Genomic DNA, 57,671 nt, shown 5'->3' on the forward strand with positions numbered 1-57,671 from the left:
ATTAATTATTTATTAACAGGTTTAACAAACCACACTCGTTCTTACATTCATGTTAAATAGAAGGCATTTAAGAATTAAAGCTTTGCAAAACATTTTTGCTTGGCACATGGCAGACAAAAAAGACATTAAAGGTGATTTAAAACTTTTAATGCAAAGTATCGACAGCGTGTATGAAATGTACATCTGGATGCTATCTTTAATGGTAGAGGTTACAGAGTTTACAGCAAACGATGCTGCCGAACGTGCCAACAAATACATCAAAACTGCGGAGGATATAAATCCGAACCTGAAGTTGCTCCACAACAAATTCAGCGTTTTAATGCAGCAAAACCCAGAATACATCTCGGCAGTTAAAAAATACAAGGTTGATTGGGGCTTCGATCCTGAAATCCGAAAAACGGTATATAATTCTCTAAAAGCATCAAAGGAATATGCAGAATACCTTGCCGATTCGGACGAAAGTTTAGAATCATCAAAGGATATAATAAAATATATTTTCAGAAAGATTATCTTAAAAAACCAGGCAATTATTCAGGTTTTTGAAGAGAAGTTTATCAATTGGCAAGTAGACCACGAAGTGATGAAAGGTATGGTTGCTAAAACGCTTAAAAACTTCACTTTTGACGATCCTTTCAAAAATAAGTTAACTGAAATTAGTGCTGATTGGATTGAAGACAGCAAATTTGTGCAAGACTTATTTGTACATACTTTGCAAAACGATGCAAAATATCAGGATATGATTGCCGATAGAACTAAAAACTGGGAATCGGAACGTATTGCATTGATGGATACAATTTTAATGAAAATGGCGATTTGCGAATTGCTCAACTTTCCATCAATTCCTGTAAAAGTTACCATTAATGAATACCTGGAGTTATCAAAAGATTACAGTACACCGAAGAGTAATTCGTTTATTAACGGTATTTTAGACAAAATTTTAGGCGACCTTAAAAAGAACAATACAATTAAAAAAATTGGTCGCGGATTAATTGAAGAATAATATGAAAAAAGTATTTATCCTCGCAATAGCTGCTTTATCTTTTGGCGCTTGTCGTAATGCAAATAATACGGCAGAAGTTGCTGCAAGCGATAGTTCAGCAACTTCGAGCATTGCACCTGCAGATGCACCTGTAATTACTTTCGAACGTGAAATTTACGACTTTGAGAAAATTCAGGAAGGAGAATCAGCATCTCACGAATTTAAATTTAAAAACACAGGCAAAAGTCCTTTAATTATTTCAAATGCGACAGCAACCTGTGGTTGTACTGTTCCTGAAACACCAAAAGAGCCAATTTTACCAGGTAAAGAAGGTGTAATTAAAGTTGTATTTAATAGTACAGGAAAAGTGGGTATGCAGGATAAAGTAGTTACTGTAACTTCAAATGCAAACCCGAACGTTAGTATGGTACATTTAGTGGGAGAGGTACTGGCGAAGAAATAATTGGCAATTGAATGTTCAGCTCACAATTATTAATAACCAATTTCCAATTAATAAAATAGTAATTAACAGAATATATAAGTTAATCAGTTAAAATTTAACAACACAAATAAAACAAGAAATGATTTCGACAATAATTTTACAAGCAGCAGCAGGCGGCGGAGGTATGTTGGGTACGATTGTACCAATGGTATTAATTATGGTAGTATTCTACTTTTTTATGATTCGTCCGCAGGTTAAAAAAGCAAAAGACCATAAAAAACTAGTTGCAGAATTAGGTAAAGGTGATAAAGTAATTACAACTGCTGGTATTCACGGTAAAATTATCGATATGAATGAAACTACTTTTGTAATTGAATCTGAATTTGGAGCTAAACTTCGTTTCGATAAATCTGCAGTTTCTTTAGATGCAACTAAAGCTGCTACAACACCAAAAGCTTAGATTTAAACGATAAATTTTTATAGCAGTCCCGAAAACTTTCGGGACTGTTTTTGTTTTATTACATTTGAATATATCGCATTTTCAGCCATATGTAAATATTTATGCCATTTATTAAGTTAACTCAAATAGAAAAAAGACGTGTAATAAGCTTAATTGCTTGTTTGCTTTTGGCTATCGCAGCCTGGCTTTTTATGGCATTAAATAATAAGTATGAGTATACGGCAAAAACCGTTCTGATTTACAAAAACTTTCCTCAAAAGAGAGCTTTTCATCCTTCACAATCTGATACGGTAGATTTAAAAGTTGAAGGTACTGGTTGGCAATTACTTTTTGCCCGTTTGAGAATAAACCCACAATCAATATCTGTAAGTTTAAATCAATTAAACAGAAGAGATTACGTTGTGCTTTCCGACCAGCTTTATGGTATAAATAAACAACTGGAAAGTTCTCAGAAGATAATTTCTGTTAAACCTGATACGCTCTATTTTGATTTTACTAAAAGGTCGACCAAAAAAGTTAATATCAAATTAGTTCAAAATATAGATTTTGTGAACCAGTACGGTATCTCTAACGACATAAAATTGACACCTGAACAAGTAACTGTAACTGGTCCGATTGAAGAGCTACAAAAGATTGAGGCTTGGAATACGGATACCCTTAAATTGGTAAAAGTTCAAAATAATGCTACTGTAAGGGTTGCATTGCAGCATAGCACATTAAAAAACGTAAATATTTTTCCCTCAATTGTAGAGGTAAAACTTCCGGTTGATGAGTTTACAGAGAAAACCGTAGAGGTTCCTATAAAAATTACTAATAACTGGAATTACAACAGTATTAAGCTTTACCCAAAAAAAGTTAAGGTTACATTTTTGGTTGCTTTGGGTAATTACGAACAGGTGGATGAAAATTTCATTACCGCAACTGTTGATGCAGACGAATGGCAAAAGCTAAATCACCATCAACTTACGGTTAATGTCTCACAGTTTCCTAACTATTGTAAATTGGTTAAAATTGTTCCTGCGAAAATTGATTTTGTTGTAGAAAAGTAATGTATAAAGTAGGTATAACAGGCGGAATAGGAAGTGGCAAAACTACAGTTTGTAAAGTTTTTGAAGTGCTCGGCATTCCGGTTTTTTACGCAGATACAGTGGCAAAGGAAATTATGATTACTGACGTTTTACTTATTGAAGGTGTAAAAAATGCATTCGGTAAAGAAAGTTATTCTGAAGATGGAAAGTTAAATAATAAGCATATTGCTAGTATTGTTTTTAATAATGAAGTAGAATTATCAAAATTAAATGCCCTTGTTCATCCGGCGGTTTTTAGAGTTTTTGATGCTTGGGAATCGCAAATTGTTGCAGATGTTCCGTACACTTTAAAGGAGGCAGCTTTGTTATTTGAAAGTGGTTCTTACAAAATGGCGGATACCACAATTTTAGTTACAGCGCCATTTGAAACAAAGCTCAAAAGGGTTATGCAACGCGATAATGTAACCGCCGAGCAAGTTAAGGCCAGAATGGACAAGCAGCTCAGCGATGATGAAAAATCTAAATTGGCTAATCATTTTATCATTAATGATGAAAAGCTATCGATTATTGAACAAGTTTTAGCTTTGCATCAACAGTTTTTAAATATCGCTGCGAGCCATAATTAATTCTCAAAATAAATATTCTTAATCCTTTTATATCGTAATTACCTTTTGATACTCTAAAAAAGCGAGTAATCAAATATGAATTTCAATAATAATCTGTTAATCTGTGGCTTATTTTCTTTTACCAAATTTCTATCATACCCTTAAATCCTGCAAATCCTATTCATGATTTTAGAAGATTTTATAACCATAACACCAAGCGGTTTGTATTGCGTTTATGGTGATTTTTATTTAGACCCGCAACAACCTGTACAAAATGCAGTTGTTTCTCATGCCCATGGCGACCATGCAATTGGTGGCAGTCAGAATGTTTATTGTACAGCGGCAACTAAAACTTTTATGGAACATCGGTATCGGAAATTTGCTGCGGTAGATTTTCATACCAAAACATATCATCAAACTTTTAAAATTAAAGAGGTATCCATTAAATTTTATTCTGCCGGACATATCTTAGGTTCTGCACAGGTTTTAATGGAGTATGAAGGAATTAAATATCTTTATACTGGCGATTACAAAATTGAACCAGATGTAACCTGTGAACCCTTCGAATTTGTTGAAGCACATGTTTTGATAACAGAAAGCACTTTTGCAAATCCGGATACTAAACATCCATCTCCAATAGAAGAAATAAAAAAGTTGAATGAAACAACAGCGAATATTATGTTGGGCGCTTATGCGTTAGGTAAAAGTCAACGGATTATTCAATTGTTAAATGAGCATTGTCCAACAAGAAATGTAATGGTTCATCACAGTATTATGCCGTTTGTAAAGATTTACGAAGATTATGGTATGAAGCTCGGTAACTCTAAGATGTACGATAGAAAGGTGATGAAAAATAACCAGGAACATCAGGTTTATATTGTTCCGCCAATGGTTTTTCATAGCTATCATAAAGCTATAAATGTTGTTCGGGCATTTGCATCCGGATGGAATAATCTACAACAGAAAAATGGAATTTCATTGTATATTTCAGATCATGCCGATTGGAATGCTATTTTAGAAACCATCGAAAAAGTAAAACCAAAACAAGTTTGGACTTTGCATGGTGATGGTAAACAACTAAAGGAATATTTTAGAGATAAACTAGAGATTAAAATAATGAATGAATGATTGAGTGATAAAGTGATTAAATAATGCTAAAACAAACAAATTTATTAATCCAATAATTTTAAATTCCATCATTCAAAATTCAGTCATTCAATAATTAAAATATGAAAGAGGGAGAAGATTTTTATTTTAATGAAGATGGTTTTATGGTTTTTACCGAAGCTTACCATTTAAAGCGTGGCTATTGCTGTAAAAATAAATGTAAGCACTGTCCGTGGGGATATGGGAAAAAGAAGGAGAAAAAGTGATTTTGACTAAATAGTTTTAGCTAATTCCTTTAATGCCCACCAGCGAAAAAACCAATTAGAGATACTCCAATTCCCAGTAAAACGGCTATCATTTTACGGGTATTTATTTTATGATCGGCACTTGATTCAAATAAAATTGTTGTTGAGATGTGTAGGAAAATACCAATTACAATACCCATTATTTTATTGAAATAGGCATCTATACCGCCAAATGTACCATTACTTAAACCTACACTAACGTAGAAGCCCAAGGGCGCCATAGCTGCAAAAATCAGCAAATAAAGCATAATACTGCCTTTTTTGAAATGGTTTTGCAACAATATGCTAGCCAGGGCAAATGCGGCTGGAATGTGATGCAACGAAATCCCGAATATCAATTCGTTGTGTTGGTCCTTTGCAAGCGGCATTCCTTCCAAAAATGCATGTAGACACAAACTTATCATTATTCCAAAGGGAAAAACGTGTCCATCGTGGTGTTTGTGGATGTGTCCGTGTTCAACACCTTCAGAAAACTGTTCGAGAAAAATCTGAAGTAAAAAGCCGATTAATATAAAAATACCAATTTGCCATTTATCCGGTCCGCTGTAAGCATCTGGAATTAAATGTAAAACCGTAATCCCAAAAAGGTAAGCGCCACTAAAAGATAAAATCAGTTTTAGTAATTTAGATTTATCACTTTTAACCAGGAAGATAGACGAGCCTCCAAATAAAGCACAGAAAAAAAGTACGGCGAATTTCCAGATTTCCATAGTTTAAAAATCAGGTTGTAATTTTTTGAAAATTCTTGAACAGATAAAACCAATTACTGTTCCAAGTATTGCACCTGCTGTTACGTCGACAGGGTAATGTACGCCTACATATACTTGCGCAAAGCTGATGATTGCCGCCCAAAAAATACCAATTGGTAAAATAGGCTTCCACCTGCTGTAAAATACAAATATTAAAAAAACCGCAATCGCAAAATGATTGGTTGCATGCGCCGATGGAAAACTCATACCGCTTCCGCATGTTACTCGATGTATAATTTCATTCGAAAGGCTAAAATCATTACACGGACGTACTCTCGAAACTAAAGGTTTAATTACTCTGGATGCAATTAAATCGCCCATGGCAAATGTAAAAAGCACCATTGCAATAATGTAATAACCTTGTTTTTTATATTGTTTTATGCAGAAAACTACAATAAACAGGTAAAGTGGCGACCAAAAAAATCGGTTGCGCATTAAAGGCATCAGCCAATCAAAAAAGCCGTTCGAAAGTCCGCGGTGGATTTTCAAAAACAATTCTACATCAAATTGCTGTATGCTTTCTATCATGCTTTTTTACAGATTAAAATAAGTCTGTCAGATGTACATTCATCGAAATTATCCAAAGCGTAACTTCCAAATGTTTTCTCAATCACCATACCGGCTTTAGTAAGCATTCGCTCAAAATCTTGAAAACTGAAAGCCTGAACTCTTTCTTCGAAATTGTACATTTTGCCTTTATCTTCAAAGCTTATTTTTTTAATGATTTTTCCCTCTACCACGTTTTTGGTAATGTTAAAGGTAATGCCGTCCAACGATTTTGCTTCGCAAGAATTTAAATTTCGCACAATTTTTTCAGTATTGAAATAATCCAACACCAATATTCCATTAGCTTTTAAACACTTTCTAAAGGTTTTTAAAGCGTTAACATGGTCTTTTTCTGTGTCGAAGTAACCAAAACTGGTAAACAGATTTAAAGCAATGTCGAAATAGTTAATGTAAAATAAGCGGCGCATATCATGCACCAAGAAATGTAGTTTGTTATTTTCAAATTGCTTGGCGTATTTTATGCTTTGTTCAGATAAATCAATTCCGGTAACATCAAAGCCTTTTTTGTTCAAGTAAATTGAATGTCTTCCTTTTCCGCAAGCAATATCAAGTATTTTTGCTTCAGCAGCGGGCTTTAAAAAATCTGTTAATTTATCGATGAAAAATTCGGCTTCAGCATCGTTTCTTTGTTGATAAAGAATGTGATAATATGGCGAATTAAACCAATATTGAAACCATTTGCGCTGCATAAAAAGCCGTTTTGTATTTTAAAAAGATGCAAATATAAGATTTTAGCTTTTGTATGAGAAGTGGTTGCTGGTTTTTATGCAACAATATTGCAAAATTAATTAATTTGAAATTCATCATCATTCTCTCTTATTTGGAACGATAAGCTAAGAAAGGTATCAGTCGAAAGAACTGATTGTATTGTCCGTTTGAGTTTTTGGATGACTTTAAATACCTTATGTTATCCTCCGTACAATTGTATTTCTGCTCCATCCACCTAAACCCGACCAAAGTGAGAAAGCCCGCAATCCCGATTTTTCATCGGGAGCGGACTTGAAACGGGGGCGGGGTTGCTGTAACCGAAAACATACTGGTTTTGCTTTTCTAAAAATAATTTATAGCAAACGATTGACTAGGTATTTCTACTAAATATATCGTATAAATAGATATAAAAACAATGTAAATTAAGTTAGCTAATCACTCTAAATTCCCCTCAATCTTGTTTTTTTTCGTATTTTTGAATTCAATATAAAATACAGTAAGTGACTTTAATAAAATCAATTTCAGGAATAAGGGGAACTATTGGCGGGCAAGCTGGAAATGGCTTAACACCAATAGATATAGTAAAATTTACAGCTGCTTTTGGTAGCTGGACTGTTCAAAAAACGGGTATTAGAAGGATTGTTTTAGGTCGCGATGCTCGTATTTCGGGCGAAATGGTGAACAATTTAGTTATCGGAACTTTGCAAGGTTTAGGCATCGAAGTAATAGATTTAGGTTTATCTACAACGCCAACCGTTGAAGTTGCTGTGCCTGATGAAAATGCTGGCGGTGGCATAATCTTAACAGCAAGCCATAACCCAAAACAATGGAATGCCCTAAAATTATTAAATGCTAATGGCGAATTTATTAGCGATTTAGATGGTAAGGAAGTTTTAGATTTAGCCGAAAGTGCAGCTTTTGAATTTGCTGAAGTTGATAAGCTTGGCAAAGTAATTAAAAATGATACCTACTTACAGAAACACATCGACAAAGTTTTAGCATTGCCTTTGGTTGATGTTGAAGCCATTAAAAAAGCAGATTTTAAAGTTGTTATTGATTGTGTAAATTCAACTGGCGGTATTTTTATTCCGGCTTTATTAAAAGCTTTAGGCGTAACTAAGGTTACAGAATTATACTGTGAACCTGATGGTCATTTCCCGCACAACCCTGAGCCACTTCCCGAAAATTTAACTGAAATTTCTAAAGAAGTGCAAAAGCAAAATGCCGATTTAGGCATTGTTGTTGACCCGGATGTTGACCGTTTATGTTTCGTAAACGAAGATGGCAGCATGTTCGGCGAAGAATATACATTGGTTGCTGTTGCTGATTATGTATTGAAAAATACGCCGGGAAATACAGTTTCAAACCTTTCATCTACCCGTGCTTTACGCGATGTTACTGAAAAAGTTGGTTCTGAATACTATGCTTCGGCAGTGGGCGAGGTGAATGTGGTTAACAAAATGAAAGAAACCAATGCCATTATTGGTGGCGAGGGAAACGGTGGAATTATCTATCCTGAATCGCATTATGGTAGAGATGCTTTGGTTGGAATTGCTTTATTTTTAACGCATTTGGCTAAGTTCGGTAAATCTATTTCGGTTTTAAGAGGCAGTTATCCACAGTATTTTATTTCGAAAAATAAGATTACGTTAACACCAGAAATGGATATCGATAAATTGTTAAAGCAGGTTGAGGAGAAATATAAAAATCAACCTTATAGTACAATTGATGGTTTAAAAATCGAATTTGATAAAACATGGGTGCATTTGCGTCGTTCTAATACAGAGCCAATTATTCGTATTTACAGCGAAGCTGAAAATGAAACTGTTGCAGAAAATTTGGCGAATAAAATTATTTCCGACATTAAGGAAATCCTTAAATTAAACTAATAAATGAAGAGAGTTTATTTAGATAATGCGGCTACAACGCCTTTAGATAAAGAAGTAATTGCTGAAATGAGTAATGTGATGGAGAATTATTTCGGTAATCCTTCAGCCATTCATGCGCTTGGTCGCGAGGTGCGTACTTTGGTAGAAAAAGCTCGTAAAACGGTTTCAGGCTTGCTAAATGCATCACCATCAGAAGTGTTTTTTACTTCCGGAGGTACAGAAGCGGATAATACCGCTATTCGTTGTGGTATTGCAGCTTACGGAATAAAACACGCTATTACTTCTAAAATCGAACATCACGCGGTTGAGCATACACTAAATACCATGCTTAAAAATGGCGAAATTGATAAACTTAGCTTTGTTAATATTGATGGAAAAGGTAATGTAGATTATGCTCATTTAGAAGAACTCTTACAAAACAACGAACGCAGTTTCGTATCGTTAATGCATGCCAATAACGAACTGGGTACACTTACCGATATGGTTAAAGTTGGCGATATCTGCGAAAAATATAATGCAATTTACCATGCCGATACCGTTCAAACCATGGGGCATTATCCGCATAATGTACGCGAACTTAAGGCACATTTTATTGTTTGTGCGGCACATAAATTACATGGGCCAAAAGGTGTTGGCTTTTTGTATGTGAATAGCAATGTTAAAATTCCGCCGATGATTTATGGTGGTGCACAAGAGCGTAACATGCGTGGCGGTACCGAAAATGTTTATGGTATTGTTGGCTTAGCAAAGGCTTTAGAAATTGCTTATGCAGAAATGGAGCAACACCAAAATCACATCCAGGGTTTAAAGGATTATTTAAAAGAAGCGCTAATTGCAGAAATTCCGGGTATTGCCTTTAATGGAGAAACCGATGCAGATAAAAGCCTTTACACAGTATTAAACGTATCTTTCCCTGAAATGGATATGGCCGATATGTTGTTGTTTAATTTAGATATTAACGGCATTTGTGCTTCTGGTGGCAGTGCCTGTTCGTCAGGTTCAAACATCGGTTCGCATGTTTTAAATGGCATCAATGCCGACCCAAATCGTCCCTCGGTTCGTTTCTCTTTCAGTAAATATACCACAAAAGAAGAGTTAGATTACGTAATAGAAAAAGTTAAAATGGTGGTAAAGCAAAATGCGCTAGCCTAAAATATCATTAACCAAATAGGAACAGTCTCGGAGAAATTCGGGACTTTTTTGCTTTTTGAATTTATTTGTTTGCTAAGCGTTTCAAAACATTTTTTATTTGAAAAGCAATTTCATCACCTTTTTTAATATCTGTCCTGCTTTCTTTTCCAACAAAAGCAGAAAAAGCTTTTGGTTTCCACGTCAATCAGGTTTAAATTACAAAGGTTTGTGGTACTTAGTAACAAAAACAGCTATAGTATCAAACCTTAATTAGTCTGCCGAAGCAACACTGCACTGAAATGAATTACAACTAGTTCAGTTATTGTTTGCTTCATTACCGTCGACTTTAGTCAACGGCTAACTCAGCTATTGCAAATCTCAAAACAAAAGCTTAAATTTAATACAGATAATGGCTACCCAAATGCCAAGAACATATAGTTCCTTAACGAAACCTTATTAAAATCCCATCAGTATAAGGTTTAACCAAAAAGAAATTTTTACACCTGGAAAGTATATGCTTTCTATAAATCTTACCGTTATGGAAAATTACCAATCAAAATCAGAACAAGAAAATCCTCAATCTGAAAAATTAGAAAAAACAGAAAGGAAACACCTCTACAAATTTATTTTGGCGCCATTTTCATTCGAATCATCACACCATTTTAGTAAAATTCATAAGAGAAAATTTAATTCATTTGGCTGTATTCATGATTTAAGTAAGCTGCCTGGAGCAATGTTGTAATTGTTTTTTTTACTTAAATTTACTTTAATAGTAGGGGAATTTTATGTTTAATAACTATTCCAAAAACTACTATTAAAAACAATGTTATTCTTTAAGTGTTCTTTTAGTACATCAAATTGAAAATACTATGGGAACTGATAAAGAAAAAGGTAAAATCGTTGAGAACGAATTGCTTAATAAAACCGCTGAAGACGTTAAGGAAAACAGAAATCTTGATGATAATAAATCGTCAAAGGTTGCAACTAATCTTTTTAATAAAGATAAAGACCGTAAGAACAATGCTTTTGGCCCTGGTCATGAGCCAGGCACAACACCTGGTTCTGGAATCTAATAGATAACATTCCTAACAAAAAATTATTAAATTTAAACCACAACGTAAGTTGTGGTTTTTTAATTTATCCCAAAATGGAAAGAAGAAATTTTATCAAGAATTCTGCATTAGCAATGGCTATGCTTTCAATTTATAAAACTGATGTTTTTGCTCAAAAAGAAATGCTTCGGGCTTATAATTTTAAAGCTTTGAGAAACAATGTTGGTGTATTTACAGAGCAAGGCGGAACCATCGGATGGTTAAACTCACCCAACGGTTTTGTAGTTGTCGATGCTCAGTTTCCGGCATCTGCACCTCATGTTATCGATGAATTGAAAAAACTGGGCGATAAACCATTTAAATATTTAATTAATACGCATCATCACGGCGACCATACAGCAGGCAACATTGCTTTTAAGGGTTTGGCAGAGAAAGTTGTTGCGCATCAAAATTCGCTAGTTAACCAAAAGCGAGGTGCAGAAAAAGCCAATAACCTAGATAAACAGTTGTTGCCAGATACTACATTTGGTACAGGGTGGAAAGCACCAGTTGGTAACGAAAAGATAAGTGCTTACTATTATGGTTCTGCACATACAAACGGTGATGCCGTTTACCATTTTGAAAATGCAAATATTGTTCATGTTGGCGATTTGGTTTCAAATCGTAAATTTCCATACATAGATAGAGAAAACGGAGCGCATATTGGCAATTGGATAACTGCATTGGATAAAATCCACAATCAATTCGATAATGACACGCTATTTATCTTTGGACATAGCAGAGAGCCTGAAAAAATAACAGGAAACAAAGCTGATTTAAAAGCATTTCAAAATTATTTACAAAATTTATTAACATTGGTTTCAGGCGAAATTAAAGCCGGAAAATCAAAAGAAGACATTTTAAAAATTACTACTATTCCAAATGCCTCCGAATGGCAAGGTGAAGGTATTCAGAGAAGTTTAACTGCTGCTTACGATGAATTGAAGGGAGTTTAATGTCATCGTTCCCGCGAAGGCGGGAATCCTTATGCAAATACAATAGCTTTAGGATTCCCAATTAAATTGGGATGGACGGCCGCTCAAAATATAACTTGCCTAAGACAGCAAAGTAAATTTCTTCATAACAGTTTTTGTATTTTCAACAATCTGTTGGAACAATTTTTCATAATATCACAAACTTTCCGATTAACGCATCCGGCATTAGAAGATTTGGCAGCAAAGACTAATTAAATTTTGTGGCATTACCATTCTATAACCGATCGAAGCAAGAAATCCTACGAGTGTAGCAGCGTGTTACAATACACCACAATCATTAACACGGCTTAGGATTTCAGATAAAATTTAGTAAGTATTTGCAACAAAGGTTCGAAAGCCTTGATTTTTGCTCCACTTTTTATCAAGAAAAAGTGGAAAGCCTATTGGGCTAAGACAAAAAATAACTATCAAATCTATTTTCAATTTATAACCATTCTATATTTAAAATAATTCTAAACAAGCATTGTAAATTCAACATAACTAAGTCCTTATCTGCTATATTTGTGTTACACAAAATCCACTATCAGATATGGATGATTTTTTAGCAGCCCGCTCCCAAATGGCCTTATCATTAGGCTTTCATATAATTTTTTCGTGCATTGGTATGGTTATGCCATTTTTTATGGCCGTGTCGCATTACAAATGGCTAAAAACTAATGATGAGGTTTACAGAAATTTAACTAAAGCCTGGAGTAAAGGCGTAGCTATCTTCTTTGCTACAGGTGCAGTTTCGGGTACCATGTTATCATTCGAATTGGGTTTGTTGTGGCCAAAGTTTATGGTACACGCCGGACCAATCTTTGGAATGCCATTTTCTTTAGAAGGAACAGCCTTTTTTATCGAAGCAATCGCATTAGGTTTCTTTCTTTATGGATGGAATAAATTAAACAAATGGTTCCATTGGTTTACAGGAATGGTTGTTGGTGTAAGCGGATTGGCTTCAGGAATATTGGTAGTTGCCGCTAATGCCTGGATGAATAGTCCGGCCGGATTTGATTTTGTTAACGGGCAATATTTAAACATCGACCCCATGCAAGCCATGTTTAATAAAGCCTGGTTTTCGCAAGCTTTACACATGTGTTTAGCTGCATTTACTGCAACTGGTTTCGCGGTAGCTGGTGTGCATGCCTTAATGATTTTAAGAAATCAAAATAAAGAATTTCACCTAAAGGCTTTTAAAATTGCAGCAGTCTTTGCTTGTATTGGTGCATTGCTTCAACCCATAAGTGGCGATATTTCTGCTAAGGATGTAGCCAAAAGGCAGCCAGCAAAACTTGCCGCAATGGAGGCACTTTACACAACAGAAAAACCTGCACCATTGTTAATTGGCGGAATCGTAAATGAGAAAGATAAAACCGTTAAAGGCGCAATTAAAATACCTGGGGCATTAAGTTTTCTGGCACATGGTGATTTTAAAGCAGAAGTAAAAGGATTAGATAAAATCCCGGCTGATGAACAACCTCCAGTGGCTATTACTCATTACGCTTTCCAAATTATGGTTGGAATCGGAACTTTATTAATGCTTATTTCATTAGTTTATTTTTTCTTTTTGCTTCGCAAGAAAGATTTATTAGATAAGCGTTGGCTGCTCAAATTATTTGTATGTGCAATTCCATTAGGTTATGTCGCTTTAGAAGCCGGTTGGGTGGTAACAGAAGTTGGGCGACAGCCCTGGATTATTTATGGTATTATGCGCACTAAAGATGCGGTTACCCCAATGCCAGGCATTGCTTATTCATTTTATATCTTCTCAGCTATTTATATTTCGCTTAGTGTAATTGTAACCTTCTTATTATATCGACAAATAAAAATGGTTCCGCAATTGTATAATAAAAAGGATTTAAATAATTAACCACAAATACAACGGATGAACAGATTAGCGATAAGAATCGTTAAAATCCTAATATCTATATAATCATTTTCATAATATGGACTATGTCGTAATTACTTTTTTATGTTTAGGTATTCTCCTTTATTTCCTTTTAGGGGGGGCAGATTTTGGGGCTGGTATTATTGAACTATTTACCTCAACCAAAAACAGAAGCAGGACGCGTAAAACCTTGTATCAGGCAATTGGTCCGGTTTGGGAAGCCAACCATATGTGGCTAATTATTGCTATTGTAATTCTATTTGTTGGTTTTCCGCAAATTTACACTACAATGTCGGTTTATCTGCATATTCCATTACTCATTATGCTCATTGGTATTATTGCCCGTGGCACAGCCTTTGTTTTTCGCCATTATGATGCTGTTAAAGATGATATGCAATGGTTATACAACAGAATCTTTCGATACTCAAGTTTTATTACAGCACTTTTTCTAGGTATAATCGCCGGAAGTTTAATTTCAGGACATATCGATACAGATGCAAACGATTTCCTTTCTGCCTATGTTTTTGGTTGGCTAAATTGGTTTTCCATCGCCGTTGGCTTTTTTACGGTAGCACTTTGTGGCTTTTTGGCTGCCATTTATCTTATAGGCGAAACAGAGGATGCGCATGATAAACAAAGGTTTATTAAAAAGGCTGAATACATGAACATTGGAGCAGTCGTATTTGGTGCAATGGTTTTCATCGCCGCGCATTTTGATAATATTCCATTAATTGATTGGGTTTTCAAAAATACAGTTGGTTTAAGTGCAATAATATTAGCCAGTTTGTCGCTTATTTTACTCTGGTATTTACTTCTAAAGGGAAAAACAAAGGTACTGAGGATTTTGGCTGGTTTTCAGGTAACCATGATTTTGGTTGCCATCAGCTATGCACACTTTCCTAATTTTATCCGCTTAAAAAATGGAAATGCAATTTCACTTTTCGAAACCGTAGGGCCAGAAAAAACCATTTATAGTTTAGGTTTGGCTTTACTGCTGGGTAGCATCTTAATTTTACCTTTTCTCGGTTATTTGTTTTATAAATTCCAGAAAAAGGAGGAGTAAGAGTCGTTCGTCACTGCGAGGTACGAAGCAATCTTAGAGCGATAGAATGCGAAAAAGGAATTTTTGAAAAGCAATTTCAGTAGTCCTTCGGTTCCGAAAGTCCCGCTATCGTTCCAATCTTTTTTAACTTCTGTCTTTCCTTATTTTATCGTCATTGCAAGGAGGAACAATGTGGCAATTTATTAAATTCAGTGTAATAAAAAAGTATTTCCACTTTATCGGGTTTATGAAGAACGGGCGGTGCATGGAAACCATTCAAAATGGTGATACATAAAGTTAAATAGCCCCGACATAACGAATTCCGATTTTTCATCGGAAATAGTATTGGCGGGACAGAACCTAAACCAACAGGTTTTGCGCTTCAAAAAGATTATACCTTTATTTAGAGTATAGCAAAAAAGAGCATCTGTTACCAAATGCTCTTTTTAAAATTCTTATTTGTGAACTATTTACAAACCACCTTTTCTATTCGCTTTAGATTGTACCGGCCAGGTTGCTTGTTTACCTGTTCGTTCATTTACAGGTAAATCAGTCGATTTCTCTGTAGAAGTTTTTTCAGGGTCTTCGCAAGCCATGTAAACCATAATTGCCGCTAAAATTACATTGCTTCTGATTTCGTCAAAAACTAACTTATCATAACTGTCGCGGTTGGTGTGCCAAGTATAAGTTCCATAATCCCAACTGGTCGAGCTTAATGAATAACCTAAAGCACCAGCAGCTACAAAAGAGGCAAAATCTGAACCTCCAGCGCCTGGCGTACCTGGGAAACTGGTTTTAATTTGATTTTTAATCGTATCCGGAACAGCCGCTAACCAACGCGTAATGTAGTCTTTAGATTTCGCAAAGCCTTGTCCGCCAATGTTTACCACACGACCAGTTCCATTATCTTGGTTAAATAAAGCCTGTAAATTACCAACAATTTCAGGGTGATCTTCAACAAAAGCTCTTGAGCCATTTAAACCTTGCTCTTCACTTCCCCAATGTCCAACTAAAATTGTACGTTTTGGGTTAGGGTAAAATTTCTTTAAAATACGCATGGCTTCCATCATCATAATCGTTCCCGAACCGTTATCTGTTGCACCACTAGCACCATCCCACGAATCGAAATGAGCAGAAAGCATTACATATTCTTTTGGTTTTTGCTTGCCCTTAATTTCTGCAAGTGTATTAAATGTTGGCACTACGCCATGTTCTTTAGATTCTGATTCGATTTTTAACATAGGTTTATTACCGCTTTTAACTAAACGGTAAACCAATCCGTAATCTTCAACAGATAAATCCAACGTAGGAATTTTAGTAGTATTTGCACCAAAAATTTTATCTACGCCAAAGCCTTGCGACCAATTATTGATGATAATTCCTGCTGCACCATTATTTTCAATAGCTAAGGCTAAATTTTTAGCATTTAAGCCAGTTTTTGCCAAACTAGCATTCCAAGTTCTTAAAGCTTCTGCTTTTTCCTTTTTAAACTTTTCGAATAAATCTTTAGTTGCAAATTCTTCCCAGTTTTTTTCTGGGCGGCCAGAAAGTTGATTCATCGATATTAAAACCAATTTGCCTTTAACATTTGGCAACCATTGTTGAAACGAAACTGAATCTGTAATTGCAGGTAAAACAATTGCTTCAGCATTAATTGCTTTTCCATTGGTTGATGGGCTCCAGGCCAATTGTGTACCTTCTAAAGTTCTTAAGCGAGGACTAATCAAGTCGATATGCGTTACACCTCTTTCCCAGCCACGCCATTCGCCCCATTTTTCATTTTTAGCAGAAATATTCCATTCGCCATATTTTTTTACAGCCCAATCGTTGGCCTGTTTCATTTGTGGCGAACCAACTAATCGCGGTCCAACAACATCCAAAAGCTCATGTGCTAGTTTTTCTAGTTGTGAGTTTTCATTTACTTCTTTAACAATATTATCGATAACTTTCTTGTCTTGCGCAAAAGCAAAAGACGAAGTAAAGAGAAGTAAGGTAGGGAATAGTAATTTTTTATTCATAATTAAGTTTAGCTGAATTGATAAGCTAAATTAATTAAATAATATTTGGCGATATGATGTTAATGGAAATGTTGCAGATTAATCCTCATCCTTGTGATAAATAAATCAACCTCCTGCCTTAGTATTAGGAGATTTTTCCAAACTATTAAAAACCCTTCTTCTGAATTTTATCATGAAACGGTAGATATTCTGATAACGCAGCAGAGCCATACCAATTATACAATTCAGCCTCCAAAACTTTGGCTTTTATTGAGGGGTCACTTTCGAGTAGTTGCTTAGCTTCTTCAATGGATTTGGCATTTAGAATAAAAATCCCTCTATAATTTTTATCGTTCTTACCCATCGGACCTGCAACTATCAGTTTATTCATTTCTACCATTTTGCCCATGTTTGTCATATGTCCGGCAAATAAACTATCCGTTTTTGCTTTAGTTTCTGATGTATTAGAACCTGTTTTTAGCATAACTAAAACATACATTTTCATGCCATAATCATCAGCTCCAAGTTTTTTTGCCAATGTTTCATCAAATGCTATCTTTTGCTTTGTTTCTTGTGCATTAGTAATTATGCATGAGCATAGGAGGGATGTTAGAAGAAAAATTTTTTTCATGATGTTCTGTTTGGTTAGTTAAAATTAGAAATTTTGCTTTTAATAAACATTATTTGCTTGTCCGTTGACTGAAGTCAAGGGTAATTAATGGGTGCTGTAGCAATATGGCTTATAAAACTGTAATATGAGTTAGGTTGAATGCTGTCTTATTTCAGCAGACAGAATAGAAAGTAAGCTGCCATTTGGATGAAATACAGACCTAGGTGCTTTAAACCTGATTGGAGCGAACATGGAGTGTAGCGGAATAAAGCAAAAAGCAGGACTGAACTAACCGAAGTTACTCAAGCCCTGCTTTTCAAATATCAATTAGCAATTAAAACAATTGAGCAATTAATGAAATTAATTATTCATCATTTTAATAAAGGAAGCCAATTTGGCTTTCATTGCTCTTCTATCTACGATAAAATCAAGGAAACCGTGTTCTAAAACAAATTCAGAAGTTTGGAAACCCTTTGGTAAATCTTTTTTAATTGTTTCTTTAATAACCCGTGGACCAGCAAAGCCGATTAGTGCTCCCGGTTCTGCAATGTTAATATCGCCAAGCATGGCGTAAGAGGCTGTAACACCGCCAGTTGTAGGGTCGGTAAGTAAAGAGATATATGGGATTTTTGCCTGACTTAACAAAGCCAGTTTTGCTGATGTTTTAGCCATTTGCATTAGTGAAAATGCAGCTTCCATCATACGTGCTCCGCCTGACTTTGAGATCATTAGAAACGGAATTTTATGTTTTATAGAGTAATCGATAGAACGGGCTATTTTTTCACCTACAACAGAACCCATTGAGCCGCCAATAAAGGCGAAATCCATACAGGCAATAACAATTTCTTCGCCTTCTATTTTCCCAACACCTGCTCTGATTGCATCTTTTAAGCCGGTTTTAGCCTGACTTTCTTTAATTCTATCGGTGTAAGGTTTATTATCGTTAAAGTTTAATGGGTCGCCAGAAGTTAGGTTGGCAAAAAGCTCTTTAAACTCGTTATTATCAAATAAAACTTCGAAATATTCTTTTGAACCTACTCTCAAGTGGTAATCGCAGTAATGGCAAACGTATTTGTTTTCCTGTAATTCTGCCTGATGTAGCGGTTTTTTGCAGTTTGGACACTTATTCCACACGCCATCTGGTGCCTCTTTCTTCTCTTCGGTTGTGGTAATGATACCTTTGTTTTCTCTCTTAAACCAAGCCATATAATTTTTTAAAGAATTGGATTGCAAAGAAACGAAAAATAATATTAAGATTGTGAATTACCAATAATCAAATTTCAATTACCAATATGGGTGAGATGGAATTTTCAATAATAAAATCTAAATTATCAAACTTGTCTGGCGTTGTGTGTAGCTTGAAAATTGAATGTTGGAATTTGAAATTTTCTGCTAGTGTGTCTTTTTTACACTAAGGATAATGTCTTTTTTACACTAAACGCCCTCTATTTGGTTGTGAGGCAAATAATTCTGTTGTTACAAAAGCTTGGAATGTTATTTTTTTTTATAACTTCGGACAAATAAAAATTAACAAGAGATGAGTTTAAAAGGCTACAAAGGCGTAATTTACGGAGATGCCGTTCAAGAATTATTTGAGCAGGCTAAAAAACACCAGTTTGCTTTACCAGCAGTTAACATTACCGGTACAAACACGGTTAATGCGGTATTGGAAACTGCTAAGGCAGTAAATTCGCCGGTTATGATTCAATTATCTAATGGTGGTGCACAGTTTTATGCTGGTAAATCTTTAGATAATGACAAATTGCAGGCATGTATTTTAGGTGCTGTATCGGCAGCTAAGCATGTGCATTTATTGGCAGAACATTATGGTGTTGCTGTGGTTTTACACACAGACCACGCCGCTAAAAAATTATTGCCATGGATTGATGGCCTTTTAGACCACGGTGAAAAATTCTTCGCTGAAACTGGAAAACCATTATTTTCATCACATATGTTAGATTTATCAGAAGAATCTATCGAAGAAAACATGGAAATTTCTTCTAAATATTTTGCCCGTATGGCAAAAATGAACATGACCATCGAAATTGAATTAGGTGTTACTGGTGGTGAAGAAGATGGTGTTGATAACAGCGATGTAGATAGTTCGAAATTATATACTCAACCAAGCGAGGTTGCTTATGCTTATGATGAGTTGAGTAAAGTTTCTCCTCGTTTTACAGTTGCTGCTGCTTTTGGTAACGTTCATGGTGTTTATAAACCGGGTAATGTTAAGTTACAACCAGTAATTTTAAAAAACTCTCAAGATTTTATCAAAGAGAAATATAGCTTAACTGCAGAGAAACCAATTAATTTTGTTTTCCACGGCGGTTCTGGTTCTTCGCAAGAGGAAATTAGAGAAGCAATTTCTTATGGTGCGATAAAAATGAATATTGATACCGATATGCAGTGGGCATTTTGGGAAGGTATTTTAGATTATTACAAACAAAATGAAGCTTATCTTCAAGGTCAGATTGGTAATCCTGATGGCGATGATAAACCAAATAAAAAATACTATGACCCACGCGTTTGGTTACGCAAGGCGGAAGAAGCTTTTGTTAAACGTTTAACTTTAGCTTTCGAAGATTTAAATTGCATTAACGCAAACGATAAATTATAAAAATGCTGGTTTTGATGACAAAATAGATTATTTAGTCATTCAAAAAATCATTCATTCAATAATTTCATAAAAGCGCCATTGGATTAAAACCGATGGCGCTTTTGTTTGTTTTATAGTTATATTTAATCAAACGAAAGTGTGATGATAAAATCTAGAGCCAAATCAAAGAATAACAATTTTTTTGAGAAATTTGCTAATGCGGCAACCAAGTTTACCGGTAGTTCTGCTGCATTTATTTCGGCAACTGCAATTGTGGTTATTTGGGCTGTAAGTGGTCCGATTTTCAATTATTCTGAAACCTGGCAGCTGGTTATTAATACCGGAACAACCATCATCACATTTTTAATGGTTTTCTTAATTCAAAAAGCACAAAACAAAGATGGCAAAGCCATTCAATTAAAGTTAAATGAATTAATTGCTGCTCAACAAGGCGCAAGTAATCGGATGGTTGATATTGAGGATTTGAGTGAAAAGGAATTAGACCAGTTACATAAATTTTACGTTACCATTGCTGCACTTGCAAAAAAAGAGGCCGATATTCATTGTTCGCATTCAATTGATGTTGCAAAGGAATTAAACGAGCTGAAACTTAAAACAAATAAACATTTTAAACACGATAAATAATGAGTCTGCTAGTTCAAAAAGTTAATCATCCTGAAGATTTAGATAAAGTATTTGCCATTCGCAAAGTTGTATTTGTAGACGAACAGAATTGTCCGCCGGAGCTGGAGTGGGAGAACGAAGACGTTTCTACGCATTTCCTGGCTTCACACAATGGTCAGCCTTGTGGTGCATGCCGTTGGCGTAAAACCGAAGCAGGCTATAAGTTAGAACGCTTTGCTGTGCTTAAAGATTTTAGAGGGATGGGTGTGGGACGAGCTTTAATTGCAGAAGCTTTATCTGATTTACCTGAAGATGCACATTATATTTATTTGAATTCACAGCTAGACGCAATGAGTTTATATGCCAAATTCGGTTTTGCTGCCGAGGGTGACCAGTTTGAAGAAGCTGGTATTCAGCATTTTAAAATGGTAAAAAAGGTGTAAGTTTTTGGCCACGGAAACACGGAAGTCACGGAAATTTGTTTTTCACAAAAATTTTTACCTATGGCACTATCTAATTATTAAACTCCCGTCATTGCGAGGTACGAAGCAATCTCTTTACAACAAAGATTGCTTCGTGCCTCGCAATGACGATATCGAGTGCAAAAATTACCCAAATATTTTAGCAGAAAAACCCATTGCTTCATTCCATTTATCCATATTAATGTTTAGGTTTTCTTCTTTGGAATTTAAAAATCCGATTACGTCTTCCGTTGCAATATTTCCAGTTAAATCATCAGCTGCCATCGGGCAACCACCAAAGCCTTTTAAGGCAGAGTCAATTCGTTTTACGCCAGAATTGTAGGCGGCTGTAATCTTTTCAAATCGTTCGGTAGGCGTAGAGTGCAAATGGATTCCTATTTCTGTGCTACTAAATCTGCTAATCAATTTTGGTAAGATGTTTTCAATTTTTTCTGGTGTAGAAACTCCAACTGTATCTGCCAGCGAAAGGATTTTAACGCCTTTACTGACCAAAACATCTGCCCATTTTTCTACAATTTCGTAATTCCATTCATCTCCATAGGGATTTCCAAAACCCATAGACAAATAAACTACCGCATTTTTGTTATTCTTGTCACAAAGTGAAAGCATTTCTTCAACAATTGTGAGTGATTGAGTAATACTGGAATTGGTATTTCGCTGTTGAAAGGTTTCTGAGATTGAAAAGGGAAAACCTAGGTAATCAATCTCTTTGTGTTTTACAGCATCTTCCACTCCTCTTAAATTGGCCACAATGGCTAAAAGTTTCGTAGGTGTATTGCTCAAATCTAAATTTACTAAAACTTCAGCCGTATCAGCCATTTGGGGAATCGCCTTTGGCGAAACAAAACTGCCAAAATCAAGCGTATCAAAACCAACCTGAAGCAGTAAATTTAAATATTCAGATTTTAGTCCTGTTGGAACAAAATCATGTAATCCCTGCATGGCATCACGAGGACATTCAACTAATTTAAATTTGTTCTGGCTCATATCTTTTGGTTAACCGAAATTGCGCAAAGTTTTCCGCAAAGAAAAAAAAAATCAAAAAACAATAGTCTATAACCTGAGTTTTGACTAACGACTAACGACTAACGACTAACGAACCTCCCTAACTTCTTCCCGATAATCCACACTTCTATCTTTAGCAAAAGTTCTGATAATTAGACGCGTGCCTCTATCATAGCTGAAATAACTCCAAACCCAGTTTACAAATACGATTATCTTATTTCTGAAGCCTACCAACGTCATTAAGTGAACAAACATCCAGGTAAACCAAGCGAAAACCCCTTGAAAGCGGATTTTACCAATATCAACAACCGCTTTATTTCTTCCAACAGTTGCCATAGAGCCTTTATCGAAATATTTAAACTTTTCTAAGGGCTTATTTTCTTTAATATTGATAAGGTTTTTTGCCAACTGATGCCCTTGTTGTATTGCAGCAGGAGCAACACCCGGATGACCGTTTGGCGTTTCATCATCAATGATTGCAGCAACATCTCCAATTGCATAAATGTTATTGTAACCAGCTATTAAACTTTGGGTATCAGTTTTTACACGACCACCACGAACAATTTCGGCTTTATCCAAGCCCTCAATTAATTGCCCTTTTACGCCAGCACTCCAAATTACGGTCGAACTTAAAATTGGTGCTTTGTCTTGTAATGATAATGTGTGTCCGTCATAGCCTAAAACCCTGGTTTCGTTCATGACTTGAACCCCCATTTTAACTAGGAACTCTTTAGATTTTTGTTGTGCCTGCGGCGACATAGGACCGAGCAATTCTGGGGAATTCTCAATCAGGTAGATGTTAACCTTACTTAGATCCATTTCTGGGTAATCATTTGGAATTACATGCTTTTTAAGCTCTGCAATTGCGCCAGAGGTTTCTACACCTGTTGGACCACCACCAACTACAACAAAATTCAACAAAGCACTCTTTTTGTCGTTATCAGTTTCAATTAGAGATTTTTCAAAATTCTGCAAAATTAAACTTCTTAAATCCAAAGCCTCTGGAATTGATTTCATCGGCATTGAATTTTCCTCGATTTCTTTATTGCCGAAGAAGTTGCTGGTAGAGCCTGTTGCAATAACTAAATAATCATAGCTGATTCTACCGATGTCGGTTTGCAAACAGTTCGTAGCCGAATTCACTTCGGTAACTTTTGTCACTCGAAAAATAAGGTTTCTTTGTCCTTTAAAGATTTTGCGAAGGGGAAATGCAATTGAATCAGCTTCTAAACCGCCAGTAGCTACCTGATAAAGTAATGGTTGAAAGGTATGATAGTTATGTTTATCCAACATAACAACTTGAAAAGGTTTGTTTCTTAATCGTTTGGCAAGTTCAATTCCGCCGAAACCACCACCAACAATTACTACTCTGGGGTATTCACTTTTAGGAAGCTGTAAATCCATATTATCTGCATTTTTATATCTATAAACGTAACAAAAACATAGCCAAAAGGTTTAAAAATCTAAACTTTCAGCAATTATTGAAAATAAAATAACTTTAATATGACGGTTAAGCTTAGTGAAGTATCGTGCAGAATTTGGAGTTAAATAAACCTGATGGAAACGAGCATGAAGCGCAGCTGAATAAAGTGTCCAGCAGGACTGTTGTGACCTATGAAATACTGAAACTGCTTTTCAAATAATCTCCTCACCATGTGAAAGTTTGTGGTTTTTGATATTTCTCTGCATACCTCTCCAAAGGAGAAGGATTACGGCCCTTGCTAGAACTAGCTGTTACAAGGTGGGGGAAATAAAAACGCCCCGATTAAAATCGAGGCGTTTAATATTTTAAGAATTAGAAAATCTTATTTTCTTTTTTCTGCAGAGCTACCCAAATCGATTACGATAGGCGTAGAGATGCATAATGATGAGTACGTACCAATGATACGACCGATTAACAATGCGAAGATGAATCCGCGGATGCTATCGCCACCGAAAATGAAGATTACTAATAATACGAAGAACACAGTTAATGAAGTCAAAATTGTACGGCTTAATGTACTGTTCAACGCGAAGTTGATTAATTGATTACGTTCTTCACCATGTAAATCTTCTTTACCTGATTCTTTTAAACGCTCACGAATACGGTCGAATACAACAACAGTTTCTGTCATGGTGTAACCCATTACCGTTAAAATTGCTGCGATAAAATCCTGACCAATTTCCAATGAGAATGGTAAAACACCGTCTAAAATTGTATAGAAAGATAGTACCATTAAAACATCATGCGCTAATGCAAGTACCGCACCTAAACCATATTGCCATTTTTTGAATCGCACTACGATGTAGATAAACATGAAGATACATGAAATTAATACCGCATAGAAAGCGCCGTTTACAATATCGCTTGCGATAATTGGTGTTACTTTTTGCGAGCTAACAATTTCGTATTTAGAACCAGCTAAACCTTTGTTTAAAGCATCTTCTACAACTTTATCCGTTTTAGGATCTTGGTCTTCGATGTGGAAAGTAGTTGTAATTTTTACCTGGCTATCTTCTCCGGCAGTTTTAACCTCTGGTGTTTCGTTACCGAAAACAGGCGCTAAAGTGCTTTTTAAATCTTCAGTGTTAACTGTTTTATCGAAATGAACTAAGTAAGTTCTACCACCTTTAAAATCAACACCTAAGTTTAAACCACCATTTTTGAAGTACATACCGATACCCGCAACAATAATAATTGTTGAGATGATATAGTAGATTTTACGGCGACCAACAAAGTTGAAGGCTAAGTTTTTGAATGCATTACGCGTAAAGTTGTTATCGAAACTGATTTCCATTTTACGATCCAACATCGCATCGAAAACTACTCTTGAAATTGCAACAGCAGCAAATAATGAAGAAAGAATACCAATACACAATGTAGTTGCGAAACCTTGAACTGGTCCGCTACCGAAAGCATAAAGGATAGCACCTAAAATAAATACAGTAATGTTCGCATCTAAGATAGACGGCATTGCATGTTTAAAACCCTCTTTAATTGCAGTCGGAATGTTTTTACCTAGTGCTAATTCTTCACGTACACGTTCAAAAATCAGGATGTTTGCATCAACAGATAAACCGATTGTTAAAACGATACCTGCGATACCAGGCAAGGTTAATACAGCACCTAACGATACTAAAATACCGATGATGAAAAATAAGTTGATTAACAAAGCAAAGTTAGCAACCCAACCCGCACGGTGATAATATAACGCCATGAAGATTAAGATTACGATAAACGCAATTACGAAAGAGATTAAACCATCGTGAATTGCTTGTGCACCTAAAGTTGGACCAACAATAAAGCTACCAGCAATACGAGCAGGAGCAGGCAATTTACCAGCTTTTAAGATGTTAGATAAATCCTTTGTATCCTCTTGAGTAAAGTTACCAGAGATTGAAGAAACACCATTTGGAATTTCGTTTTGTACAGTTGGAGCAGAATAAACCTGGTTATCTAATACAATTGCAATAGATTTTTTATTCTGAGCATCAGCAGAAGCTTCAGCAGTAATTTTTTTCCATTTCGCAGCACCTTCGCTGGTCATGTACATGGTTACTTCCGGTTTACCTTTTTGGTCGAAATCGTTACGAGAATCACTAACAGCTTCACCACCTAAATCTGGTTTACCATCAGCACTTGTAACTTTAATTGCATAAAGTTCGAAAACTTTAGTGCCTTCCATTGGTTTAACACTCCACATAAACTTCATTGAAGAAGGAATAGAAGCAGCAACCTCAGGTAATTTGAAGTATGAATTTACTTTAGCCGTATCTTTTTGCGCAACCCAACCAACAATTGGTCCTGGGCGTAAAGAGGGCTGACCATTTTCTGCCTGGTAAGTAGGAATACTTAAAATTGAGAATAATGGGTTAGATTTTGCAATCTCAGCTTTTGCAGCCGTAGAATCTTTCTTAGCTAAGCCTGCTAATTTACCGCCTTTTGCAGTATCAGCAGCTTTTTCTAAACCAGCTAATTTGCTGCCAGTTGCAGCAGCAGCTGTAGTATCTTTAGTAGCCGGAGCAGTTTCTTTTAAAGTTGAAGCTAAAGTTTTGTTAATGTTTTCTAATAAAGAAACAACTTCCTGAATTTGATAAACTTGCCAAAACTGTAATTCAGCAGAACCTTGTAATAATTTATAAACACGTTCTTTATCCTGAATACCCGGCATCTCAATTAAGATACGGTTTGTTCCAGGTTGTTTTTGCATGTTCGGACTCACAACACCAAAACCATCAATACGAGAACGTAAAATTGTAAATGAACGGTCGATTGCGCTCTCAGCTTCTTTCGATAAGAAAGATTGAACTTCTGAGTTAGATGCATTTGGCTTCAAAAGCGACGCATTATCTTGATTTGAGAAATAATCAGCAAGTTTAACACCAGGACTTAATTTCTCAAACTCGTTAACAAAAAGTTTGATATAATCTTTACCGCCTGCGTTTAATTGGGTTTGCGCATTTTGTAATGCTTTGTTAAAATTAGCATCAGTTGTGTTATCTGCTAACGATTTAACTAATTCCGCTAACGATATTTCCATCGTTACGTTCATACCACCTTTTAAATCCAGACCTAAATTGATCTCTTTCGATTTTACAGCCTGATAAGTAAAGCCCAATAAAGGGTAAACTTTTTCAGTACTCATCGAATCTAAATAAGCCTTTTCTTTGGCCGAATCACCTTTCGCATAGTTTTTGGCGTCTTTCTCTACACTAGATGCTACCAGTGTAAAAGAGAGAGCATACGCACAAACGATAGCTAAAACTATCGCTATAAACTTAATAAAACCTTTTCCTTGCATTGTTTGTTTAAAATAATTTGTCTTTCGCTGTTTTTTAACAAGTCGGCAAATCTAATTAAATTTTTAAATTATAGAACCCCTTAATTGATAATTTATTAAGATTAATTTTTAACATAGAATAAACGCAATACAATCGTTACGTTAAACTCGTTTTCTCCAATAAATTTGATTAATTAAATTATTTGAAAAGCAATTGCAGCAGCTTTTGGCTTTGGTTCAGTCCCGCTACCGTTCCAATCTTTTTTTTAACTTCTGTCATTCCTCGTTCATCGGTTGCAGATGCTTCGTGCCTCAGCAGGATAGGATATTCAAGGTTGCTGCAAAAAAAAGTATTTCCACTCTATCGGGTTTAGGTGGCACAGTATGTATTTCTATTTTCGGCTTATAACATTAGGTTTTCGTCATTGCGAGGCACGAAGCAATCTTATTGGAAAAGATTGCTTCGTGCCTCGCAATGACGATTGTCGATTATTTCTTCCGTTCTAAAACCTCGAAAGTATAATCGTATGTATTCTTTTCATCTGCTTTGTGTGGTTCAATACTTAAAGTTTCCCATTCATTTCTATCAATTTCAGGGAAAAAAGTATCTGCATCAAAAGTATGATGAATAGTTGTTAAGTAAAGTGTATCAGTTTTTGGCAAAGCCTGGCGATAAATTTCTGCCCCACCGACAATAAAAACAGGTTTTTCTTCATTTTTGGTAATCTCTAAAGCCTCATCTAAGTTATTTACCACTTCAACACCCTCAATCGTCAATTCCGTAGCTCTGGTAATTACAATATTTCTACGGTTTGGCAATGGTCTGCCTACAGAATCAAATGTCTTACGACCCATTATTATAGTATGGCCAGAAGTTGTTTGTTTAAAGAACTTCAAATCGGCGGGCATGTGCCACAAAAGCTGATTGTTTTTGCCAATTTCAAAGTTTTCGCCAACGGCAACGGCAATAGAAAGCCTATGGCTTTGTTTATTTGTCATTAGTCATTTGTTTATTAGTCTGCATGGCTTTTAAGCAAAGAGCAGAACCAAATTGTAATAATTTGGCTTATGGCATTTCAGCCTTCTTACCAATGTATTTTATGTATGCGTTTAATTTTAAATGGATAGTTTGCAGGTCTAAAAATAATTCCTCATAAATTTCATCAGGGATTAATTGTCGATTTTTTGACTTTCTCAAGAAAGATTTAACCTCAAGAATTGAACCTCTGCTATAATAGCAAAAATTTTTATTTTCTTTAAAGTGAAATCTTCCATAACCTTCAGCAATATTAGCACTAATGGAATCTGCAGCTCTACACAATTGTTTTCCAATAGTATCTTTGGCAAAATAATCCCAGTTCATTACCAAGTCCCAAATTTTATCAGAAATTACTTCTGACAGATTATAGACTTCTAAATCTTCTAATTTATAATTCATGGTTATGTTTTTAAAGATGAATTATAAGGATGATTTTATTTGAGTTTTAGCAAGCGCCCAAACAAATGAACTATTGGACCAATGACTAATGAACTAAACAGCCACTACACCTTTAATATGTGGATGCGCTTCATAATTCTCTAACGTAAAATCTTCAAACTTGAAATCGAAGATACTTTTCACATCAGGATTAATTTTCATTGTAGGAAGCGGTTTTGGTTCACGACTTAATTGTAAGTTCGCTTGCTCAATATGGTTATTGTATAAATGTGCATCGCCCAAAGTATGAACAAAATCTCCAGCCTCTAAGCCGCAAACCTGTGCAACCATCATCGTTAATAGTGCATAAGAAGCAATATTAAAAGGTACTCCCAAAAAAATATCGGCACTGCGCTGATATAATTGACAGCTTAATTTACCATCAGCCACATAGAACTGAAAAAATGCATGGCAAGGTGGCAAAGCCATATTTTCAATTTCTGCAACATTCCAGGCCGAAACAATAATTCTACGCGAATCAGGGTTCTTTTTTATCGTGTTGATGATATTCGTAATCTGGTCGATGTGTTTTCCATCGGGTGTTGGCCAGCTTCTCCATTGTGAGCCGTAAACAGGACCAAGGTCTCCATCTTCATCTGCCCATTCGTCCCAAATACGCACACCATTATCTTTAAGGTATTTAATGTTTGTATCGCCGGTTAAGAACCAAATCAATTCATGTATAATAGACTTTAAGTGCAGCTTCTTCGTGGTAACCATCGGGAAACCCTCTTGCAAATTAAAACGCATTTGGTAGCCAAAAACGCTAATCGTTCCAGTTCCTGTACGGTCGTGTTTTTGTGCGCCGTTATCCAGCACATGCTGCATTAAATCTAAATATTGTTTCATAATCTTTCTATCGTTTACAAATATCTAAAATTTATAATTTGTTGATATGCCTTTTTATGCACACTTGCTGTTTACTAACATTGAAATGATTTTTGATTTGGAAAACAACGGTTTTTATGTCAATGGCAGGCTGTAGTCCTGCTTTTCATTTCAAGTCCGCACTCGTACCTCATTTGCGGGCTTTTCATTTCAATCAGGTTTAAAATTTAAAGACTGTGCTTTGCAAAACGCAAATATTTGAAAATTTTGGCCATTTAGCCTTGGGTGTAGCGATTACCCTGCAGCGAGGAAGAATGACGAAGCGAAGCGTATAAGCGAAACACAGGAACAAACTTAAATAGGTTTGCAGGTTTTGCGCTTCAAATTCGGTTTCAGAAAGTGGAAAGAAACGCAAATCACTAAAAACACTTTTGTATGTTTGCATCAGCACTATATTTGGTTTTGAGAGAAATCTCAAATCTCAAATCTCAAATCTCAAATCCGAATGTTATCCTTTCCAAACGCGAAAATAAATTTAGGCTTAAACATTACCGAAAAAAGGAAAGATGGTTACCATAATCTGGAAACCGTATTTTATCCGATTAATATAAAGGATGCGGTAGAAATTGTGGATGCGGAGGAAACTTCATGCAAAATTCACGGAATTGATATTCCAGGCGATTCGAACGACAACCTTTGCTTAAAAGCTTACCATTTAATAAAGGCTGATTACAATATTCCTGCGCTACAGATTAATCTTCTGAAAAATATTCCTGTTGGTGCAGGTTTGGGTGGAGGTTCGGCAGATTGTGCTTTTGTAATCAAACTCATTAATGAGAAATTTAGTTTAGGTTTAACTGTTAATCAAATGGAGGCTTACGCCCGAAAACTCGGTGCGGATTGTGCTTTCTTCATCGAAAATAAACCCGTTTATGCTTTTAATAAAGGTGATGAATTTGAAAACTGCGAAGTTGATTTGTCAGCATGGTTTAAAGTTTTGGTAAAACCGCCTGTACACGTAAGTACAGCAGATGCTTATGCGCTGGTAAAACCTCAAAAACCTTTGCAATCCTTAAAAGAAATCATACATTTGTCGCCAACAACATGGAAAAATAAGGTTATCAACGATTTCGAGCCATCGGTATTCGCAAAGTATCCCCAAATTCATCAAATAAAAACCAGTTTATACGATGCAGGCGCAACATTCGCTTTAATGAGTGGTAGCGGCTCGTCGGTTTTTGCAATTTTTAACCAACCCGTTAAACTGCCCGAACTGGAAAAACACAATTTAGTTTATTATAATATTTAAATAGTGCTGAAAGGTTAAGCAGAAAGCCCAAAGACTAAAGCTGAAAGGTCTGAGCAAAATGTCTTGATACTAATTACTTGATACTGGAATACTAACAACATGAACATAAATCTTATCCGTAAAAGCGGAAAATTTAATTTCGAAGCAGAAAATGAAAGCGGTTTTACCGTTGAATTAGATGCAAAAGCTGCAATAGGTGGCGAAGGCAAAGGTTTTAGGCCTATGGAAATGCTTTTAGTTGGACTTGGTGGTTGTAGTGGCATTGATATGGTGAATGTTTTAACCAAGCAAAAAGAACCGCTTGAGGATATTAAAATCGCCATTAATGCAACCAGAAAGGACGAAGAAATGCCTCCGATTTTTGATATTATTGATATTCACTTTGATTTATATGGTGAATTAAATCCTGCAAAAGTAGAGCGTGCTTTAGCCATGACTTTCGATAAATACTGCTCCGTGTCGAACATTTTAGGTCGATCGGCAAAAATTAACTTCACATATACAATAAAAAAATAATGGACTTTGTATCAAGTAGCAGGTATCAAGTATCAAGAAGGAGATCCTTTGAACTGGTTCTCGTTCTTAATACTTGATACTCAAATCTTGATACTAATGTCTTGATACTCAAATCTTGATACTAACAATGAAATCCCAAAACTTTGAAACCATAGCCATACGCACTCAAACCGAACGTAGCTCACATAAAGAACACTCTGCGCCAATTTACTTAACATCAAGCTATAAATTTGATGATGCCGAAGAAATGCGGGCTTTGTTTGCCAACGAAAAGGAAGGAAATGTTTACAGCCGTTATTCAAATCCAAATACCTCAGAATTTATCGAAAAAATGTGCCTGTTAGAAGGTGCTGAAGATGGTTTTGCAACATCAACGGGCATGGCTGCTATTTTTACAACCTTTGGTGCATTTTTAAAAGCTGGCGATCACATCGTTTCTAGTCGTTCGGTTTTTGGTTCTACGCACCAATTATTAACCAATGTTTTCTCTAAATGGGGCGTAACATTCGATTATGCCGATTTAGATAAACCACAAGATTGGGAAGGTTTGATTAAGCCGAACACCAAAATGATTTTTGTAGAAACGCCCTCAAATCCTGGTATCGATATTATCGATTTAGAATTTTTGGGCAATTTAGCAAAGAAACACAATCAGCTTTTGGTGGTTGATAATTGTTTTGCTACACCATATTTACAGCAACCAATTAAGTTGGGCGCACACATTTCCATCCATTCGGCTACAAAATATATCGACGGGCAAGGCCGTGTTTTAGGCGGTATTATTTTAGGCACGAAAGAATTAATTGCAGAGGTTGTTGGTTTTGCTCGACACAGCGGACCAGCATTGTCGCCTTTCAACGCCTGGATTTTATCTAAAAGCTTAGAAACTTTGGCGATTCGTATGGACCGTCATTGCGAAAGTGCTTTAAAAGTTGCCGAATATTTGGAGAAACATCCGAAAATTAAATTGGTTAAATACCCGTTTTTGCCATCGCATCCACAGTACGAAATTGCTAAAAAGCAAATGAAACAGGGCGGTGGTATCGTTACCATCGTTGTTGATGGAGGCATTGAAGCGGCCCGCAATTTTATGGATAAACTGGAAATGTTCTCCATTTCTGCAAACTTAGCCGACACGCGTTCAATTGCAACGCACCCAGCTACAAGTACGCACAGCAAACTTACCGAAGAGCAACGTAATGAAGTTGGTATTGAACAAGGTTCTATCCGTTTATCAATTGGTTTGGAACACATAAACGATATTCTGGCAGATATTGAGCAGGCGCTTTCGTAGTTACGATTTTAAATTTACGAATTACGATTTTTTGGAAAGCAAATACAGTGGGGCATCGGTTGCGATAGCCCCGCTTTTCGTTTCTGCCGAAGAAAAATCGGCATTCACTAGAATCGGGTTTATTTTACTTATAACATTACTACAAACTTAAATTCGCACTATGAACGCTAGAAAGAATAATGCTATTCTAAAGAAACTCAATCGTTAGGGATTTAAAACTTAAGACTACCGGACTTCAGACTAAAAACTTTCTTACCCTACATCAATGCACAGGTTTAAAACCTGCAGTAAATTTGTATCATAAACAAGAAAGGAAATTTATGTCACAGTTTATTTTGTACAAAGAAAACACCAGAGGCCATGCAGATCATGGTTGGTTAAACGCTCACCACTCATTCAGTTTTGCTAACTATTACAATCCTGAAAGAATGCATTTTGGAGTTTTACGCGTTTTAAATGATGACTTGATTGATGGTGGAATGGGTTTTGGATCACATCCACACGATAACATGGAAATTATTACCATTCCATTAAAAGGTGCAATTGCGCACAAAGATAGTATGGGTAATTCGGCAACCATTACTGCTGGCGAAATTCAGGTAATGAGTGCGGGTACAGGTGTAAGCCATAGTGAATACAATGCGCTGGAAGATGTACAGTTGAACTTATTGCAAATTTGGTTGTTCCCTAACAAAAAAAATGTTACACCACGTTACGACCAAAGAGCTTTAGATGTTGCTGCTCGACACAACAATTTTCAACAAATTTTATCTCCAAATGCTGAAGATGATAACGTTTGGATTCATCAGGATGCCTGGTTTTCTTTAGGTAAATTCGATGCTGATTTCGAAACGGAATATAAAGTTAAAAAAGCTGGAAACGGCGTTTATGCTTTTGTAATTAGCGGAGAAGTTACCATTAATGGGCAGGTTTTAAGTCAAAGAGATGCAATTGGTATTTGGGATACAGATAGCATTGAATTTAAAGCGAATTCTGCTGATGCAGAGGTTTTGTTGATGGATGTTCCGATGGAGTTGAATTAATAATTAACTTTTACCAACCTCATGGGTTTCAAAAGCCTATGAGGTTTATATTTTTGTCTTAGCCAGACTGGCTCTTTTCTTTTGGCATCAAAAGAAACAAAAATGTCGGCTTAAAATTTTTCTATTAAAGTTAGTGGCTAGGATTTGCCTGTGCTTTCCGAAAAATTTGTTAGGCCGATTAAAGGTTAACGATGGCTCAGTGCTCTGGCTTAGCCAGACGGAACCAAATTTTAAATTCATTTTAATAAGTATTATGCAAATAACCATACTATACATCGGGCGAGAAACAGAAATTACCACCGTGATGAACCGCTTACTTAACGCCAGGCTAGAATGGAAAGGCTTGTGCGTTTGTACAGACGAAGAAGCGATTTCGATTTTCGAAGCGCAGGAGGTCGATTTGGTATTATTAGGTAACGGAATTAATGCGGATTGTGAAAAGGCGCTTAGAGAGCGTTTAAACGCTTTAAAACCCGAAGTAAAGATTATTCAACATTACGGAGGTGGAAGCGGTTTGCTTTACGGCGAAATTATGACGGCTTTGGGCTAACTGTCTTCGACTAGGATTATTAAGATTAAAGGATTCTAGGATTAGTACTTTCGATACTAATTGTTGAATTATGTAATTCTATTAATCTTGGCTTTTATTTTCAGGATGCTTTGTGTTGTACACTCTTTTAAAAGTCAAACTTTTGCTTCCGAAGTTTATCAATAACCCAACTGGAAGATTATAAGCTTCTAAATAATTTATTGCCTGATTTAAATGTATATCGTTCAATTCGGAAACAGCTTTTAGCTCGAGCATGATAATATCTTCTACAAAGAAGTCTACACGCCTTATTCCAATTTGAATGTTATCATAATAAATGGTCATTTCCATTTCTCTGCGAAAACTTAAATCTTGTTTTTGCATTTCTATGGCAAGTGCTCTTTGATAAATCACCTCCTGAAAGCCCGAACCCAAGGATCCATGTACTTTCATTGCACAGCCGATGATTTTTCCTGTCAAATCTCCATATTTCATTTCAGTAGAATTAAATTTTACTTATTAGAAATAGGGATACTCCAATATCGATTAAATTTTAATCAATTACATAATTTTTCTTTGAAAACTCTTGTAAACAAGAATCCTAAAATCATTTAATCCTTAAAATCCGGGTAAATCTTTATGCGCCTAGGATATATAATCTCTGTCCTCGTCGCTTAATTCTTTTTTGCCCATTGAGGGATGGTTTTTCTCAATCTCATCATCATAACTACTTACTGTTTTTCGAGGACGGCCAACAATAAAACCGATGATGAAACCGATAAGCACACAAACACCGATTACCAGCAGTTTAGACACCAAAACATCATTTACAACGATAAAATTAAAAGGAACTTCATCGCTATTCAGAAATAAAAATGCCGTTAATAGTGCAGTTAGCACGATAATAAATATGGTTTTTCCGCTCATTGTTTTAAAAGCTGTAATTAAATGAAAACTCTAATATCGGGTTTTGATTGTAGATTTTGTTAACGAAAACTAATCTTGCGCCCACATCTACAACAGGCTGATACCGTAAAAGGTTTAATTTACTGTTTATTTCTACGCCGTAAGTTTTTGGCTCGGTAATTTTTGTGTTGATGCCAATGTTTTCGTAATGGCAAAATAAACCTGCTCTAAAATTTCTTATGTAAGCAAGTGAACCTAATTCCCAATCAGGAAAAGCGAATGGAAAACGGTAATTGAAGAGCATTGAGTTTTGTAATCTATTTCTGGCTAAAATGTTGTTATAACCGTAAACGGTTGGGATTTCTATCGCATACTGATTTACACCGTTTGCTTTTTGATAATTAAAACTAGCTAAGAACGAATGGTTTTTTGCGAAACCAGGGAAATATAAAAAGCTTTCTAAAGCTAAAATTTCTCCCCCAAGATTTTTATCGAAAGGTTGGTGGTTATAAGTCGCTCTTAAAATTTGCGCCCATCTTGGTGCAATATCTCTTTCAGTTGTTCGTACACTGTGGTTAAAGGTAAAATTATACTCCATCGGAAATTTAACTTCACGGATGAAACTCGAAGGCATATTTTCTGTCAGATATCTGCTGGTAAACGATGTTGCAGTATTTAATGCAAATGAATAGTTGTGATTCCTTGCGTTAAACGAAAGTGGAATGGATGCGTTAAGCTTAACATAATTTTCTCGCCAATCGCCTTGCTGAATAGCATTTCTGGCTCGATAGAACGTTCTTCTAGGTCGGTTGCGGTATGCGAGGCTAAAAACAGGATAAAGTGCTTTATAGCTAATATCTGCGGTGTATTCAAAGCGCTTCAAATCCCGGTGATATTTTGCACCACTGTAAAAGTTCATGGTGTTGAGCAAATTGTTAGATTGAAGCTCCAATCCGAATACATATTCGTTATCGATCACAGGAATGATGCTGTGAAAACTAAACAAATTTAAGCCCTGGCGATAACGTTTAGATTCAAATGTACTATCGGGAATATTTTCAAAAACGTTGCCAATGTTTTCCCGTTTTTCTGCGGCTTCCGAAAAATCTACAAAAACATTCTTACCCACCGGATTTTCAGATTTCGATTGCTCTGCAATTTCGTAACCATTAATTTTATAATCGTTGTAAATAATTTTTCCGTCTTCAGTTTCTGATGGATTGAAAGCACCGTATTTTGAATGGCTAAGTGCTGTAATTTTCTTTGAATTTATATCGATGCTGTAAATATTATCGATGCCGTTGAAGTGTGCATTGAAAGCAATCTTCTCATCAATAAAAATCGGGCGACTGAGTTGTTGTCTGCTGTTTGAAATTATCAATGTTTTTTTATCGCCTTCCATCAACCATAAACTTTTTCCATTTTCAGTAACACTGATGTAAGCAATTCGATTTCCGGTTTTATCAAACGCCGGAGTTTGTAAAATTTGATTTTCTGGATTTGGGTAAGTCTTTAAAATTTTCCCTGTTGATGCATCAATTTCTACAAGGTTGAATTGATTGTTGAGTTCGACTTGGGCGGCAATAATTTTCTTGCCATCGTTTGACAGGCTAGGGGAGAAGAGCCTGCTTTGGCTACTCAGTTTTTTGAATTTGTTTGTATTAAAATTATAGCTGCAAATTACGCTGTAACTTCTCTGTTTGTATCGCGGATCGTAACGAATTTCATCCCAAACCAAAACATCATTTTTGTAACTAAACCAAGGTTGTTCCTGGTAGCCAATTCCAAATAATCTTTGCTCTGTTTTATCATCGTTAATAATGGTGAAATATCTGGCATTTTGCCTACTTTCTTTAAGTGCTAAAATCTGGTTTTTATTTAACCGAACCGGAAGAAAATAATTTGTTGCTAAAGATGTTTTTGCGTTCAGGCTTTCCTGGTTTGCCGTCTGAATTTTTTCGCTTTGTAATTTCCATTTTTCAGCCAACTTTTCTTGGGTGGATAAGTAATAGTTTCTTGTGTTTTTTCCTGTAATTTTTTTCAAGCTTTGAGAAAATGGATATAACCTTAACGGTCTTTTTTTAATATCAGAAAGTATGCTGTCTGAAATAAATTGTCCATACTTTTCTTTCATGTCGGCAACCATTAAATATCCGGTTTGGTAATAGCCTGGAGTTACGTCTTTATTCGAGCCGAAATAAGCTTTACTGTACGAGAATTTTTTGCCTTCCAAAAGTGAAGTTCTAAATGGCATTATCCAACTAGGCTGTCTGCCTCGTCCAGATTCGGTAAGTGCAGTCTCGTTCACAACTGCATCTCCCTCAAAAAACCATATGGGTATGCCAGCTCCGAAATAGGCAAAGTAGACTAGTTCTGGGAAAGGGTGTTTTTGGTTTCCTGTCAATTTGTCAAATTGCGCCATGTGTCTAAGTTCATGAACGGCGAGGTTATTTAACCAGTCCTGACTATCGAAATATTGTGGTGGTGTTGCATAGAATTCAGACTTCTTTGGGGCAAGCTGTACGAAGCCATTTGCAATAGTACCTCGGTTCTGAAGCAGCAGTGGAATGGAAGTGTTTTGTCTCCTTAAACCTAGTCCGATTTTGGGGTAGATGTAGGGTAGGGTATTAGCCATTCTTTGCGCCTCATTTTCCAGTTCTTTTGGATAAATGATTTTGAAGCCGCCTGATTGAATATAGTTCCATTTTACACTAAGTGGGTTTTGTTCACTGCCGAAAATTTGCCCAAAAACTGATAATGAAATAATACTTAATATAAAAGATGCTAAGTATTTGAAAAATAATATATTAAACCTACTTAAAATATTCATTTAAAATGATTGCTAAAATATTTAGTTTTATTGATTTGTATGTTTTTAATTTTTATAAATTTTTAATTTAAATTGAAAGTTATAAATAATTGATTTTTAAAATTTTATATGTTTTTAAGTTTTGTGATATTTTACAGATATTCGTTTTATAAATGCTATTTTCGAAAGCTTAAATGTAGTTAAATGGTCGATATTTTTATTTTAAACTTAATGCCTTTAATTTACACTTTATTATTGATTTTTTCTGACAAAAAATTATTCAGTCTCCAATTTTAGTTGCTAGAATACATTAGGAAATAGGATGTAAATTCATTGAATACTGTCAGAAATCTTCTATATTTTCTGGTAAATTTCCATTGTTTTTGACCATACTTCTTGATTTTAGTTCGCTTCTTATTAGGTTTAATTCTCCTGTTTTTTGGGTGAAAAATTAAGCGCTCTTAAGGCTTTATTTATGACAAGTATTCGAACTTTGTATTTCGAATTACATGTAGTAAACACTTTAATTTATTTGATTCTAATTTTAGTTTACTGACGAATTGGCATTTTATTTAAATGTCGATTTTTGCTAGATAACAAGATTAATCATGGCGTTCTTTTGAAAAAAAATGTGAAAGATGTCAATCAAAAGTGATTCAAATTATATATTTAACAAGCTGGATTTTGTCCTAATTCTTCAGTTTTATCAGCAGAATTTTTTAAAATATGTATATTTTAAAGACAATTTATAGGCCGATTTTGAGCCTAAAATTGATTTCTAATTGTATTTCTTTGCAATATTTGGCAGCTTGGCACTGAAAAATAAAATTTAAAGCATAAAGTTCTTTCTTGTTTTAACTGCTTTATTTTTAGCTAATTATACGTTGTTTAAGGCTGTGTTGAGCGCAGGAGAAGGGGATTGATTATTCTGACTAAATACTCATCAGAATATTAAAATTAACCTATATAAATGGCAGCATTTTAGGAGTATTTCCTCTCTAATACTTCTAAGAATTCTAGCTTTTATAGCTATTGTTTTTTAAGGTGATTTTAGATTTTGGTAAGGATATATTAAGCCACAAAAATCATCAATATAGAATTGGCAGACTTAAAATAATTTGTGTGAATCGGGATGTGTTTTAAAGGTAAATCTACCCTCAATAATCCGGTGAAATTCCGTTATTTTTAACGGTGGTTTTTTCTGTTTTTATAGATAGGATATAAAAATACTGAAGCTAAAATAATGATAGCTCCAAGGTAAAATCCTGTGCTCATTTGTTCTTTACTTTGAAAGAAAATGTAGGCTAAAATTATTCCATAAACAGGCTCTAAGTTGGTTACTAAAGCAACACGAAATGCCGATAAAGTTCTCATTACGGATACGCCTGCAACGTAAGCAACAGATGTGCAGAATGTGCCTAAAATCACCAGATAGAACCAATCTGATGCGCTTAAATTAAATGGCATTTCAATTAACGAACCGTCGTATAAACGGTAAATTGTAATCCAGAATAAGCCGCCAATTAATTCATAAAATCCGATGATTGATGGCTCACTTTTTTGTACGAATGTAGAATTTATTGTAGAGAATAAACTTGAAGCTACTGCAGCTAAAAGGCCGAAAATGATGCCTAAAGTATACTGACTTTCGAATTTAAAAATCATATAAATCCCGGCAATGATTAATAGACCGACTAAAATATCGCCCATATAAATGGGCTGTTTTTTTATTAAAGGTTCTAAAATTGCGGTAAATAATGTGAATGAAGAAAGGCAAACAAGTGTAACTGAAACTGTAGAAACTTTAATTGCATGAAAGAAAAATATCCAGTGAATGGCCACAATTCCGCCAGTTAAAAAGAACTGGATAAATTGTTTTTTTGTAATTTTTAAACTCTTTTTTGTGATTAAAAACCAGGCAAAAAGCGTTGATGTTGCAATCAATACTCTGTACCAAACCATAGGTACTGCGTCGATTGAAATTACCTTTCCAAGCACGCCGGTGAAGCCCCAGATAAATACAGTTGCATGAAGAATAAGGAGGTTTTTTTTGTTAGCTTCCATGTTATTTTGGTGCACGTTTTAAGAGGTAAAAACCTAGCAAACCGAATACTATTGTTGGCAGTAGTACAGCTATGAATGGAGGTAAACCACCCTTTGTAGAAAACATTTGTGTAAACTGATTAAACACGATATAGGCAAAGCTTAAGAAGATGCCAATACCCAAAGAAACACCAACACCGCCACGAACTTTTCTTGAGGAAAGTGCAACACCAATCAAGGTTAAAACGAATGCTGAAAGTGGATGTAAATAACGTTTGTATTGCTCAAATTGTAAGTCGTTCATAATACCAGTGCCGCGAATTTTTTCCTTTCTTATTTTCTCTGAAAGCTCGTTTGTAGATAGGTTTTGAACCACATTGTCATAAGCAGAAAAATCATCCGGACGCATGTCTAAAATGGTATCTTTAACGTTTCCGTTTCCGTAAACCATTTTCTCTTTTAAATCATTTACATTGCGTATAGAATAATTGCTCAGCTGCCATTTACGCTTTGTCGAATCCCATTTAATGTTTTCAGCGATAATCTTTTTAGTGAGCTTATCTCCGTCAAAATTATCTAGAGAAAAGCGATAGCCATAATTGGTTTTATTATCAAAACTCTGGATATATATATAAGTCTTATTATCCAGTTTCATATGAATATTCGACTTTGTAGAAGGGTCGTTACGCTTTACGTAGGTATTTTCGAAGCTATTTTTTAAGGTGTTTGTGTAAGGAAGTATGTATAAATTCGATAATAAATTTGCCGAAAAGATGATTGTAGCTGATATGAAATATGGCCATAGAAATCTGTTAAAACTCACACCTCCACTAAGTATTGGTACAATTTCGGTTTGGTCGGCCATTTTTGCCGTGAAGAATATAACCGCAATAAAATTAATTAAGGGCGAAAGCATATTGATGTAAAATGGAATGGAGCCGGCATAGTATTTTGTTAAAACACCCCAGAAACTCAATCCACTTTTCAAAAAATCATCTAGTTTTTCCGATAAATCGAAAACAACAATTATAACCACAAAAATTGCAAGAGTATAAATAAATGTACCCAGGTATTTGCCGATTATAAAACGGTCGATAATTTTAAAATTTCCCCTTATTAAGCTCATTTTATAATTTATTGCCCAATACCTTTACCATTTTGTTTTTCCAGTCGTAAAACTCGCCACTAATAATCTTTTCTCTGGCCGTTTGAACCAACCAAAGGTAAAAATGAAGGTTGTGCAAGGTTGCAATTTGTGCGCCTAACATTTCATTGCTGTGTACTAGATGACGCAAATATGCCTTGCTTGTTACCAAATCAACATGTAAATCACTATCCGCTTCAATTGGCGAGAAATCATTCTCCCACTTCTTATTTCTAATGTTTATAATGCCATTTTTTGTAAAAAGCATACCATTTCTGGCATTCCTGGTAGGCATCACGCAATCAAACATATCAACACCTAAAGCGATATTTTCCAAAATATTAATTGGAGTACCAACACCCATTAAATAACGTGGTTTATCGGCTGGTAATATATCGCACACAACTTCAGTCATGGCGTACATTTCATCGGCCGGCTCTCCAACTGATAATCCGCCTATGGCATTACCTTCTCGATCCATACTTGCAATAAATTCTGCTGATTTGATGCGTAAATCCTTGTAAACGGAGCCTTGAACGATAGGGAATAAGGTTTGGTCGAAACCGTACTTTGGCTCTGTATTGTCAAAATGAGTACAACAACGCTTTAACCAACGGTGCGTCATTTTTACAGATTCTGCAGCATAGGTATAATCGCATGGATAGGGCGTACATTCGTCAAAAGCCATTATGATATCGGCGCCAATTGTGCGTTGGATATCCATTGCATATTCTGGCGTAAAAAGGTGTTTTGAACCGTCGATATGAGAGTTGAAAGTAACTCCTTCTTCTTTAATTTTTCTTACTTTACTTAACGAATAAACCTGATAGCCGCCACTATCTGTCAAAATCGGTCTGTCCCAACCTATAAATTTGTGCAATCCACCAGCCGATTCTAAAATGTCGAGTCCTGGTCTTAGATATAAATGATAGGTATTGCCTAAAATTATTTGCGCATTTATGTCATTTTCAAGCTCACGCTGATGTACAGCTTTCACTGTTCCAGCAGTGCCAACAGGCATAAAAATTGGAGTTTGTATTTCGCCATGCGCTGTCGTTACAGTTCCGGCTCTGGCTTTAGATAATGGGTCGTTAGCCTTTAAAGTAAATTTCATATAGGTTGCAAAAGTAACAAATTTACAGCAGCTATATATACAGTAAATCAGTTTAATGATTCAGGGAAACGTGCAAATGAATTGTATTTCGAATATGATTTTAATTAATATGTTGTTTTTAGATAATATTATTAATGTTTTTTCTAAAAAAGACAAGATTGCAGATTTAAAATGAGAAATTTGCGCCTGCTTATTTTAACGTTGTGATACTAACCCTGGTCGAAATCTGTTTGATTTCATTTTTTACATTTTGCCTAATCATTCAATTATATTATGCACTTTTTGTGCATTTAAAGCTTGCAAATGCGATTGTTGATGAAGTTCCTGAAATTACAAAATCACCAATAAGTGTAATTATATGTGCTCGTAACGAGATTCGCAATCTTGAAAAATATTTACCTACCATATTTAACCAAAATTATCCGGAATTTGAAGTTGTGGTAGTAAATGATAGGTCTTGGGATGGTACGGAAGAATTTCTTGAAGATTTAGAAAAGCAATACGCTAATCTTAAAGTGGTTAAAATTTTAGATAACGATAAGTTTATCGCCGGAAAAAAATTCGCTGTTACAATGGGTATAAAGGCTGCCAAATACGATTGGTTGGTTTTTACAGATGCTGATTGCGTGCCTGAGAGTGAAAATTGGCTAAGGTGTATGCAGCAACCTGCGGATGAATCGACAGAAATTGTGCTTGGTTATTCGCCATATTTAAAAAGAAGAAGTTTATTAAATGCTTTAATTCGTTTTGAAACTTTTTTTACTGCTGTAAATTATCTGGCATTCGCCTTAAAAGGAATGCCTTACATGGGCGTAGGCAGAAATATGGCTTACAAAAAATCGCTGTTTTTTAAAAATAAAGGCTTTGCGGCGCACATGCATATTCCATCTGGTGATGATGATTTATTTGTAAATGCACACGCTCATCGAGGCAATACTGAAATCAGAATTAATAAAGAGAGCCAGGTTTGGAGCGAACCTAATAAAAACTGGGCAGGTTATTTACGTCAGAAAAAACGTCATTTTGGAGCCGGGAAATTCTACAAACCGAAACATAAATTTATCCTAACTTTTCAAATTGTCTTTCAGTTTCTATTTTACACGGCCTTTGCTGCATGTATGTTTTTTAGTTTGGAAGCCAAATATATTGCTGGCGGAATTTTACTACTAAGCATTATTATAAGAAGCCTGATTTATCCAAAGCTGCTGAATCGTTTAAATTATAGAGATTTACGTTGGTGGTTCCCGATTTTAGATATACTTTTGTTCTTCTTTTTAACCCTTAATGGCTTTTTATCTATTTTTGGAAAGAAAAAAGTAAACTGGAAATAAATAATTCTGAAATACAAACACATGTCTGAAGTAAAGCCTGATATTATTCTTAAATATTTTCCTGATTTATCAGAAAAACAGCTTGCGCAATTTTCGCAATTGTTCAATTTATATAGTCACTGGAATGCGCAAATCAATGTAATTTCAAGAAAGGATATAGAAGAACTTTATGAACGTCATGTTTTACATTCGTTAGGTATAGCTAAGGTTTGTAATTTTAAAAAAGGCGAAAGTGTATTAGATGTGGGTACTGGAGGTGGTTTTCCCGGCATTCCATTAGCTATTTTATTTCCTGATACTCAATTCTATCTGGTCGATTCTATCGGTAAAAAAATTAAGGTTGTTAATGAAGTTGCTTCAGCTTTGGGCTTAGAAAATTTATGGGCAGACCATCTTCGGGCAGAGCAAATCAAGGAGAAATTCAACTTTGTGGTTTCAAGAGCAGTTACTCGTTTGGGCGAATTTTATCCCTGGATTCAAGGTAAATTTAAAAAGGAATCTTTAAACGCGATTCCTAACGGCATTCTATATTTAAAAGGTGGAGATTTAGCCGAAGAAATTAAGGAATCAAAACTGAAAGCAGAATTGTATCCGCTTTCAGCTTATTTTGAGGAAGACTTTTTTGAAACTAAGTATGTGGTTTACGTTCCACAATAGTTCTAGAATTATTTCGTGCCTGGAATTGGGTCACCGTAAATAACATCATCTTTATCATACTTTTTCTTTGCTGGTGCTGGCTCGATAGGTGGAGGTGGCGCTAATTTTATTTCTAAAACTTCTCCTTTTATTGGCTTTGGTTCAACTGGCGGAGGTGGAGGGGCAATACCTTTTTTCGGTGTCTTTGGCGGAGCTGGTGGACCTGGAACTTTACCTTTCTTTGGTGCGTCTGGTTTAACAATTGGTGGCCCTACCGGTGGTCTTGGCGGAACTGGTCTCGCTGGTTCTTCTATTACAATTTCCTTGGCTTTTGCCTTTTTTGGTGTTGTTTGCTTCGGGATAAATTTGCTGCTGATGGCTTTAGGATATAAATCCACACCATAATCTTTAGTAAATGCCATTGTTGATGCGCAAACCATAGCACCTGCAAGTGGTAGTGTAATTAACAATCTGAGCCTTGCCCATTTTGTCGATTTCTTTTGATTTAACATAGTGATTCTTTGTTTTAAAATTGATGAATTAAATATTTGGTTAGTGAGTGATAAATGCTGACTATCGTATGTATTCTGGATTAAGAACATTGCGTACTCATATCTTTCAATATCAGCGTTTGTGGTTGCTTCATCTGCAAGGAATTCATGTAAGAGTTTTACGTCTTTCTTTAGAAAATAAATTAAAGGGTTAAACCAGCTTACGATTTGCAATGCCTCGAAGAAAAGAACATCGATACTATGTTTTTGGTTAATGTGAACCAATTCATGCTTTATAACAATGTTCTTATTAGGTAAAGCAGGGTCGATAAATAGCAAACCAAAGAATGAGTAAGCGGTTCTGGTATTTGAAAGTTCAATAACTTTTATTCCGTTTTGAAACTTTACATCCTGCTTAATTAGGATAGCTATAAGATGTTTGAAACCAAATAAAAGCCTTACGAAAAGAAACAGAGCAATAATTGAATAAACCATTAGCAGTACATTTTCTAATGTAAAAAGCATTTTTGGTGCTTCTGTTTGGCTGTAAGCAACTTGCTGATATTGAATTAATGGTTTTAATAAGAATCCAATCTGCAGAAAAGGCAAAACGAACGCAAGTATTGCTGTACTTAAAAGATAAAAACGATTTGCTGCATAAAACGTTTCTTTGTGCAACACTAATCTGTAAAAAATATAGAATATTGATAAATACAGATTGGCTTCGAGTAAATAATATATCCAGTTCATCATTTATGATCTTTAAGCTTTTCAGCTAGTTTAATTATCTCATTTAATTCTTCAGTACTCATTTTTTTATCTTGCACCAGGAAAGAAACCAGGCTCTCGTAGGAGTTTTCGAAGTAATTATTCATTACCTTATTAAGCGCAAAACGCTTATAATCAGGTTCGTTTATAATAGGGAAATAAATATGGGTATTGCCGATTGCTTTGTGATCTACAAAACCTTTTCCTTCCAAAACCCTAATTACTGTCGAAACCGTATTGTAAGCGGGTTTGGGTTCTTCCATTCGTTCAATAACATCTTTAACTAATGCTTCGCCCATTTCCCAAAGGATAAGCATTACCTGTTCTTCTGCTTTTGTAAGTTCTTTTATCATCGTAACTATTTTTATAGTTTGCTTGAATTAAAGTTACTACTATTTTTATAGTTTGCAAACTATTTTTATAGTTTTTATTTAATATATTGACTATCAGATATGTTATTTGTTTTTTGGAACGATTAGACATAAAAAAACCTGCCTTGGTAGGGGCAGGTTTCTGAATTCTGAAATACGATTAGAACTTTTCTTGCTTTCGCGGATTATCCGTCATAATCATTTTATCTTTTAGCAGTTGTTGTAAGCCAGACTGTGTGTCAATGCTCTTCACTACATCTAAAACCACATTTGCTGCATTGCTGAAGAATTGTTTGGTAATGGTTTCATATTCATCGCTTGCTTTGTGGTAATCCTTATGGTCTTCAACACCAAAATAAAGAAATGGTATATTTTTAGCGTTAAATGCGCCTTGGTCGCTTTGGTTCGTCCAATCATCGTGGCCAAGTTTTGGGTCATCATGACCTAAACTTACTTTTATATTTTTTCTGTTGGTATCAATATGTTTTTTCAAATATGGATTTTTAAAAGTACCACATACATACAGTTCTCCTTTTTCACTATGGCCAATCATATCCATATTTAAGTTTACAGCAATTGTTCCAATTGGTACTGGTGGATTAGCTACGAATGCTTTTGCACCCTGTAACCCCATTTCTTCAGCATCAAAAGCCGCAAAAATTATGGTGTTATTAGGCTTATGTTTTGCAAAGTAAGCTGCAATTTTTAATAACCCGGCAGAGCCCGATGCATTATCATCCGCACCATTAAAAACTTCTTCTTTTATTACGCCCAAATGGTCGTAATGTGCCGAAACAACAATTACATTTGAACTTTTACCAGGAATGTAGCCGATTATATTAGTTCCGTTTACTTTTGCACCGCCTCTGGAATTAAAAGAAAATTCCTGTGCATAGTTTATATTTTGAGGGTAAGATTTTAGTCCCAATTTCTGAAATCTTTCTATAATATAGGCCCTCGCCATTTCAGCGCCTTTAGTTCCGGTTTTTCTGCCTTGATAAGCGTCAGATGATAGAACTTCAACATCTTTTAGCAATTGTGTATCTAATTTTGAAGTATCTGTTGAATTTTGGTTTTTTACTGATGAACAGCAGCTCAACGTAATGGCTAAGGGAATAAGGTAAAGGATTTTCATTTTTACGAATATTAAAAGCTAAAGATATTAATTATTGAGATATTGATAGGAAAACGTCGTTTTTTATCCTGTATTGCATTCAGAGCTTGCTGCTTTTAGCTTTCTGCTTCCCGCTCCTCTAAGCTGCAACCTCTCTTAAATCTACAGCAACCACTCTGGAAACGCCTTGTTCTACCATGGTAACGCCGTAAATAATATCGGTACTGGCAATGGTTCGTTTGTTGTGCGAAACAATAATAAATTGCGACTGGTCTGAAAATTTACGGATAATGTTGTTGAATTTGTCGATGTTGGTATCATCCAAAGGTGCATCAACCTCATCGAAAATACAGAATGGGGCAGGTTTTAATAGGTATAGCGAAAACAATAATGCAGTTGCCGTTAGGGTTTTTTCGCCACCTGATAACTGATTGATAGATAGTGGACGCTTGCCTTTCGGACGGGCAATAATATCAATATCGGCTTCGAGCGGATTAACCGTATCCGACAATATCAAATCGCAGCTGTCTTCATCATTAAATAGCGAACGGAACACAACAATGAAATGTTCGCGTGCCTGGGTGAAGGCTTGCATAAACTTTTCTTTTGCAGTATCATCAATCTCTTTAATGGTTTGTAAAAGGTCGCTTTTGGCAGCATTTAAGTCCTTTTTTTGGTTTTGGATAAAGGTATAACGCTCGTCCATTTCCTTGTAAGCCTCCATTGCCATTGAATTTATTGCACCAAACTCGTCCAGCTGACGCTTCATTTTTTCTACTTTCTGGCGCAGCTCGAATTCACTTTCTGTTACTTCCGTTTCTGTTTCCAATAAATCATTTATATCGATGTTAAATTCAACAGCTAAACGCTCTTTAAGTGAATTTAAGTCAATTTTTAACGTATTCTTTTTGTCCTTAATTTCTGTTAAGATGAAATCAGTTTCTTCTCTGTTTTTGCGTAAGGTGGTTAAATTGGTTTCAACTTCATTAATGTTTCCCTTGCTATCGAAATAATCCTTTTCAGCTTCTGCCAAGCCTTTTTCCATCTCTTCGCGTTGCTGATACATCTCTAAAAGTGTATCATCGCTCAAATCGGTAAGTTGTAAAGTATTCGTAATTTCGATTAGGGCTTCCTGCAGTTCTTTATCATTTAGCGAAATTCTTTTATTTAACGCTTCTTCTTGTACGAAACGATAATCTAAATCTTTCTCTAAGCCCGAAAGTTTGTTCTGTTGTTGATGAAAACGAATGTTATCCTGATTAAACTTGGTTGCTGATTCATTTACCGAGTCAGCAATTTCCTGATAGTTAATTTGTTGCTCCTGAAGGTTTAAATGGGCTTCCTGCTGATTTTTTTGAAGCATTATCAAAGCAGGCAATTTCTCAGAAAGCATTTGCTCAATCGAAACAATTTTTTGAGCGATGTCTGTTTTTCGATTTTCACTCGTAGTTATAAACTCCTGGTACTGGTCTCTACGCGTTTGAACGGAAATATGTTCGTTGTTTAATCGGTTCATTTCCTGTTGCAAAGTGGCAAGTTGGTTAACTTTGGAAGCCTCTTTTAAGTTGAAAATATTATCAGTTTCTACCGAAATTGCGGTGTTATATTGATTAATAAGCGTTTCTGATGATTTAATTTCCCTAGCTAAATTCTCTAAATTTTTTGCTCTTCCAATTCGTTTACCTTCAAATAAACCAACTGAACCGCCGGATAGCGTAAATTTGGTTTGGGCATATTTAGCATTCTTTGCAAGAATTGTAATGTTAGTGTTCGCATTTTGTTTAAACAGGTTTTCTTGTTCATTTACCGCGATGAAAACATTTTGAAGCAGCAAATTACACAGATTTTGATATTTTTTATCAACCTCAGTCACTTCTAGCGCAGAAATTAATCCTTCTTGATTAACCACAGAAGCATTTTTATCCGGAATATTTTCCAGGATGAAAAAGTTTGCCCGCCCTCTGCTTGCGTCGGTCAATAAATTTATAGCCTGAACGGCATCGGCATATTTTTCAACCACATAGTGATTCATTACCGGCTCCAGGTAATTCTCAATTGCAATGCGATAATCTTCGTCGCAAAATAAAATATCAGATAGGAGCAAGGCATTTTTAGAGAAAGAACTGTTCTTTTTCAAAAAGCGTATCGACTCCGGAAAGCCTTCTAAACTATCAACAAGTGATTTTGTTAGGTTGTATTCGTTCTGCTTTGCATCTTTTTTACGATTCTCGGCATTCAACTTTTCTTTGTTGCTGCTTAGATTAAATTCTGCATTAGACAATTTTTCCTTTAAAACTTCTTCTGCTTCTGTCAGGTTTTTAATTGTTGCCTGCTTTTCTCTCACCTGAATATCAAGCTCTGCCAAAGCGTGGTCGAAAGCCTTTAATTCCATACTTTTAGTTTCAGTATCATCCACATTTCTGTTGGTTTCCTGTACTAAAGCATCCTTTTGTATATTTAAAATATCGATTTCCTTTTGCGAGGCATAAACCTGATTTTGCAACTCACTAACCGATTTTATCAAGTTATCTGTTCTGTTTTTCTCTGTCTGTTGCTGTTCGCGTAAGGTATCAAGCGAAGCTTTTAAAGCTTTTAAATCAGATTCTACCCGATTAAAAACCTCAGTTTCTGTTAAAACCTCTTCATTAAGTCGCTTAATGTTGTATTTAATGTGGTTAACCTGGTTTTTATCTTTCTCAAGTTCGGCAGATAAGCGTGTTTCTTTTTCCTGTAAAAAGCGCATTTGCTCGTTTTTTACTTTTTTTTCGCTCTCGTAAGCTCTAATTTTCGAAACTACTTCATTGGTTGCCTTTTGTTGTACAGATAGATTTTTTTCCTGATTAATGCTTTCCAGTTTTAGTTTTTGTAAACCAGCTTCACCCGAATCTATTTGCGTACTTAATTCGGTTCTGTTAACTTGTTGGTTTTGCTCCTGGGTTTCTAAAGCAGTTAAATCTGTTCGGAAAAAAGAGATTCGATGCGCTGCCAACTGCACACTTAGTTCGCGGTATTGTTCCTTTAATTTATAGTAGCGCTCCGCTTTTTTGGCTTGATTTTCAAGTGTTTTAAGGTTTTTCTCAATCTCGAAAAGTAAATCCTCAACACGTTCTAAATCTGCTTCAGTGTCCTTCAACTTATTAAAAGTTTGCTTTTTCCTTAGCTTATATTTTGAAATTCCTGAAGCTTCCTCAAATAACGAACGACGGGAGTTCTCTTTGTTCGAGATAATCTCATCAACCATTTTAAGTTCGATAATCGAATAGCTGTCGGAACCTATGCCCGTATCTAAAAATAAATCGGTAATATCTTTTAAACGACACTGAACATCATTTAAACGATATTCACTATCACCATTTCGGTATAATTTTCTGGTGATGGTTACGGATGAATAAGCAGTTGGCAGGATATTTTTAGTATTATCAAAACTTAAGGAAACCTCAGCAAGTTGGGCTTGTTTCCTGTTTTTTGTTCCATTGAAAATGATGTTTTCCATCTTTTCAGAACGAAGTGCCCTTGTACTCTGCTCGCCCAAAACCCAACGCATCGCATCAATAACATTCGATTTTCCGCAACCATTCGGACCAACAATAGCGGTTACACCCTCATTAAAATTGATGGTTACCTTGTCGCCAAAGCTCTTAAAACCTTTAATCTCTAACTTAGTAAGTTGCATGGTTCGAATCCGGGGAAGCGGATTTCAATATTAACGATTATTTCGGGGTTTTTCAAGGTGTGTATTGTAAATGTTTAACCACTGAGTTCAATAGTTTTCCTTGGCTAGAGAAATAAGTTTGCCACGGAAGCACGGAAGTCGCGGAACTTTTTTCTCTCTTAAAGTCATTGTATACATATCAAAATAATATAGTTCCGTGTATTCCATTTTTCCGTGGCTAGAGAAATGAGTTTGCCATGGAAGCACAGAAATCACGGAATTTTTTTCTTCCTCCTGGTCATTTGTTACCTTGTATTTTATGTGACTTAATTTCCGTGTATTCCATTTTTCTGTGGCTAGAGAAATAAGTTTGCCACGGAAGCACAGAAGTCACGGAATTTTTGTCTTCCTCCGGGTCATTTGTTATCTTGTATTTTATATGACTTGATTTCCGTGTATTCCATTTTTCCGTGGCTAGAGAAATGAGTTTGCCACGGAAGCACAAAAGGCACGGAATTTTTTTCTTCCTCCGGGTCATTTGTTACCATATATTTTATGTGACTTAATTTTCGTGTATTCCGCGTTTCTGTGGCTAAAAAAATAATCCTACCACTGAGGCACAAAATTTTTGATTAAATACCCTTATAAAAAAAGCACAAAGATTTTCTTCGTGCTTTTATGTCTTTGTGGTAAATATAAATTACCTCACAATCATCAGCTTTGCAAACTTTAGTAACAGCTGCTTATTGCCCAAGCCTTGGAAAAATACAGTAGCTTTTACATCAGGCAAGCTACCTTCCAAGCTTATAATCTTTCCAAATCCAAACTTTTCGTGTTCAACCTCCATACCATTTTGAAACTCATGTGGTTGCGATGGCGCAAAGCCTGGTGTTGGAACATGTGCCTTTGCAAGCAATGAAGTCGTTTTTGGGCGAACGGGTGGAGCCGATGTTGTTGCGCTTGCCGGTTTAGGTTTACTGAAGAAATCTCTTGGTTGCGAAGTCCAACTTTTGCGTTCATCATCAAAACTGCCATCCAGGAAACCACTTTTTGTAGCTGGTTTAACGTCCAGTTCTAAAAACTTCGGATTAATTTCATTGATAAAGCGACTTGGCTCGCAGTTGGTTAAAGTTCCCCAACGGTAGCGAGATGTAGCATAAGTAATGGTTAATTTTATTTCCGCACGGGTAATGGCCACATAGAATAACCTACGTTCTTCTTCCAAATCAGAACGCGAATTAACCGACATTTGCGAAGGGAAGAGGTTCTCTTCCAAACCAACAATAAATACGTTTTTAAACTCTAAACCTTTGGCTGAGTGAATCGTCATTAAGGAAACGGTATCCTTGTTTTTGTCGCCATCCTTATCATCGTTGGTTAAAAGTGCTACATCCTGCATAAAGATATCAAGACCTTTTTCCTCAATATCTTCACGCTCGGCAAATTCCTTTATACCATTTAATAATTCCTGGATATTTTCGTACCTGCTTCTGCCTTCAACACTATCATCGCTGTATAATTCCTTTAAAATTCCGGCATGTTGCGCAATAAATAAAGCAGTTTCGTATGCATCAAGTTTCTTTGCCTCTGCAGCAAAACTCTGAATCATCATCGAAAAATCGTTGAGCTGGTTGGCCAAACGACCATCAACATAATTGTGTGCATTCGAAATTACATCCCACATGGTTTTATCATGCTGGTCGGCAGCAACAATGATTTTATCTATAGATGTATCTCCAATACCACGTTTTGGATAGTTAATCACACGTTTTATCGCTTCTTCATCCTTCGGATTAAAAGTTAAACGGAAGTATGCAATTAAATCCTTAATCTCTTTACGTTGATAAAACGACAAACCACCATATATTTTATAAGGAACATTAAGTTTCCTTAAAGATTCCTCCATCGCCCTACTTTGAGCATTTGTACGATACAAAATGGCGAAATCATGGTAATCGTAGCCTTTTAAGCTGCGTTCCTGAACAATAGATTCGGCAACTAATTTACCCTCTTCATTATCTGTAAATGCTCTCGAAACCTTAATTCTATCACCCTCTGGATTTTCTGAGAATACATTTTTCTCCAGCTGATTTTTATTATTAGCGATGATGCTGCTCGCCGCATCAACAATATTTTGTGTAGAGCGGTAATTCTGTTCTAGTTTATAGACCTTTAAATCCGGGTAATCACGTTCAAAATTTAAAATGTTTTGAATATTTGCACCACGGAAAGCATAAATACTTTGCGCATCATCACCTACAACACAAATGTTTTGGTAAGCTGCGGCTAGTTTTTTCACAATAGTATATTGCGAAAAGTTGGTATCCTGGTACTCATCTACCATTAAATACCTAAATTTTTGCTGGTATTTATTTAAAACATCCGGATGCTCTTTAAGTAAAATGTTGGTTTTGAACAGTAAATCGTCAAAATCCATTGCACCAGCCCTAAAGCAACGCTTCGCGTATTGCTCATAAATTTGCCCGATTAACGGACGCTTATTCTGAATATCTTCCGCTTGTATTTGGTCGTTAGCCTGGTATTCGCCCCAGGAAATAAGGTTGTTTTTAGCTGATGAAATCCTGCCGAAAACGAAGTTAACCGCATAAAGCTTATCGTCTAACTGCATTTCTTTCAGAATTGCACGCAAAACACTTTTGCTATCATCCGTATCGTAAATGGTAAAATTATTCGGATAACCAATTTTCTCCGCTTCAACACGTAAAATTTTAGCAAAAACAGAGTGAAAAGTGCCCATCCAAATGTTTTTAGCCTCTGCACCAACCACCTTTCCAATACGCTCACGCATATCTTTACTGGCTTTATTGGTAAAGGTCAACACTAAAATATTAAATGCATCCGTTCCACTTTGTATAAGATGTGCAACGCGATAGGTAATTACCCTCGTTTTCCCCGAACCTGCACCCGCAACAATCATTACCGGTCCTTTTGTGTTCTCAACTGCTGCTCTTTGCTGTGGGTTTAATCCTTCTAAATAATCCAAATTGGCTCCTGTTTTTACAAGCTCCAAAAATAATAAATCCAATGCGCATTAAACAAATTGTTGAGAAATAGCATCCAAAATCTTTTTGAAAAGTAAAACCTGTGTATCAAACAATGTTAGTTCTTTGCTTTGCTCATACCTGCCTAACGCAGATCTTAAGTTCAGGCCGGTATCTGCTTCGCCAAGGTTTAAGGAAATTAATAGTGCAATTATTTATGGTTTGCTACGCATTATGCCAAAATTGCATGTTGATTAATTAGGAATAGAATTTGTTAAGTGTTCTATATGGAAAATAAAAGAATAAATAATAACATAGAATTTACAGATATACCAGAAGGAACAAGCACCGACATATATGCGAATTTGAAAGAAAAGCTGGAAAGCGTTCAACAGTTTCCGGGTGTCTATTGCTTTAAATTTATCATAACTGGTGGTTTAGATAAAATTGAAGATTTACGCAAGATTTTTCCTAATGAGGAGTTTATTGAACAACCATCTAAAACGGGTAAATATGTGTCAATAACAGTAAATAAAAATGTGCAAAATGCAGATGAAGTGATTGCTATCTATAAACAAACTGCTAACATTAAGGGTATTATGACACTTTAAGGAATTGCAAAAGCTTAATAAAGCTTATCTGGAAACAATAAACTTTTTAACCGAATTGTATTGACCTGAATCTGATGATATTTTGAAGAAATAAATTCCGGCGGTAAAAGGCGTGGTGTTAATTTCTAGCGTGTGCTTACCCGTATTAAGGTAATCGTTAATAACCGTTTTAACCAATCTGCCCATCATATCGTACACCTGAACATTTATTTTATCCGGTTCAGGCAAAATAATATCAATAAAGGTTTGGGTAGATGCCGGGTTAGGATAATTCTGCGTAACCACAAACTTCAAAAATCTATCAAAAATTGCTTTGTTAATTGCGTCAAAAACTACATAACTAATTAATCTGTAGCCTCTTGCGTTAGGGTGGAACGGGTCTTGATATAAAGAAAAATCTCTACGTACAGCGGCATTAACATCTGCCAGATATATTTTATACTCAGTTGCCAGTCTTCGGTAAGCTGCATTAATATTTCTAATCGTTACATTTACTGCGAACAAATCTCTATTTCCCCTATCATCTACAAATTGAAGTGTACATATTATAGGTATAAGTTTTTGCCTTAAACTGGTTGTAATCAGCAAACGCATATTTTCTGTGGTTTCGGCAACGCTTCCAACACCTCTCGACATTGCTAAAGCATCATTAATCCCCATGTTTAACACAATAAAGCCTGTTCTGCTGGCGATGGCATTGTCAATTCTTAATAAGCCTTGGCGAGTGGTTTGTCCACCAATACCATGATTTGTTATGTTAATGATTTTGCCCGCATAGCAGTTGGAAAAATTATTTTCAAGTAAGGGTTGAAAACTTAAACCCTTAACACCTTCAACGGTACTGGCTCCGAAAGTTACGATGTTAATACTGTCTTTGGCGTAATATTGGGCAGCTTCGGGGCAGCTTACACCAACATTTGTTTGTGCTGAAACACAAATCGGTGTTAAAAACAAAAATAGAAGCAAAGCATGAGTAAAAATTGCACCTAATTTCATTCTTAATATTTCTGTATAGAGATTTTAATAAAATTTTATTAGGGCGCAATCTACCAAAAAACATATAAATATGCTATCAGTATTTCATATTTGACTTTTCCGTTTCAATTGGGAAACAATTATTAAGTACAATCCATTTTTTTGTTTCATAGGCTCGGTACGAAGTTGTGTCGACAACATTAACTGTATACACCTTTCCCTTGTTTTGAACCAATAACCAATTAAAACCATTTTTGCTGAATTTATCAAGCAAATTGCCCGCTATAACGGTTTGGGTTCTGGTTTTTTGTTTGTTGTAACTTCCTGATTGATAGGTTATTTGTGCGGATGTGGCTTTTGCGAAAAGAAAAAAAGCGAAGATTAAAAAAATCCTAATCATAGTATAAAAAATATCAAATCCCTTGCTTTGTTTAAAGCAGTTTTATATAGTTTGTTATTAAAATGTTTTTCGGGATGACGTTTTGTAATACTAAAATTGTTACAAGTAATTACAGCCATAGGGTAACTATAATTGAATACAAATATATATTAATCCAACAAAAAATATAAAAAACTGTAATTTTTACACTACAAACCTTTTGATATTTGTCAAAATATTCAATTAGGTTCTTCTTTTACTACTTCTGTTTCATAAACCCTATATTTGCCCAAATTCATTTTGTTATGCAAGAGATTAAAAATTATGTAGAAACGCACAAACAACGTTTTTTAGATGAGTTGTTCGAATTATTGCGTTTTCCATCGGTTAGTGCCGACCCGAAATACAAAGGCGATGTTTTAAAAACTGCAGATTATGTGGCTCAAAAGCTTAAAGATGCAGGTGCAGATAATGTTGAAATTTGCGAAACAGCGGGTTATCCGATTGTTTATGGCGAAAAAATTATAGATGCTTCTTTACCAACTGTTTTAATCTACGGACATTACGATGTGCAACCCGCCGACCCATTAGAGCTTTGGCACACACCACCTTTCGAACCAACTGTACGCGATGGTAAAATTTATGCCCGTGGCGCTTGCGATGATAAAGGACAGTTTTACATGCATGTTAAAGCATTTGAATTAATGATGGAAACCAACACTTTGGCTTGTAACGTTAAGTTTATGATTGAAGGTGAAGAGGAAGTAGGTTCGGCTAACCTTGGCATTTTTGTTAAGGCCAATGCAGAACGTTTGAAAGCAGATGTTGTCCTAATTTCTGATACTTCGATGATTAGCATGGAACATCCGTCAATCGAAACTGGTTTACGTGGTTTAGCTTATATGGAAGTTGAAGTTGTTGGTCCAAACCGCGATTTACACTCTGGTGTTTATGGCGGTGCAGTGGCAAATCCGGCAACAATTTTGTGCAAGATGATTGCTTCCTTACATGATGAAAACAACCACATTACTATCCCTGCTTTCTACGATAAGGTTATCGAATTAACCGATGAAGAGAAAAAAGCCTTAAATTCTGCTCCATATGATGAAGCGGAATACAAAAAAGACCTTAATATAGAAGAAGTTTGGGGCGAAAAAGGTTATTCTACTTTAGAGCGCACAGGTACTCGTCCAACTTTAGAGGTTAACGGAATCTGGAGTGGTTACATTGGCGAAGGTGCTAAAACCGTATTGCCAAGCAAAGCAAACGCGAAAATTTCTATGCGTTTGGTTCCTAACCAAAGTTCAGAAGAGATTTCGGAAATTTTTACCAAACATTTTGAAAGCATTGCGCCTAAAAATGTAAAAGTAAAGGTTACCCCTCACCACGGCGGCGAGCCAGTAGTAACGCCAACAGATAGCATTGCTTATCGTGCTGCAGAAAAAGCGATTGAAGATAGCTTCGGTAAAACAGCTATTCCAACTCGTGGTGGCGGTTCTATTCCAATTGTTGCTCTATTTGAAGATGTTTTGGGCATTAAATCGGTACTATTTGGTTTCGGCTTAGATAGCGATGCATTGCACTCGCCAAACGAAAAGTATGATATTTACAACTACTACAAAGGCATCGAAACCTTGCCATTGTTCCATAAATACTTTGCTGAATTAAGTAAGTAATTCATTTGTCGTTCTGAGCGAGCTCGGGAAACAATAAATCCCTGTTTATTTTTTAATAGACAGGGATTTTTTTTTGAAATGAATATTCTATTTTTCATAGATGCTGCAGGCCCGCCATTCGCTACAATCTTTTTGTATTCTTTCATAGGCCATTCATAATCGTCATTGTGAGGAGGAACGACGAAGCAATCTACTTAAATGGAAAATGGTCTTCGATAAACTTAGACAGACAAGCGATTTTGATAAATTAACCATTGTATGAGTTTTTTGAAAATGAACGCTCAGTTTTTCATAGATGCTGCAATCCCGCCATTCGCTACAATCTTTTTGTATTCTTTCTCAGGCCGTTCATAACCGTCATTGCGAGGAGGAACGACGAAGCAATCTCCTTAAATGGAAAATGGTCTTCGATAAACTTAGACAGACAAGCGATTTTGATAAATTAACCATTGTATGAGTTTTTTGAAAATGAACGCTCAGTTTTTCATAGATGCTGCAATCCCGCCATTCGCTTCAATCTTTTTGTATTCTTTCACAGCCGTTCATAATCGTCATTGCGAGGAGGAACGACGAAGCAATCTATTTCTTTATGAACAACAAAAAGGATTTTC

General features: G+C 35.6%; 52 protein-coding genes (1 of these 52 running past the window's edge). 27 read left to right on the forward strand and 25 right to left on the reverse strand.

The genetic code is table 11. The features are described 5' to 3' along the window. The 8 genes from R2Q16_RS08860 to R2Q16_RS08895 form a co-directional block, all read left to right on the forward strand. On the forward strand, positions 1-5 hold the end of the coding sequence (locus tag R2Q16_RS08860) for a Glu/Leu/Phe/Val family dehydrogenase (protein ID WP_316736517.1). 1,084 nt of this gene lie to the left of the window's left edge; 5 of the gene's 1,089 nt are visible here — the last part of the coding sequence; its start codon lies beyond the left edge, outside the window; the stop codon is at positions 3-5. 44 nt (positions 6-49) lie between these two features. After that, a complete protein-coding gene (gene nusB, locus R2Q16_RS08865) occupies positions 50-1,000 on the forward strand; it encodes a transcription antitermination factor NusB (protein WP_316736518.1) in 951 nt (316 codons plus the stop codon). Position 1,001: 1 nt separating this feature from the next. Beyond that, positions 1,002-1,442, forward strand: a complete 441-nt coding sequence (locus tag R2Q16_RS08870) for a DUF1573 domain-containing protein (RefSeq protein WP_316736519.1) — start codon at positions 1,002-1,004, stop codon at positions 1,440-1,442. Between the two features lie 118 nt (positions 1,443-1,560). Further along, positions 1,561-1,881, forward strand: coding sequence for a preprotein translocase subunit YajC (yajC, locus tag R2Q16_RS08875; RefSeq protein ID WP_316736520.1), 321 nt, complete (start codon positions 1,561-1,563; stop codon positions 1,879-1,881). A gap of 101 nt (positions 1,882-1,982) precedes the next feature. Next, a complete protein-coding gene (locus R2Q16_RS08880) occupies positions 1,983-2,930 on the forward strand; it encodes a YbbR-like domain-containing protein (RefSeq protein WP_316736521.1) in 948 nt (315 codons plus the stop codon). After that, positions 2,930-3,535: a dephospho-CoA kinase gene (gene coaE / locus R2Q16_RS08885; RefSeq protein WP_316736522.1), complete on the forward strand. Its 606-nt coding sequence runs from the start codon at positions 2,930-2,932 to the stop codon at positions 3,533-3,535. The genes R2Q16_RS08880 and coaE overlap by 1 nt, the downstream gene beginning before the upstream one ends. 162 nt (positions 3,536-3,697) lie before the next feature. After that, the gene (locus R2Q16_RS08890) at positions 3,698-4,642 is read left to right on the forward strand and encodes an exonuclease (protein WP_316736523.1); all 945 of its coding nucleotides are present in this window, start codon (positions 3,698-3,700) and stop codon (positions 4,640-4,642) included. Between the two features lie 101 nt (positions 4,643-4,743). Beyond that, positions 4,744-4,887: a DUF5522 domain-containing protein gene (locus R2Q16_RS08895; RefSeq protein WP_158526271.1), complete on the forward strand. Its 144-nt coding sequence runs from the start codon at positions 4,744-4,746 to the stop codon at positions 4,885-4,887. 29 nt (positions 4,888-4,916) lie between these two features. On the opposite strand, the gene R2Q16_RS08900 is transcribed toward R2Q16_RS08895, so the two are convergent. The 3 genes from R2Q16_RS08900 to R2Q16_RS08910 are packed head-to-tail and all read right to left on the reverse strand — an operon-like array spanning position 4,917 to position 6,931. Beyond that, complete coding sequence (locus R2Q16_RS08900; RefSeq protein ID WP_316736525.1) at positions 4,917-5,636, reverse strand: ZIP family metal transporter; 720 nt, start codon at positions 5,634-5,636, stop codon at positions 4,917-4,919. 3 nt (positions 5,637-5,639) lie between these two features. After that, a complete protein-coding gene (locus R2Q16_RS08905; RefSeq protein WP_316736526.1) occupies positions 5,640-6,203 on the reverse strand; it encodes a phosphatase PAP2 family protein in 564 nt (187 codons plus the stop codon). Further along, the gene (locus R2Q16_RS08910) at positions 6,200-6,931 is read right to left on the reverse strand and encodes a class I SAM-dependent methyltransferase (protein WP_316736527.1); all 732 of its coding nucleotides are present in this window, start codon (positions 6,929-6,931) and stop codon (positions 6,200-6,202) included. Before R2Q16_RS08910 ends, R2Q16_RS08905 begins: the two co-directional genes overlap by 4 nt. A 519-nt stretch (positions 6,932-7,450) precedes the next feature. On the opposite strand from R2Q16_RS08910, the gene glmM reads away from it, so the two are divergent. The 7 genes from glmM to R2Q16_RS08945 all read left to right on the forward strand — a co-directional run bounded on the left by glmM (position 7,451) and on the right by R2Q16_RS08945 (position 14,989). Continuing rightward, a complete protein-coding gene (gene glmM / locus R2Q16_RS08915) occupies positions 7,451-8,839 on the forward strand; it encodes a phosphoglucosamine mutase (protein ID WP_316736528.1) in 1,389 nt (462 codons plus the stop codon). A gap of 3 nt (positions 8,840-8,842) precedes the next feature. After that, the gene (locus tag R2Q16_RS08920) at positions 8,843-9,991 is read left to right on the forward strand and encodes a cysteine desulfurase family protein (protein WP_316736529.1); all 1,149 of its coding nucleotides are present in this window, start codon (positions 8,843-8,845) and stop codon (positions 9,989-9,991) included. A 517-nt stretch (positions 9,992-10,508) separates the two neighbouring features. Further along, positions 10,509-10,712, forward strand: a complete 204-nt coding sequence (locus R2Q16_RS08925) for a hypothetical protein (RefSeq protein ID WP_316736530.1) — start codon at positions 10,509-10,511, stop codon at positions 10,710-10,712. Positions 10,713-10,839: 127 nt separating this feature from the next. Then, a complete protein-coding gene (locus R2Q16_RS08930; RefSeq protein ID WP_290237744.1) occupies positions 10,840-11,043 on the forward strand; it encodes a hypothetical protein in 204 nt (67 codons plus the stop codon). 74 nt (positions 11,044-11,117) lie between these two features. Further along, positions 11,118-12,017: an MBL fold metallo-hydrolase gene (locus tag R2Q16_RS08935; RefSeq protein ID WP_316736531.1), complete on the forward strand. Its 900-nt coding sequence runs from the start codon at positions 11,118-11,120 to the stop codon at positions 12,015-12,017. 568 nt (positions 12,018-12,585) lie between these two features. Continuing rightward, positions 12,586-13,908: a cytochrome ubiquinol oxidase subunit I gene (locus R2Q16_RS08940; protein WP_316736532.1), complete on the forward strand. Its 1,323-nt coding sequence runs from the start codon at positions 12,586-12,588 to the stop codon at positions 13,906-13,908. Positions 13,909-13,984: 76 nt separating this feature from the next. Beyond that, positions 13,985-14,989 (forward strand): cytochrome d ubiquinol oxidase subunit II, encoded by a 1,005-nt coding sequence (locus R2Q16_RS08945; RefSeq protein WP_316736533.1) that lies wholly within the window; start codon positions 13,985-13,987, stop codon positions 14,987-14,989. Between the two features lie 449 nt (positions 14,990-15,438). Here the strand turns inward: R2Q16_RS08945 and R2Q16_RS08950 are convergent, their stop codons facing one another. The 3 genes from R2Q16_RS08950 to accD all read right to left on the reverse strand — a co-directional run bounded on the left by R2Q16_RS08950 (position 15,439) and on the right by accD (position 18,781). After that, complete coding sequence (locus R2Q16_RS08950; protein ID WP_316736534.1) at positions 15,439-16,986, reverse strand: M20/M25/M40 family metallo-hydrolase; 1,548 nt, start codon at positions 16,984-16,986, stop codon at positions 15,439-15,441. A 145-nt stretch (positions 16,987-17,131) separates the two neighbouring features. After that, positions 17,132-17,596, reverse strand: coding sequence for a YciI family protein (locus tag R2Q16_RS08955; RefSeq protein ID WP_316736535.1), 465 nt, complete (start codon positions 17,594-17,596; stop codon positions 17,132-17,134). Positions 17,597-17,935: 339 nt separating this feature from the next. After that, on the reverse strand, positions 17,936-18,781 hold the full coding sequence (gene accD, locus R2Q16_RS08960; RefSeq protein WP_316736536.1) for an acetyl-CoA carboxylase, carboxyltransferase subunit beta: 846 nt from the start codon (positions 18,779-18,781) through the stop codon (positions 17,936-17,938). A gap of 331 nt (positions 18,782-19,112) precedes the next feature. Between accD and fbaA the strand changes: the two genes are divergently transcribed. From fbaA to R2Q16_RS08975, 3 genes are all read left to right on the forward strand, one after another. After that, positions 19,113-20,192 carry a class II fructose-bisphosphate aldolase gene (fbaA, locus tag R2Q16_RS08965; RefSeq protein ID WP_316736537.1) on the forward strand — a complete coding sequence of 360 codons (1,080 nt, stop codon included), beginning with the start codon at positions 19,113-19,115 and terminating at the stop codon, positions 20,190-20,192. 141 nt (positions 20,193-20,333) lie between these two features. Continuing rightward, positions 20,334-20,816, forward strand: a complete 483-nt coding sequence (locus R2Q16_RS08970; protein WP_316736538.1) for a low affinity iron permease family protein — start codon at positions 20,334-20,336, stop codon at positions 20,814-20,816. After that, entirely contained in the window at positions 20,816-21,238 is a 423-nt protein-coding gene (locus tag R2Q16_RS08975; protein ID WP_316736539.1) for a GNAT family N-acetyltransferase, read from the forward strand. The genes R2Q16_RS08970 and R2Q16_RS08975 overlap by 1 nt, the downstream gene beginning before the upstream one ends. Positions 21,239-21,403: 165 nt before the next feature. On the opposite strand, the gene R2Q16_RS08980 is transcribed toward R2Q16_RS08975, so the two are convergent. The 7 genes from R2Q16_RS08980 to R2Q16_RS09010 form a co-directional block, all read right to left on the reverse strand. Further along, positions 21,404-22,264 (reverse strand): hydroxymethylglutaryl-CoA lyase, encoded by an 861-nt coding sequence (locus R2Q16_RS08980; RefSeq protein ID WP_316736540.1) that lies wholly within the window; start codon positions 22,262-22,264, stop codon positions 21,404-21,406. Between the two features lie 105 nt (positions 22,265-22,369). Beyond that, positions 22,370-23,686, reverse strand: coding sequence for an NAD(P)/FAD-dependent oxidoreductase (locus R2Q16_RS08985; RefSeq protein ID WP_316736542.1), 1,317 nt, complete (start codon positions 23,684-23,686; stop codon positions 22,370-22,372). 401 nt (positions 23,687-24,087) lie between these two features. Next, a complete protein-coding gene (gene secDF / locus R2Q16_RS08990) occupies positions 24,088-27,063 on the reverse strand; it encodes a protein translocase subunit SecDF (RefSeq protein WP_316736543.1) in 2,976 nt (991 codons plus the stop codon). A 468-nt stretch (positions 27,064-27,531) separates the two neighbouring features. Further along, a complete protein-coding gene (locus tag R2Q16_RS08995) occupies positions 27,532-28,041 on the reverse strand; it encodes a dihydrofolate reductase (RefSeq protein ID WP_316736545.1) in 510 nt (169 codons plus the stop codon). 67 nt (positions 28,042-28,108) lie between these two features. Then, positions 28,109-28,480 (reverse strand): four helix bundle protein, encoded by a 372-nt coding sequence (locus R2Q16_RS09000; protein ID WP_316736547.1) that lies wholly within the window; start codon positions 28,478-28,480, stop codon positions 28,109-28,111. 93 nt (positions 28,481-28,573) lie between these two features. Continuing rightward, positions 28,574-29,368 carry a thymidylate synthase gene (locus tag R2Q16_RS09005; protein ID WP_316736548.1) on the reverse strand — a complete coding sequence of 265 codons (795 nt, stop codon included), beginning with the start codon at positions 29,366-29,368 and terminating at the stop codon, positions 28,574-28,576. 199 nt (positions 29,369-29,567) lie between these two features. After that, a complete protein-coding gene (locus R2Q16_RS09010; protein WP_316736549.1) occupies positions 29,568-29,792 on the reverse strand; it encodes a hypothetical protein in 225 nt (74 codons plus the stop codon). A 60-nt stretch (positions 29,793-29,852) separates the two neighbouring features. Here R2Q16_RS09010 and ispE point away from each other — a divergent pair, with 60 nt between their 5' ends. The 5 genes from ispE (at position 29,853) to R2Q16_RS09035 (ending at position 34,059) form a co-directional block, all read left to right on the forward strand. After that, a complete protein-coding gene (gene ispE, locus R2Q16_RS09015; protein ID WP_316736550.1) occupies positions 29,853-30,656 on the forward strand; it encodes a 4-(cytidine 5'-diphospho)-2-C-methyl-D-erythritol kinase in 804 nt (267 codons plus the stop codon). 99 nt (positions 30,657-30,755) lie between these two features. Next, positions 30,756-31,172, forward strand: coding sequence for an OsmC family protein (locus tag R2Q16_RS09020; RefSeq protein ID WP_316736551.1), 417 nt, complete (start codon positions 30,756-30,758; stop codon positions 31,170-31,172). A 127-nt stretch (positions 31,173-31,299) separates the two neighbouring features. Beyond that, positions 31,300-32,466 carry a trans-sulfuration enzyme family protein gene (locus tag R2Q16_RS09025; protein ID WP_316736552.1) on the forward strand — a complete coding sequence of 389 codons (1,167 nt, stop codon included), beginning with the start codon at positions 31,300-31,302 and terminating at the stop codon, positions 32,464-32,466. A 320-nt stretch (positions 32,467-32,786) separates the two neighbouring features. Next, entirely contained in the window at positions 32,787-33,509 is a 723-nt protein-coding gene (locus tag R2Q16_RS09030; RefSeq protein WP_316736553.1) for a pirin family protein, read from the forward strand. Positions 33,510-33,762: 253 nt separating this feature from the next. Continuing rightward, positions 33,763-34,059 carry a hypothetical protein gene (locus tag R2Q16_RS09035; protein ID WP_316736554.1) on the forward strand — a complete coding sequence of 99 codons (297 nt, stop codon included), beginning with the start codon at positions 33,763-33,765 and terminating at the stop codon, positions 34,057-34,059. Between the two features lie 81 nt (positions 34,060-34,140). Here the strand turns inward: R2Q16_RS09035 and R2Q16_RS09040 are convergent, their stop codons facing one another. From R2Q16_RS09040 to tgt, 6 genes are all read right to left on the reverse strand, one after another. Beyond that, entirely contained in the window at positions 34,141-34,533 is a 393-nt protein-coding gene (locus R2Q16_RS09040; RefSeq protein ID WP_316736555.1) for a GxxExxY protein, read from the reverse strand. Positions 34,534-34,683: 150 nt separating this feature from the next. Beyond that, positions 34,684-34,965 (reverse strand): hypothetical protein, encoded by a 282-nt coding sequence (locus tag R2Q16_RS09045; RefSeq protein ID WP_316736557.1) that lies wholly within the window; start codon positions 34,963-34,965, stop codon positions 34,684-34,686. 4 nt (positions 34,966-34,969) lie between these two features. Continuing rightward, a complete protein-coding gene (locus R2Q16_RS09050) occupies positions 34,970-37,774 on the reverse strand; it encodes a hypothetical protein (protein WP_316736558.1) in 2,805 nt (934 codons plus the stop codon). 1,164 nt (positions 37,775-38,938) lie between these two features. Further along, positions 38,939-39,817, reverse strand: coding sequence for a DMT family transporter (locus R2Q16_RS09055; protein WP_316736559.1), 879 nt, complete (start codon positions 39,815-39,817; stop codon positions 38,939-38,941). Between the two features lies 1 nt (position 39,818). Further along, positions 39,819-40,922 (reverse strand): LptF/LptG family permease, encoded by a 1,104-nt coding sequence (locus R2Q16_RS09060; RefSeq protein WP_316736560.1) that lies wholly within the window; start codon positions 40,920-40,922, stop codon positions 39,819-39,821. A 1-nt stretch (position 40,923) separates the two neighbouring features. Further along, positions 40,924-42,054, reverse strand: coding sequence for a tRNA guanosine(34) transglycosylase Tgt (gene tgt / locus R2Q16_RS09065; RefSeq protein WP_316736561.1), 1,131 nt, complete (start codon positions 42,052-42,054; stop codon positions 40,924-40,926). A 284-nt stretch (positions 42,055-42,338) separates the two neighbouring features. Here tgt and R2Q16_RS09070 point away from each other — a divergent pair, with 284 nt between their 5' ends. Together R2Q16_RS09070 and rsmG are read left to right on the forward strand one after the other, a co-directional pair. Beyond that, positions 42,339-43,385, forward strand: coding sequence for a glycosyltransferase (locus R2Q16_RS09070; RefSeq protein ID WP_316736562.1), 1,047 nt, complete (start codon positions 42,339-42,341; stop codon positions 43,383-43,385). A gap of 21 nt (positions 43,386-43,406) precedes the next feature. Continuing rightward, positions 43,407-44,042, forward strand: coding sequence for a 16S rRNA (guanine(527)-N(7))-methyltransferase RsmG (rsmG, locus tag R2Q16_RS09075; RefSeq protein WP_316736563.1), 636 nt, complete (start codon positions 43,407-43,409; stop codon positions 44,040-44,042). Positions 44,043-44,050: 8 nt separating this feature from the next. Here rsmG and R2Q16_RS09080 read toward each other — a convergent pair whose 3' ends face one another. The 5 genes from R2Q16_RS09080 to R2Q16_RS09100 form a co-directional block, all read right to left on the reverse strand. Next, the gene (locus tag R2Q16_RS09080) at positions 44,051-45,265 is read right to left on the reverse strand and encodes a M56 family metallopeptidase (protein ID WP_316736564.1); all 1,215 of its coding nucleotides are present in this window, start codon (positions 45,263-45,265) and stop codon (positions 44,051-44,053) included. Beyond that, entirely contained in the window at positions 45,262-45,633 is a 372-nt protein-coding gene (locus R2Q16_RS09085) for a BlaI/MecI/CopY family transcriptional regulator (RefSeq protein ID WP_316736565.1), read from the reverse strand. The genes R2Q16_RS09080 and R2Q16_RS09085 overlap by 4 nt, the downstream gene beginning before the upstream one ends. 178 nt (positions 45,634-45,811) lie before the next feature. Further along, positions 45,812-46,786 (reverse strand): M28 family peptidase, encoded by a 975-nt coding sequence (locus R2Q16_RS09090; RefSeq protein WP_316736566.1) that lies wholly within the window; start codon positions 46,784-46,786, stop codon positions 45,812-45,814. A 118-nt stretch (positions 46,787-46,904) separates the two neighbouring features. Continuing rightward, the gene (smc, locus tag R2Q16_RS09095; RefSeq protein ID WP_316736567.1) at positions 46,905-50,438 is read right to left on the reverse strand and encodes a chromosome segregation protein SMC; all 3,534 of its coding nucleotides are present in this window, start codon (positions 50,436-50,438) and stop codon (positions 46,905-46,907) included. Positions 50,439-51,117: 679 nt separating this feature from the next. Then, positions 51,118-53,421, reverse strand: a complete 2,304-nt coding sequence (locus R2Q16_RS09100; protein ID WP_316736777.1) for an ATP-dependent helicase — start codon at positions 53,419-53,421, stop codon at positions 51,118-51,120. A 285-nt stretch (positions 53,422-53,706) separates the two neighbouring features. Between R2Q16_RS09100 and R2Q16_RS09105 the strand changes: the two genes are divergently transcribed. Then, positions 53,707-54,030: a DUF493 domain-containing protein gene (locus tag R2Q16_RS09105; RefSeq protein ID WP_316736569.1), complete on the forward strand. Its 324-nt coding sequence runs from the start codon at positions 53,707-53,709 to the stop codon at positions 54,028-54,030. A gap of 24 nt (positions 54,031-54,054) precedes the next feature. Here the strand turns inward: R2Q16_RS09105 and R2Q16_RS09110 are convergent, their stop codons facing one another. After that, positions 54,055-55,026: an SGNH/GDSL hydrolase family protein gene (locus tag R2Q16_RS09110; protein ID WP_316736570.1), complete on the reverse strand. Its 972-nt coding sequence runs from the start codon at positions 55,024-55,026 to the stop codon at positions 54,055-54,057. Between the two features lie 663 nt (positions 55,027-55,689). On the opposite strand from R2Q16_RS09110, the gene R2Q16_RS09115 reads away from it, so the two are divergent. Next, entirely contained in the window at positions 55,690-57,060 is a 1,371-nt protein-coding gene (locus R2Q16_RS09115; RefSeq protein ID WP_316736571.1) for a dipeptidase, read from the forward strand. Positions 57,061-57,671: the final 611 nt, after the last annotated feature.

Origin of the sequence: Pedobacter aquatilis, assembly GCF_032678425.1 — a bacterium.
GTDB lineage: Bacteria > Bacteroidota > Bacteroidia > Sphingobacteriales > Sphingobacteriaceae > Pedobacter > Pedobacter aquatilis_B.

Excerpts from the sequence above, each read along its gene's own strand:
- R2Q16_RS08900 (WP_316736525.1), bottom strand. The coding sequence starts at position 5,636 with ATGGAAATCTGGAAATTCGCCGTACTTTTTTTCTGTGCTTTATTTGGA.
- R2Q16_RS09045 (WP_316736557.1), bottom strand. The coding sequence starts at position 34,965 with ATGAGCGGAAAAACCATATTTATTATCGTGCTAACTGCACTATTAACG.
- R2Q16_RS09025 (WP_316736552.1), top strand. The coding sequence starts at position 31,300 with ATGAAATCCCAAAACTTTGAAACCATAGCCATACGCACTCAAACCGAA.
- R2Q16_RS09010 (WP_316736549.1), bottom strand. The coding sequence starts at position 29,792 with ATGCAAACATACAAAAGTGTTTTTAGTGATTTGCGTTTCTTTCCACTT.
- secDF (WP_316736543.1), bottom strand. The coding sequence starts at position 27,063 with ATGCAAGGAAAAGGTTTTATTAAGTTTATAGCGATAGTTTTAGCTATC.
- coaE (WP_316736522.1), top strand. The coding sequence starts at position 2,930 with ATGTATAAAGTAGGTATAACAGGCGGAATAGGAAGTGGCAAAACTACA.
- R2Q16_RS09055 (WP_316736559.1), bottom strand. The coding sequence starts at position 39,817 with ATGGAAGCTAACAAAAAAAACCTCCTTATTCTTCATGCAACTGTATTT.
- R2Q16_RS08910 (WP_316736527.1), bottom strand. The coding sequence starts at position 6,931 with ATGCAGCGCAAATGGTTTCAATATTGGTTTAATTCGCCATATTATCAC.
- R2Q16_RS09085 (WP_316736565.1), bottom strand. The coding sequence starts at position 45,633 with ATGATAAAAGAACTTACAAAAGCAGAAGAACAGGTAATGCTTATCCTT.
- R2Q16_RS08880 (WP_316736521.1), top strand. The coding sequence starts at position 1,983 with ATGCCATTTATTAAGTTAACTCAAATAGAAAAAAGACGTGTAATAAGC.
- ispE (WP_316736550.1), top strand. The coding sequence starts at position 29,853 with ATGTTATCCTTTCCAAACGCGAAAATAAATTTAGGCTTAAACATTACC.
- R2Q16_RS09000 (WP_316736547.1), bottom strand. The coding sequence starts at position 28,480 with ATGAATTATAAATTAGAAGATTTAGAAGTCTATAATCTGTCAGAAGTA.
- R2Q16_RS08925 (WP_316736530.1), top strand. The coding sequence starts at position 10,509 with ATGGAAAATTACCAATCAAAATCAGAACAAGAAAATCCTCAATCTGAA.
- rsmG (WP_316736563.1), top strand. The coding sequence starts at position 43,407 with ATGTCTGAAGTAAAGCCTGATATTATTCTTAAATATTTTCCTGATTTA.
- R2Q16_RS09060 (WP_316736560.1), bottom strand. The coding sequence starts at position 40,922 with ATGAGCTTAATAAGGGGAAATTTTAAAATTATCGACCGTTTTATAATC.
- R2Q16_RS09110 (WP_316736570.1), bottom strand. The coding sequence starts at position 55,026 with ATGAAATTAGGTGCAATTTTTACTCATGCTTTGCTTCTATTTTTGTTT.
- R2Q16_RS08980 (WP_316736540.1), bottom strand. The coding sequence starts at position 22,264 with ATGAGCCAGAACAAATTTAAATTAGTTGAATGTCCTCGTGATGCCATG.
- R2Q16_RS09040 (WP_316736555.1), bottom strand. The coding sequence starts at position 34,533 with ATGAAATATGGAGATTTGACAGGAAAAATCATCGGCTGTGCAATGAAA.
- R2Q16_RS08995 (WP_316736545.1), bottom strand. The coding sequence starts at position 28,041 with ATGACAAATAAACAAAGCCATAGGCTTTCTATTGCCGTTGCCGTTGGC.
- R2Q16_RS09115 (WP_316736571.1), top strand. The coding sequence starts at position 55,690 with ATGCAAGAGATTAAAAATTATGTAGAAACGCACAAACAACGTTTTTTA.
- R2Q16_RS09030 (WP_316736553.1), top strand. The coding sequence starts at position 32,787 with ATGTCACAGTTTATTTTGTACAAAGAAAACACCAGAGGCCATGCAGAT.
- R2Q16_RS08975 (WP_316736539.1), top strand. The coding sequence starts at position 20,816 with ATGAGTCTGCTAGTTCAAAAAGTTAATCATCCTGAAGATTTAGATAAA.
- R2Q16_RS08930 (WP_290237744.1), top strand. The coding sequence starts at position 10,840 with ATGGGAACTGATAAAGAAAAAGGTAAAATCGTTGAGAACGAATTGCTT.
- R2Q16_RS08920 (WP_316736529.1), top strand. The coding sequence starts at position 8,843 with ATGAAGAGAGTTTATTTAGATAATGCGGCTACAACGCCTTTAGATAAA.
- smc (WP_316736567.1), bottom strand. The coding sequence starts at position 50,438 with ATGCAACTTACTAAGTTAGAGATTAAAGGTTTTAAGAGCTTTGGCGAC.
- R2Q16_RS09005 (WP_316736548.1), bottom strand. The coding sequence starts at position 29,368 with ATGAAACAATATTTAGATTTAATGCAGCATGTGCTGGATAACGGCGCA.
- R2Q16_RS08895 (WP_158526271.1), top strand. The coding sequence starts at position 4,744 with ATGAAAGAGGGAGAAGATTTTTATTTTAATGAAGATGGTTTTATGGTT.
- R2Q16_RS09020 (WP_316736551.1), top strand. The coding sequence starts at position 30,756 with ATGAACATAAATCTTATCCGTAAAAGCGGAAAATTTAATTTCGAAGCA.
- nusB (WP_316736518.1), top strand. The coding sequence starts at position 50 with ATGTTAAATAGAAGGCATTTAAGAATTAAAGCTTTGCAAAACATTTTT.
- R2Q16_RS09080 (WP_316736564.1), bottom strand. The coding sequence starts at position 45,265 with ATGATGAACTGGATATATTATTTACTCGAAGCCAATCTGTATTTATCA.
- R2Q16_RS08890 (WP_316736523.1), top strand. The coding sequence starts at position 3,698 with ATGATTTTAGAAGATTTTATAACCATAACACCAAGCGGTTTGTATTGC.
- R2Q16_RS09050 (WP_316736558.1), bottom strand. The coding sequence starts at position 37,774 with ATGAATATTTTAAGTAGGTTTAATATATTATTTTTCAAATACTTAGCA.
- R2Q16_RS09105 (WP_316736569.1), top strand. The coding sequence starts at position 53,707 with ATGGAAAATAAAAGAATAAATAATAACATAGAATTTACAGATATACCA.
- tgt (WP_316736561.1), bottom strand. The coding sequence starts at position 42,054 with ATGAAATTTACTTTAAAGGCTAACGACCCATTATCTAAAGCCAGAGCC.
- R2Q16_RS08870 (WP_316736519.1), top strand. The coding sequence starts at position 1,002 with ATGAAAAAAGTATTTATCCTCGCAATAGCTGCTTTATCTTTTGGCGCT.
- R2Q16_RS08955 (WP_316736535.1), bottom strand. The coding sequence starts at position 17,596 with ATGAAAAAAATTTTTCTTCTAACATCCCTCCTATGCTCATGCATAATT.
- yajC (WP_316736520.1), top strand. The coding sequence starts at position 1,561 with ATGATTTCGACAATAATTTTACAAGCAGCAGCAGGCGGCGGAGGTATG.
- R2Q16_RS08935 (WP_316736531.1), top strand. The coding sequence starts at position 11,118 with ATGGAAAGAAGAAATTTTATCAAGAATTCTGCATTAGCAATGGCTATG.
- R2Q16_RS08970 (WP_316736538.1), top strand. The coding sequence starts at position 20,334 with ATGATAAAATCTAGAGCCAAATCAAAGAATAACAATTTTTTTGAGAAA.
- R2Q16_RS09035 (WP_316736554.1), top strand. The coding sequence starts at position 33,763 with ATGCAAATAACCATACTATACATCGGGCGAGAAACAGAAATTACCACC.
- R2Q16_RS08950 (WP_316736534.1), bottom strand. The coding sequence starts at position 16,986 with ATGAATAAAAAATTACTATTCCCTACCTTACTTCTCTTTACTTCGTCT.
- R2Q16_RS08985 (WP_316736542.1), bottom strand. The coding sequence starts at position 23,686 with ATGGATTTACAGCTTCCTAAAAGTGAATACCCCAGAGTAGTAATTGTT.
- R2Q16_RS09090 (WP_316736566.1), bottom strand. The coding sequence starts at position 46,786 with ATGAAAATCCTTTACCTTATTCCCTTAGCCATTACGTTGAGCTGCTGT.
- fbaA (WP_316736537.1), top strand. The coding sequence starts at position 19,113 with ATGAGTTTAAAAGGCTACAAAGGCGTAATTTACGGAGATGCCGTTCAA.
- accD (WP_316736536.1), bottom strand. The coding sequence starts at position 18,781 with ATGGCTTGGTTTAAGAGAGAAAACAAAGGTATCATTACCACAACCGAA.
- R2Q16_RS08940 (WP_316736532.1), top strand. The coding sequence starts at position 12,586 with ATGGATGATTTTTTAGCAGCCCGCTCCCAAATGGCCTTATCATTAGGC.
- R2Q16_RS08945 (WP_316736533.1), top strand. The coding sequence starts at position 13,985 with ATGGACTATGTCGTAATTACTTTTTTATGTTTAGGTATTCTCCTTTAT.
- R2Q16_RS08905 (WP_316736526.1), bottom strand. The coding sequence starts at position 6,203 with ATGATAGAAAGCATACAGCAATTTGATGTAGAATTGTTTTTGAAAATC.